The organism is Candidatus Colwellia aromaticivorans (genome assembly GCF_003333305.1).
In the GTDB taxonomy this organism is placed as follows: domain Bacteria; phylum Pseudomonadota; class Gammaproteobacteria; order Enterobacterales; family Alteromonadaceae; genus Colwellia; species Colwellia aromaticivorans.
In genome coordinates this window covers 57672-103759 of the sequence record NZ_QOLD01000003.1, presented here as the reverse complement: position 1 = coordinate 103759, position 46088 = coordinate 57672, and the positions used below count along the sequence as shown (strand labels likewise).

At 37.3% G+C, this 46088-nt stretch carries 42 protein-coding genes and 5 tRNA genes (1 of these 47 only partly in view); 23 read left to right on the top strand and 24 right to left on the bottom strand.

Annotated elements, in window-relative coordinates:
* The first annotated feature begins 236 nt into the window (after positions 1–236).
* The 4 genes from DWA31_RS00500 (at position 237) to DWA31_RS00480 (ending at position 3939) form a co-directional block, all read left to right on the top strand.
* On the top strand, positions 237–974 hold the full coding sequence (locus DWA31_RS00500; protein ID WP_114324719.1) for a DUF599 domain-containing protein: 738 nt from the start codon (positions 237–239) through the stop codon (positions 972–974).
* Complete coding sequence (locus tag DWA31_RS00495; protein ID WP_114324718.1) at positions 974–1471, top strand: DUF2919 family protein; 498 nt, start codon at positions 974–976, stop codon at positions 1469–1471. The genes DWA31_RS00500 and DWA31_RS00495 overlap by 1 nt, the downstream gene beginning before the upstream one ends.
* A gap of 363 nt (positions 1472–1834) precedes the next feature.
* A complete protein-coding gene (dnaQ, locus tag DWA31_RS00485) occupies positions 1835–2605 on the top strand; it encodes a DNA polymerase III subunit epsilon (RefSeq protein ID WP_114324717.1) in 771 nt (256 codons plus the stop codon).
* Entirely contained in the window at positions 2602–3939 is a 1338-nt protein-coding gene (locus DWA31_RS00480) for a TIGR03503 family protein (RefSeq protein WP_114324716.1), read from the top strand. The genes dnaQ and DWA31_RS00480 overlap by 4 nt, the downstream gene beginning before the upstream one ends.
* A gap of 222 nt (positions 3940–4161) precedes the next feature.
* Here the strand turns inward: DWA31_RS00480 and DWA31_RS00475 are convergent.
* The 11 genes from DWA31_RS00475 to lolB all read right to left on the bottom strand — a co-directional run bounded on the left by DWA31_RS00475 (position 4162) and on the right by lolB (position 11097).
* Positions 4162–4246, bottom strand: a tRNA-Leu gene (locus DWA31_RS00475).
* A 27-nt stretch (positions 4247–4273) separates the two neighbouring features.
* Positions 4274–4348 (bottom strand) — tRNA-Gln (locus DWA31_RS00470).
* A gap of 54 nt (positions 4349–4402) precedes the next feature.
* A tRNA-Gln gene (locus tag DWA31_RS00465) sits at positions 4403–4477 on the bottom strand.
* A gap of 46 nt (positions 4478–4523) precedes the next feature.
* Positions 4524–4608 (bottom strand) — tRNA-Leu (locus DWA31_RS00460).
* A gap of 65 nt (positions 4609–4673) precedes the next feature.
* Positions 4674–4750, bottom strand: a tRNA-Met gene (locus DWA31_RS00455).
* A 647-nt stretch (positions 4751–5397) separates the two neighbouring features.
* Positions 5398–6489: a redox-regulated ATPase YchF gene (ychF, locus tag DWA31_RS00450; protein WP_114324715.1), complete on the bottom strand. Its 1092-nt coding sequence runs from the start codon at positions 6487–6489 to the stop codon at positions 5398–5400.
* A gap of 93 nt (positions 6490–6582) precedes the next feature.
* Positions 6583–7167: an aminoacyl-tRNA hydrolase gene (gene pth / locus DWA31_RS00445; RefSeq protein WP_114324714.1), complete on the bottom strand. Its 585-nt coding sequence runs from the start codon at positions 7165–7167 to the stop codon at positions 6583–6585.
* Positions 7168–7480: 313 nt separating this feature from the next.
* Positions 7481–8113: a 50S ribosomal protein L25/general stress protein Ctc gene (locus DWA31_RS00440; RefSeq protein WP_210725513.1), complete on the bottom strand. Its 633-nt coding sequence runs from the start codon at positions 8111–8113 to the stop codon at positions 7481–7483.
* 251 nt (positions 8114–8364) lie between these two features.
* Positions 8365–9312 (bottom strand): ribose-phosphate pyrophosphokinase, encoded by a 948-nt coding sequence (locus DWA31_RS00435; RefSeq protein WP_114324730.1) that lies wholly within the window; start codon positions 9310–9312, stop codon positions 8365–8367.
* 164 nt (positions 9313–9476) lie between these two features.
* Positions 9477–10427, bottom strand: coding sequence for a 4-(cytidine 5'-diphospho)-2-C-methyl-D-erythritol kinase (gene ispE / locus DWA31_RS00430; protein WP_210725516.1), 951 nt, complete (start codon positions 10425–10427; stop codon positions 9477–9479).
* 22 nt (positions 10428–10449) lie between these two features.
* Positions 10450–11097, bottom strand: a complete 648-nt coding sequence (gene lolB, locus DWA31_RS00425) for a lipoprotein insertase outer membrane protein LolB (RefSeq protein WP_114324711.1) — start codon at positions 11095–11097, stop codon at positions 10450–10452.
* A 540-nt stretch (positions 11098–11637) separates the two neighbouring features.
* Between lolB and hemA the strand changes: the two genes are divergently transcribed.
* The 10 genes from hemA to rlmM all read left to right on the top strand — a co-directional run bounded on the left by hemA (position 11638) and on the right by rlmM (position 21449).
* Entirely contained in the window at positions 11638–12906 is a 1269-nt protein-coding gene (hemA, locus tag DWA31_RS00420) for a glutamyl-tRNA reductase (RefSeq protein ID WP_114324710.1), read from the top strand.
* Positions 12907–13383: 477 nt separating this feature from the next.
* Entirely contained in the window at positions 13384–14472 is a 1089-nt protein-coding gene (gene prfA / locus DWA31_RS00410) for a peptide chain release factor 1 (protein WP_114324708.1), read from the top strand.
* Between the two features lie 30 nt (positions 14473–14502).
* The gene (prmC, locus tag DWA31_RS00405) at positions 14503–15387 is read left to right on the top strand and encodes a peptide chain release factor N(5)-glutamine methyltransferase (protein WP_425451839.1); all 885 of its coding nucleotides are present in this window, start codon (positions 14503–14505) and stop codon (positions 15385–15387) included.
* Positions 15388–15440: 53 nt separating this feature from the next.
* Entirely contained in the window at positions 15441–15809 is a 369-nt protein-coding gene (locus DWA31_RS00400; RefSeq protein WP_114324707.1) for a SirB2 family protein, read from the top strand.
* Positions 15810–15837: 28 nt separating this feature from the next.
* On the top strand, positions 15838–16674 hold the full coding sequence (locus DWA31_RS00395) for a tetratricopeptide repeat protein (protein ID WP_114324728.1): 837 nt from the start codon (positions 15838–15840) through the stop codon (positions 16672–16674).
* A gap of 55 nt (positions 16675–16729) precedes the next feature.
* Entirely contained in the window at positions 16730–17989 is a 1260-nt protein-coding gene (locus DWA31_RS00390; protein ID WP_114324706.1) for a DUF819 family protein, read from the top strand.
* Positions 17990–18180: 191 nt separating this feature from the next.
* A complete protein-coding gene (kdsA, locus tag DWA31_RS00385) occupies positions 18181–19023 on the top strand; it encodes a 3-deoxy-8-phosphooctulonate synthase (RefSeq protein WP_114324705.1) in 843 nt (280 codons plus the stop codon).
* 192 nt (positions 19024–19215) lie between these two features.
* Entirely contained in the window at positions 19216–19887 is a 672-nt protein-coding gene (locus tag DWA31_RS00380; protein ID WP_114324704.1) for an alpha/beta family hydrolase, read from the top strand.
* Positions 19880–20293: a DUF423 domain-containing protein gene (locus DWA31_RS00375; RefSeq protein ID WP_114324703.1), complete on the top strand. Its 414-nt coding sequence runs from the start codon at positions 19880–19882 to the stop codon at positions 20291–20293. The genes DWA31_RS00380 and DWA31_RS00375 overlap by 8 nt, the downstream gene beginning before the upstream one ends.
* 76 nt (positions 20294–20369) lie before the next feature.
* On the top strand, positions 20370–21449 hold the full coding sequence (gene rlmM, locus DWA31_RS00370; RefSeq protein WP_114324702.1) for a 23S rRNA (cytidine(2498)-2'-O)-methyltransferase RlmM: 1080 nt from the start codon (positions 20370–20372) through the stop codon (positions 21447–21449).
* Positions 21450–21529: 80 nt separating this feature from the next.
* Here rlmM and DWA31_RS00365 read toward each other — a convergent pair whose 3' ends face one another.
* On the bottom strand, positions 21530–22537 hold the full coding sequence (locus DWA31_RS00365) for an isocitrate dehydrogenase (protein WP_114324701.1): 1008 nt from the start codon (positions 22535–22537) through the stop codon (positions 21530–21532).
* 231 nt (positions 22538–22768) lie between these two features.
* On the opposite strand from DWA31_RS00365, the gene DWA31_RS17360 reads away from it, so the two are divergent.
* Positions 22769–22960: a hypothetical protein gene (locus tag DWA31_RS17360; protein WP_245942410.1), complete on the top strand. Its 192-nt coding sequence runs from the start codon at positions 22769–22771 to the stop codon at positions 22958–22960.
* A 101-nt stretch (positions 22961–23061) separates the two neighbouring features.
* On the opposite strand, the gene xni is transcribed toward DWA31_RS17360, so the two are convergent.
* The 3 genes from xni to DWA31_RS00350 form a co-directional block, all read right to left on the bottom strand.
* On the bottom strand, positions 23062–23925 hold the full coding sequence (gene xni, locus DWA31_RS00360) for a flap endonuclease Xni (RefSeq protein WP_114324700.1): 864 nt from the start codon (positions 23923–23925) through the stop codon (positions 23062–23064).
* 3 nt (positions 23926–23928) lie between these two features.
* Positions 23929–25275, bottom strand: coding sequence for a nucleotide 5'-monophosphate nucleosidase PpnN (gene ppnN / locus DWA31_RS00355; RefSeq protein WP_114324699.1), 1347 nt, complete (start codon positions 25273–25275; stop codon positions 23929–23931).
* A 324-nt stretch (positions 25276–25599) separates the two neighbouring features.
* Positions 25600–27207 carry a GGDEF domain-containing protein gene (locus DWA31_RS00350; RefSeq protein ID WP_114324698.1) on the bottom strand — a complete coding sequence of 536 codons (1608 nt, stop codon included), beginning with the start codon at positions 27205–27207 and terminating at the stop codon, positions 25600–25602.
* Positions 27208–27483: 276 nt separating this feature from the next.
* Between DWA31_RS00350 and DWA31_RS00345 the strand changes: the two genes are divergently transcribed.
* On the top strand, positions 27484–29253 hold the full coding sequence (locus tag DWA31_RS00345) for a M61 family metallopeptidase (protein ID WP_114324727.1): 1770 nt from the start codon (positions 27484–27486) through the stop codon (positions 29251–29253).
* A 192-nt stretch (positions 29254–29445) separates the two neighbouring features.
* Positions 29446–30723, top strand: a complete 1278-nt coding sequence (locus DWA31_RS00340; protein WP_114324697.1) for a bifunctional O-acetylhomoserine aminocarboxypropyltransferase/cysteine synthase — start codon at positions 29446–29448, stop codon at positions 30721–30723.
* 67 nt (positions 30724–30790) lie between these two features.
* Here the strand turns inward: DWA31_RS00340 and queF are convergent, their stop codons facing one another.
* Positions 30791–31651, bottom strand: a complete 861-nt coding sequence (queF, locus tag DWA31_RS00335; RefSeq protein WP_114324696.1) for an NADPH-dependent 7-cyano-7-deazaguanine reductase QueF — start codon at positions 31649–31651, stop codon at positions 30791–30793.
* Positions 31652–31718: 67 nt separating this feature from the next.
* Between queF and syd the strand changes: the two genes are divergently transcribed.
* On the top strand, positions 31719–32309 hold the full coding sequence (gene syd, locus DWA31_RS00330) for a SecY-interacting protein (RefSeq protein WP_114324695.1): 591 nt from the start codon (positions 31719–31721) through the stop codon (positions 32307–32309).
* A gap of 6 nt (positions 32310–32315) precedes the next feature.
* Here syd and DWA31_RS00325 read toward each other — a convergent pair whose 3' ends face one another.
* Positions 32316–32645 (bottom strand): alpha/beta hydrolase family protein, encoded by a 330-nt coding sequence (locus DWA31_RS00325; RefSeq protein WP_114324694.1) that lies wholly within the window; start codon positions 32643–32645, stop codon positions 32316–32318.
* A 164-nt stretch (positions 32646–32809) separates the two neighbouring features.
* On the opposite strand from DWA31_RS00325, the gene DWA31_RS17010 reads away from it, so the two are divergent.
* Positions 32810–33166 carry a hypothetical protein gene (locus DWA31_RS17010; RefSeq protein WP_136037965.1) on the top strand — a complete coding sequence of 119 codons (357 nt, stop codon included), beginning with the start codon at positions 32810–32812 and terminating at the stop codon, positions 33164–33166.
* Between the two features lie 227 nt (positions 33167–33393).
* Here DWA31_RS17010 and trpA read toward each other — a convergent pair whose 3' ends face one another.
* From trpA to DWA31_RS00290, 6 genes are read right to left on the bottom strand one after another with little or no spacing between them, the layout of a single operon-like run.
* Positions 33394–34251: a tryptophan synthase subunit alpha gene (gene trpA, locus DWA31_RS00315; RefSeq protein ID WP_114324692.1), complete on the bottom strand. Its 858-nt coding sequence runs from the start codon at positions 34249–34251 to the stop codon at positions 33394–33396.
* Positions 34251–35510 carry a tryptophan synthase subunit beta gene (trpB, locus tag DWA31_RS00310; protein WP_114324691.1) on the bottom strand — a complete coding sequence of 420 codons (1260 nt, stop codon included), beginning with the start codon at positions 35508–35510 and terminating at the stop codon, positions 34251–34253. The genes trpA and trpB overlap by 1 nt, the downstream gene beginning before the upstream one ends.
* A 3-nt stretch (positions 35511–35513) precedes the next feature.
* Positions 35514–36929 carry a bifunctional indole-3-glycerol-phosphate synthase TrpC/phosphoribosylanthranilate isomerase TrpF gene (gene trpCF / locus DWA31_RS00305; protein ID WP_114324690.1) on the bottom strand — a complete coding sequence of 472 codons (1416 nt, stop codon included), beginning with the start codon at positions 36927–36929 and terminating at the stop codon, positions 35514–35516.
* 1 nt (position 36930) lies between these two features.
* On the bottom strand, positions 36931–37992 hold the full coding sequence (gene trpD / locus DWA31_RS00300) for an anthranilate phosphoribosyltransferase (protein ID WP_114324689.1): 1062 nt from the start codon (positions 37990–37992) through the stop codon (positions 36931–36933).
* 1 nt (position 37993) lies between these two features.
* Complete coding sequence (locus tag DWA31_RS00295; RefSeq protein WP_114324688.1) at positions 37994–38653, bottom strand: aminodeoxychorismate/anthranilate synthase component II; 660 nt, start codon at positions 38651–38653, stop codon at positions 37994–37996.
* Positions 38653–40323 (bottom strand): anthranilate synthase component 1, encoded by a 1671-nt coding sequence (locus DWA31_RS00290; RefSeq protein ID WP_114324687.1) that lies wholly within the window; start codon positions 40321–40323, stop codon positions 38653–38655. The genes DWA31_RS00295 and DWA31_RS00290 overlap by 1 nt, the downstream gene beginning before the upstream one ends.
* A gap of 573 nt (positions 40324–40896) precedes the next feature.
* Here DWA31_RS00290 and rnm point away from each other — a divergent pair.
* The 4 genes from rnm (at position 40897) to rnd (ending at position 44796) form a co-directional block, all read left to right on the top strand.
* Positions 40897–41802 (top strand): RNase RNM, encoded by a 906-nt coding sequence (gene rnm, locus DWA31_RS00285; protein ID WP_114324686.1) that lies wholly within the window; start codon positions 40897–40899, stop codon positions 41800–41802.
* 49 nt (positions 41803–41851) lie between these two features.
* The gene (locus DWA31_RS00280) at positions 41852–42472 is read left to right on the top strand and encodes an L-threonylcarbamoyladenylate synthase (RefSeq protein ID WP_114324685.1); all 621 of its coding nucleotides are present in this window, start codon (positions 41852–41854) and stop codon (positions 42470–42472) included.
* A gap of 62 nt (positions 42473–42534) precedes the next feature.
* On the top strand, positions 42535–43617 hold the full coding sequence (gene rluB, locus DWA31_RS00275; protein WP_114324684.1) for a 23S rRNA pseudouridine(2605) synthase RluB: 1083 nt from the start codon (positions 42535–42537) through the stop codon (positions 43615–43617).
* Positions 43618–43626: 9 nt separating this feature from the next.
* Complete coding sequence (gene rnd / locus DWA31_RS00270) at positions 43627–44796, top strand: ribonuclease D (protein ID WP_114324683.1); 1170 nt, start codon at positions 43627–43629, stop codon at positions 44794–44796.
* A 136-nt stretch (positions 44797–44932) separates the two neighbouring features.
* Here rnd and mfd read toward each other — a convergent pair whose 3' ends face one another.
* Positions 44933–46088: the end of a transcription-repair coupling factor gene (mfd, locus tag DWA31_RS00265; RefSeq protein WP_114324682.1), read on the bottom strand. 2423 nt of this gene lie beyond the right edge of the window; only the last 1156 of its 3579 coding nucleotides appear in the window; its start codon lies off the right edge, out of view; its stop codon occupies positions 44933–44935.

The following is a 46088-nucleotide window of genomic DNA, read 5'->3' as shown; positions in this document are numbered from 1 at the left end:
TATAGTATTCTTCATAACAAGGACTCTTTATAATATTTTTTGTGTGGTAACAAATATATTACCCCACATCTTAGGTGTGGGGGAGTCCAATTATCTTATTAGAGAATGCAGGAGCATATTCTCCTGAACACCATTATCTTCAATCAATGCCTTGCCTCTAAGCCTTTTAATTCTCGCTGAAACGAGCATTTCGAGGTAACATGAGTATATATGCATATTTTCTACTGGGTTTTTAAATGCCATTATCTTTTATTGATCTCATCGCTTTATCGGCTTTTTTTCTATCATGGTCAGGGTATACTTGGTTTGCTCGTAAAAAAGCTAAAACTACCGATTGTTTGGCTCGAAGTTTAAACCAACATCGAATTCATTGGATGTATGAGACTATTACCCGAGATGTTAGAGTTGGTGAGGCGGCGTTATTAGCTAACTTAGAGCGAAATATCGCTTTTTTTGCTTCAAGTACTTTATTAATATTAGCGGGTATATTGACGCTGTTTGCGCAAATAGACACATTAGAAAGTGTTATATTCTCAATGCCTTATGCTGATCATGTTAGTCATTCTTCTATTCAGATTAAGTTAAGTTTATTAGCTTTTATTTTTGTCCTATCATTTTTTCAATTTACTTGGTCTATGCGTCAGTATGGCTTTGTTAATGTGATGGTGGGCGCTGCACCTATAGATACATCTGGCTTGAATGACAACCTCAAAGCTTATGCTAAACAAATTGCAATAGTACAAGATCAAGCAGCACATTCTTATAATTATGGGCTTCGTTCCTATTATTTTGCTTTAGCGGCTATTTGTTGGTTTTTTCATCCTTTTTTGTTTGTTTTAATGAGCGTTTGGGTGGTTTATACCTTATATATACGTGAATTTAATTCTAAATCTGTTAAAGCTATTATTGCGGGACAGGAGTATTTACGGTTAGAACGCGATGCTAAAGACAAAGCTACAGTTAAGTTAGTTTAGTGAGTCAGAGTTCCAAAAAGTATCAGCAATATTCGGTACAAGATTTTGATAACTATGATTGCCTCAAGTTGTCAAAAAGGTTTTACCTTGTATTGTTGTTTGTGTTGCGTGGTTATCTTGTTTGGTTGATGTCGGTAACGAATATGCGCGATAGAGTAAGTGTTATCTCGTGGATATACCCTGAAACCTCATTGTTTTATTTAAGTTTAATATCAGGTGCGGTTGGTTTATTTGTTGTGCTAATTATCAGTTTACGACGGCCTGAAGCGGCAAACTGGGTTAAAATTAGTTGGCAACATAGTCGAAAAATTTTAATCGCAGCATTATTGTTTGATTTATTAACTCATGGCATGGGCTTTTTTTATTGGCAATTAATTTCAGTAGAATGGCTTATTATGCAAGCTATATTAACGATTACCTTAATTATTTTATGCTATAACAGTGAACGGTTTACAATAAATTTAACAGAGTTTCCACAGAAAATACCAGAAAAATAATGATATACCCGTTACCATTCAAAGTGCAGGATTTCAGTGGGAATTAAAATGACTTTAGGCAAGAGAAATAATTTACGCATAGTCATTCTATGCGTTGATTATTTAACACCGTATATACTCATGTTACCTCGAAATACTCTGAAATAGACATTTTGAAGTATCATGAGTATAAAGTCATTTTAAACCCATCGAAGAAGCGCTTGAGCAACATCACTTCATCGTTACTGTGACTTATAATAGAATAACTATTATTTCATCATAGCGCCTTGAATTGAAATCGCTCAAGCACTCTGAAACATACATCTTGATTGGTAACGGGTATCGATTGAATTTTTTATATATAAACGTTAAAGGTTACAAACAGTGAATGTAAATAATAGTCAAGACAACGGCCCACAAGAACAACGATTGATTATTCTTGATACGGAAACAACTGGCATTAATCCCAGAGATGGACATAGAATTGTTGAAATTGGTTGTGTTGAAATGATTAATCGTCAATTAACGGGTCGAAACTATCATGTATACATCAAACCACTTGATCAACGTGGTCAAGTATTGCAAATGGATCAAGAGGTAATCAATATTCATGGTTTAACTAATGCGTTTCTAGATGATAAACCTACGTTTCCACAAGTCATTGATGACTTTATTGATTTTATCCGTGGTGCTGAATTAGTTATTCATAATGCCAAGTTTGATGTTGGCTTTATGAATCATGAATTTTCATTATTCAACTTTGCAAATAGCGCTAATAACAAAGTACTAATGACGGAAGATATTTGTACTATTACCGATACTTTAAAGACATCAAAGGATGAGTTTGGCTCACCAAAAACATTAGATTATTTAGCGCGTTTTTATAAAGTAGATAAACTAATAGATCGTACTTATCATGGTGCATTGATTGATGCACAGCTACTTGCTTTCGTTTATATTGAAATGACACGTAAGCAGTCAACATTTAATTTATCGGTTGGAGATAATAATAGCGAAGATGCTAATGCTATTAGACGCTTAAGTAATAATCGAGTAAAGCTAAAGGTTATTGATGCTTCTGCCGATGAAGTAGAAGCACACAAAGAAAGGTTATTGGTTGTTAAGCAAAAAGGGGGAGAGCCACTTTGGAAATGAAGAAGTTATTTATATTTTGTTTTGTTACGTTATTGAGCTTAGTTAACACTGAAACCATTGCTACTCAAGAGTTTACCCAAGAGCCAACAACGTTCACTGAACAGGTGAAGTCAATACAGAAAAGTAATGTAAAATATTACCAAAGTGACAATAAAACAAATCAAATCCCCTATTTTGATAATCGTTTCCGTATAGATGCAAAACTTGATGAAATCACTTTGTTGTTTTATCGAAATAGGGGTAGTCGACCTATAATTTTAGTGCGCCCAGATGGTAGTAAATTAAGGGTGGATAACGTTGATAAGAGTAAAGTGCAGTGGCATGATGACAGCACCTTTGATCTGATCAGAATTGAAAAACCTATGCCAGGGCCATGGCAAGCTATTGGTGATATTATGCCAGAAAGCCAAATTATGGTGATGTCTGATGTTAAAATAGAGGTAGAGCCTTTACCCGAAGTTGTCTTGTCAGGTGAAACCATAAAAGTGGTTGGTAAACTTTATAATGGCGATGAGCCTATCAATACGCCTCATTTTCGTAATGTAGTAAAGTTGGATGTTCATTTTTATAGTACTAATAATACTGATTACGAAAACTTTGGTGCCTCAGCACTTAAATTAACATCATTTCGAGATGACGGTCATAATTTGGACGAATATGCTGCAGATGGTCTATTCACAGGTGAATTTCGCTTAGATTTTGCCGCAGGTGAATGGCAACCAGTATTTTTGATTAAATTACCTATGGCTAGCCGTGAGTTACGTCAAAAGCCTCTTGTATTACACAAATCGCCAATAACCATTGCTGTCGAAACGTCTGAAAACGAAAATAATCCACACAGTATGACATTATCGATCAATCCTACCTATGTTGACCCCAACAGTTTAGTTTTCCAAGGTAAAATTACTTTTCCAGACAAACAAATTGAGCCCTTTTCCATTATGGATGATCAGCAAGGTGATACACGTATCAAAGATATTGAAAATACAGAATCTGGCATTTATCGTATTAATGTTAGTGCGTTTGGCAAAACTACATCAGGTCGAGAGTTTCGTCTAACGGTTCCTGAGTTTAGTTTTAATGTTAAACCTAGCGATGATGAGTATTTGATGATTACAACCGATGAGAATGGTGTTGAACAAACGGTTAGTATTGATAGAGAACAAAAGTTATTAGCAGATAGAGAAGCTGAGTTAGCACAAGCAAAAATAGTGCGACAACAAGCTGAAGAAGAAAAAGAGATGCAAACTATGATTATGATAGCAGCCGGAAATGGCGGAATCATCGTTATTGCTTTAGTGCTGTTTTTTGTAATGCGTAAGAAGAAAAAATAAAGCGATAAATTAACCGTCAAACTATGCTTGTAATATGTTTTTGTATGGTTGGATTTTATTGAAATGGTGCGGGTCAAGAGACTTGAACTCTCACATCTTGCGATACTGGAACCTACTATTCCTAACATAAGCAGCGCGTCTAGCAATTCCGCCAATGTTTAGTTTGTACTATTTGAGTTTTATTGAAATGGTATGAATCAATATATTTGAACTTTATCGAAATGGTGCGGGTCAAGAGACTTGAACTCTCACATCTTGCGATACTGGAACCTAAATCCAGCGCGTCTACCAATTCCGCCAAACCCGCATTTTGATTTTTACTTAGAATAGAAGATGGCAGGGATAAGAGGATTTGAACCTCTGAATGACGGGATCAAAACCCGCTGCCTTACCGCTTGGCTATATCCCTACAGGGGAGTAATTACATTGAGCTTTTTTTTATTCGAGATGAATACTAAAAAGATGGCAGGGATAAGAGGATTTGAACCTCTGAATGACGGGATCAAAACCCGCTGCCTTACCGCTTGGCTATATCCCTGCAATGTTCTTACTTTTTACAATTGACAACAAGTTGCCTTTTAAAATGGTACGGGTCAAGAGACTTGAACTCTCACATCTTGCGATACCGGAACCTAAATCCGGCGCGTCTACCAATTCCGCCAAACCCGCATTACATTCAAGTTTTTAAAGAGTCTTGAACTCTTTTTACTTAAATGAAAACATCGAAGTAAAAATGGTGGCTACACCGGGACTCGAACCTGGGACCCCATCATTATGAGTGATGTGCTCTAACCAACTGAGCTATGTAGCCTTACCAACCTGCTCTGTAGCAAGTGGCGCGTATTATGCAAATCTACTTGCCGTTCGTCAACCGTTTTCTTCTAAATAAATGCACTTTTTTCTTGTTTGCTTATTGTCTGCTCAATTTGATGCTTTCCCATGCTAATTCAACTCTATTTTTATTAAAATTTGTGTTTAATGTATTCACTTTTAAATGCTCATCAATTGTTTGTGGCTTGCTAAAGAATAAGTATATACCCGCTCCACTTGAAGATGCTCGTTTCAGGAAGACTGAGTAATTCATAATCAAGGCACATTTTTTTATTAAGGGTTATTCAGGAGAATATGCTCCTGCATTCTCTAATAAGCTACATCCATGTAGCGTCCTTAAAAAGAAATGTAACGCAGAGTATGATTTTCTCAGCCTTCCCCAAAGGGCTGGTTTATAAACGCTTTATGCTACGTTATTGATTTTGAGAAGGGAGTAACCATTCTATTCAATCAATGCCTTGCCTAAAAACGTTTATAATTCCAGCTGAATCATGCATCTTCAAGTGGAACGGGTATAGAGGGGAGCTAAATAGATTTTATTATGTATGAAACAAAAAAACGCACCTTATTGGGTGCGTTTTTAATATCGGTAATTAATCACATTATTGTGTAAAGCTAAAAGCTAAGCTATACATTAAAGCGGAAGTGAATAACATCGCCATCTTTCACGCGGTAGTCTTTACCCTCTAAGCGCCACTTGCCAGCTTCTTTAGCACCGGACTCACCATTAAATTCAATAAAATCGTCATAACTAATTATTTCGGCACGAATGAAACCTTTCTCAAAGTCAGTATGAATAACACCTGCTGCTTGAGGTGCTGTAGCATTTTGTTTTACTGTCCATGCGCGTACTTCTTTAACGCCTGCCGTAAAATAAGTTTGTAAGTGCAGTAAGGAATAACCAGCATTTATAACACGATTTAGGCCCGGCTCTTCTAACCCCATTTCAGCCATAAACTCAATACGGTCTTCATCATCCATTTCAGATAGTTCACTTTCAATTTCAGCGCACACTGCAACAACGATAGCACCTTCTGCATCAGCTATTTCTTGTACTTGGTCAAGGTAAGGATTGTCTTGAAAACCATCATCATTGACATTCGCTATATACATCGTTGGTTTAAGTGTTAAAAAGTTTAAGTAATCGATAGCAGCTTTTTCTTCTTTAGATAATTCTAAAGAACGTACCATGTGACCTTCTTCAACATGCTTTAATATTTTCTCTAATACAGGCATCTCAAATTTAGCATCTTTATCTCCGCCTTTAGCTTTCTTAGCTAAACGAAAAATTGCACGTTCTGCTGTGTCCATATCAGATAAGGCTAATTCAGTATTGATTACTTCAATATCATCAATAGGGCTGACTTTATTAGCAACATGAATAATATTGTCATTATCAAAGCAGCGAACTACGTGACCAATAGCATCAGTTTCACGAATATTGGCTAAAAATTTATTACCTAAACCTTCACCTTTTGATGCGCCAGCAACAAGGCCTGCAATATCGACAAACTCCATTGTTGTTGCTAATACACGCTCTGGGTTTACTATTTTAGTTAATTTATCTAAGCGAGGATCAGGTACGGGTACTACGCCAGTATTTGGCTCAATAGTACAAAACGGGAAGTTTGCCGCATCAATACCTGCTTTGGTGAGTGCGTTAAATAGTGTTGATTTACCTACATTGGGTAAACCAACGATGCCACATTTAAATCCCATAATATTTACCTGTCTTTGTTAATTTTAAAATTGTGAATGAGTGTTGTTGGATAATATCCAACAGACTACTTATATATTGCGGCTTTCGCTATATTAGATGCCTTTAAAGGCATGTAAGCGTTGTTGCGCACTTTTAAAGCCATCGATTTGCCAAAGTTCAAAACAGCGAGTGGCTTCATCAATGGCCTGTTCAATTAATGATTGTTCGTTTTGTGATGCTTTACCCAATACATGGCCAGTAACTTTGTCTCGGTGACCTGGGTGCCCGATACCAATGCGTAAACGATAAAAATCTCTATTGTTTGCCATACGAGCAATAATATCTTTTAAACCATTGTGTCCACCATGACCACCACCTTGTTTTATTTTTACTGAGCCGGGTAGCATGTCTAATTCGTCGTGAGCAATTAAAATATTATCAACATTAATGCGGAAAAAATTAGCTAAAGGAGCAACTGCTTGACCACTTCGGTTCATAAAGGTAGTTGGGATCAATAGGTGAACAAGTTCATTGCCTATAAGACCTTTACCATAGAGACCGGAGTATTTTTTTTCGGGGCGAAGAGATATATTATTGCGCTGTGCTAGTTCTTCTACAAACCAAACACCGGCATTGTGACGTGTTTTTATATATTCGGGGCCAGGATTTCCTAGCCCCGCAATCAACTTAATAGTCATATTAATACCAATTCTATTAAATTTATTCCCAACTCAGAGCTATATTAGCGAGCTTAGAACAAACAAAATTTGTTAAACATAGTTATTCTATATTTCATTAATTTTGTGCTGTTATCAGTTTGCTAATAAGCTCCCGAAGGGCGAGCTTGAAAGGCTTACATGCTACGTTGTTGATTTTGCAAAGGGAATAACCATTCACTTCAATCAACGCCTTGCCTCTAAGCCTTTTAATTCTCGCTGAGTGGTAAATAACTTAATAGACTTGGTATATCAATTCATCTTTAAGTTAAATAGCTAACTGAATAAAGTTTGATTATTCAGCAGCTGGAGCTTCTTCTTCAGGAGCAGCGGCTTCATCTTCATCATCTTTTTGTACTTTAGCAACATTAGCAGTAACAACTGCTTGGTCATGGCTTTCACCTTTTGCTAACTCGTCAGAAGTTACGCCTTTAGGCAATGTAACGTCTGATAAATGTATTGTTTGACCAATTTCTAAATCAACTAAATCAACTTCGATGAACTCAGGTAAATCTTTTGGTAAACAGCTAACGGCAATTTCTGTTACATGGTGAGCAATAGTTGCGCCAGCTTTTGCAAGGTTCTCTTCGTTGATGAAGTGAACAGGAACATTAGCATGTAAAGCATGTTTTGCATCAATACGTAAGAAATCCATATGCATTACCACTTGCTTGAACGGATGGCGTTGCATGTCTTTGATTAAACATTCAACTGGCTTGCCAGCAATGTTTAACGTTAGTACGTGTGAGTAAAAAGCTTCTTCTTGTTGAGCACGGAAAACATTTTTGTGCTCTAAAGTTAAAGATACCGGCTCTTGGCCTTCGCCGTAAAGGATAGCAGGAACTTTATTCGCGTGACGTAGGCGGCGGCTCGCACCTTTCCCTAAATCTGTACGTAGTTCTGCATCCAAAGTAAATAAATCAGTCATGATGTATACTCTTATATTATATAAGTAAAATTAAATCTTGTTTTTTGCGACCAAAAACAAGGATATATCTTTATTTATCTATTTAGGTTACTAATAAAAGAAGCCATGTTAGATAAAAAAGGCGCGGAATAATAACACTACAGATAGTCTAAAGCTATCGATTATTACCTATCCGTGATAAAAACAGTCAATAAAAAAGCCGATATTAAATACTTAATATCGGCTTTAAAGAATTTGATGTTAGTTAATGATTAACTATCAAACATAGCTGAAATTGATTCTTCGTTACATACTCGTCGAATGGCTTCACTAAGCATGCCACTTAAGGTTAGCACACGTACCATTTTAAGCTTTTTGATTTCTGACGATAATGGAATTGAATCCGTTACTACCAATTCATCAATTACTGAAGTTCTCAGGTTTTCAGCAGCGTTACCCGATAATACTGGGTGAGTAGCATAAGCAATAACACGTTTTGCACCATGTTTTTTTAATGCTTCTGCCGCTTTTGCTAATGTGCCGCCAGTATCGATCATATCATCAACAATAATACAGTCACGACCTTCTACATCACCAATAATATGCATTACTTGGGCAACATTGGCTTTAGGACGACGTTTATCAATAATAGCTAGATCGGCATCATTTAATAATTTTGCTACTGCACGAGCACGTACAACACCACCAATGTCAGGAGATACTACAACCGGATTATCCAATTCACGGTTTTTCATATCTTCTAATAAAATAGGTGTGCCAAAAGCATTGTCAACAGGAACGTCGAAGAAGCCTTGAATTTGTTCTGCGTGTAAATCAACCGTTAATACTCGGTCAACACCCACACTTGATAAGAAATCAGCAACTACCTTTGCTGTAATAGGTACACGCGCACTACGTACACGTCTGTCTTGGCGAGCATAACCAAAATAAGGAATAACCGCAGTAATTCTCCCTGCTGATGCACGACGAAATGCGTCGATCATCACAATGAGTTCCATTAAGTTGTTATTGGTTGGTGCACAGGTTGATTGAATGATAAAAACATCGCTACCGCGAACATTTTCATGTATTTCAAAACTTATTTCACCATCACTAAAACTGCCAATCTTGGCTTCGCCCAACGTAATGTATAAGCGACTTGCAATTTGTTTGGCCAGTTCAGGGGTGGCATTACCCGCAAAAATCTTCATGTCAGGCACAGTCAGTTCCTCAGAAACTTTTGACATTAAAATATACCCCTTGTTTATCGTTGTGTTAATAAACACTGAGCTGTATATAGCTAAAATCAATACTATTTGTAACGACTGATTTCAGCAAAAGTAGTTTAACTTTCTTATTTATACCCGCTCTACTTCCAGCTGAATCATGTATCTTCAAGTGGAACGGGTATAGCTAAGTCTTCAATAACAGGTAAGAGCGATGACTTATTTAATCCTTTAGCGATAAATGAATTTATCCCTTTAGGAAGCTTAACTTGTAGATCATATGCCGCTTGTTTACTGGCAAAACATGAAAATATACATGCTCCAGTACCTGTCATTCTAGAAGGCGCATATTCTATCAACCAAGCGAGTAAGTTGGCAACCTTATCGTAATGTTTTATTACCATGGTTTGGCAATCATTATGATATTTGCCATTATTTAGTCGATAATCATTAAATAAATCGTCATCACGGTAATAGTTATTAAAGTCGTTATGGATTAATTTTGCCGTGGCTCTAGGTAAGTCTGGAGAAGTGAATACACTGGCTGTTGAAATACTACAGTGAGGTTTACTCACTAAATACCAACATTCTTCTGGCTGAACAGGCGATAACTTCTCACCCACTCCTTGAGCAAAAGCAGCAAAGCCATGAACAAATATGGGGACATCAGCACCTAAGCTTAAGCCTAGATCTGCCAGTTGTTTAGCTGAAAACCCACACTGCCAAAGAGTATTAAGGGCAACTAATATTGTTGCGGCATTTGAAGAGCCCCCTCCTAAGCCGCCACCCATAGGAAGTATTTTGTTAATACTTATTCTTGCACCTAAAAGTATTTTTTTACTATGAGTTTTTTGAAATACTTTTTCTTGTAATAATTTAGCCGCCTTAACAATTAAATTATCTTCGTTATTAACACCGTCCATGGGTGTTAGTAATGTTATGTCTGAATTTGTCGTTACTGTTATTTCAATGGTGTCACTGTAATCAAGAAATTGAAATAAGGTTTCTAATTCATGATAGCCATCATTACGTTGCCCAACGACATGAAGAAATAAGTTTAACTTAGCGGGAGCAGGGAATTTATACTGTTTATTTAGGTATGTGTTCATCATTGTATTATTTTAAGATCAATTAGTATGTTAAAGACCACTTTTTAATGGCAATTTTAATTAATAAACCATCTTTTTTTATGGTGAATTGCGTTGCCATTTGTACACCATCAAATACTTGATACTTATTGTAGTCTACTTGCCATTGAATATTATCGAACAAGCTTGTTAGGCTAACAGGTAACTGGGTTTTAGGCGAGAATTTTACTTGATCGCTCGCTTGGTAAGGTAGCCCTTTTAGCCAAAAAGTTAAGGCTTTTGTGGGTAGGGTTAGCCCGGTCAGAGAATGCACTAATTGGGGTAAGTTATTAGCCCGATATTCTTTACCATCCACTTTAATTAGGTGATTATTATGTTCTGACGCTAAATGAAGTACGTTTATCCCCAAGTAGCTTGTTAAATTCAGCTCTTGGGTTTGATTATTTTCATTCACTCGCCATGCAATTGTCGCACTCTCTCGTTTGCTTGTTTGATCTTTTTGTTGCTCTATAAAGGCTATTTTTCCACGAAGATACCATTGATTGATTTTCGTTAGCTGTGTAGTTCTTTGTACAACACTTTGTTGAATAATTACCGTTGGTGAGTCATTGCTTGGTTTTGTTGTACAGCCTGACAAAATAGCACTAGATAGTGTCAATAAGAAAAATAAATAAGATGAATGCTTAGCCATTTAATGGGTACTGAACATTTGAAAGTGAAGATATTTGAACATAGCCAAGGGTTCAATTCAATACACTTGTTTTCTTTCAGGGCTTTAAATTGGCAGTAGTATTTTGTAAAATGACGAATTAAGGTTAAAAAACCCTATTCTTTTTGGTGATTTTTATCATAGATCATGTTTTAACGTGTAATCCTGAGTAATAATAGGATTGTTAACGTATAATCTAAACGTTAGCTTTAATTTGAAGTTGGTATATACCCAAGTGACTTCAAAATGCAGAATTCAGCTGGAATTAGAAACGTCTTTAGGCAAGGCATTGATTGAAGAGAATGGTTACTCCCTTATCAAAATCAATAACGCAGCATAGAACGTTTCTAAACCAGCCCTGCGGGGATGACTGAGTAAAACATGCTCATCGTTACATCTGTTTTTAATGGAACAACCATTAATAAAAAGATGCGCCTTGATCATGATTTGCTCAGGAATCCTGAAACTCGAATTTTGAAGTCACTTGGGTATACATTTGTTTTTATCAATAGGTTTATTATATTGTCAATCGTTGCTGTAGGAATTAACCACAAAACTGCGCCTGTTGCGGTCAGAGAAAAGATATCCTTTAATCCGGATAGACTGTCGAGTGCCTTGCAAGAAATGCTGTCAGCGGTGCAGTGCCGTGAAGTCGCAATTTTATCTACCTGTAATCGAACTGAACTCTATCTTATCCAAGATGGTGATATAAAGTTAACGCAAGAACGCTTAGTGCAATGGTTAGAAAGTTACCATAATATCCCTGCTTCTATTATTTTACCTAGTTTATATTGGCATCAAGATCAACAAGCCGTTAATCACATGATGCGTGTTGCTTGTGGGTTAGACTCCTTAGTTTTAGGCGAACCGCAAATTTTAGGGCAAATGAAACAAGCGTATAGCCAAGCTAAAGCTGCCGGTTCTATGGCATTAGTCATGGACCGATTATTTCAGCGTACTTTTGGTGCCGCTAAACAAGTTCGTACGGAAACAGAAATTGGCGCAAGCGCCGTATCGGTTGCTTTTGCTAGTGTTAATTTAGCCAAACATATTTTTGCTAGCCTTGATAACGTAAAAGTTTTACTTGTTGGTGCAGGTGAAACCATTGAACTGGTTGCTAAACATTTATATGAAAATAAAGTGGGTAAAATTACTGTTGCCAATCGTACTCTTGATCGCGCTGAAAAAATGGCTAAACAGATTGGCGCTGATGTTATTACTTTAGCGCAAATTCCTGATCATATGGCCAAAGCTGATATTGTCATAAGCTCAACAGGTTCTACTTTGCCTATTATTGGTAAAGGTATGGTAGAACAAGCGCTTAGTAAACGTCGACACCAACCTATTTTTATGGTTGATTTAGCTGTCCCTCGTGATATTGAAGAGCAAGTGGGCGATTTAGAAGATGTATTTTTGTATACTGTTGATGATTTGCAGAGTATTATCGCGCAAAATTTAGATAATCGTCGTAAAGCGGCGGTTGAAGCTGAAAGTATTGTAAATAACCAGTCAGACAGCTTTATGTCATGGCTGCGCGGTTTAAATACCCAAGATACAGTGGTTAATTATCGCAAACAGTGTTTACAAGAACGAGATCAACTACTTGAAAAAGCTTTATTGCAATTAAAAAATGGTAAAAATTCAGAAGCCATTATCGGTGAGTTAGCAACTAAGTTAACAAATAAATTTATGCATGCTCCAACGAGCGCATTACAATCAGCCGCCCAAGGCGGTGAGTTAGACAAATTAATTTATCTGCGTGATATTTTTAATATTGATGATTCCAAATAGCATATATACCCAAGTCACTTCAAAATGCGAGTTTCAGGATACCTGAGCTGATCATGATCAAGGCGCATCTTTTTATTAAGGGTTGTTCAGGAGAATATGCTCCTGCATTCTCTAATAAGCTACTTCCATATAGCGTCCTTAAAAACAGATGTAACGATGAGCATGTTTTGCTCAGGAATCCCCGTAGGGCTGGTTTAGAAGCGTTTTATACTGCGTTATTGATTTTGAGAAGGGAACAACCATTCCCTTCAAACAATGCCTTGCCTAAAAACGTTTCTAATTCCAGCTGAATCCTGCATTTTGAAGTAACATGGGTATAAAATCCCCGTGATAATTTTACATTGAAACAAGCATATTCATGCGAAACAGGTATATATTCATTTAAGATTTTTCTTCCCCATTACGTCATCTCTTAATTTACTGTGATAGAATAGCGCCAATTTAGTTTTTTCCTCATTTTATACAAAGAATCTCTTAATGAAATCGTCCGTTTACCAAAAGCTTGAAGTGCTGGTTGAGCGCTTTGAAGAAGTTCAAGCCTTATTATCTGATCCTGAAACTATTAGCAACCAAGATAAATTTCGCACTTTATCTCAAGAATTTAAACGCTTAGATGAAGTAACCTCTGTGTTTAACCGTTATAAAAGTGCGGAAGATGATTTTGCTACTGCAGAGTCAATGCTAAAAGACGAAGATCCTGACATGCGTGAAATGGCGCAAGAAGAATATAAAGAGGCTAAAAAATCGCTTGCAGGCTTAGCTGATGAGCTTCAAATTTTATTACTACCTCGCGACCCAAATGATGATAATAACTGTTTTGTAGAAATACGTGCAGGCGCTGGCGGCGATGAAGCGGCTATTTTTGCGGGTGATTTATTTAGAATGTATAGTCGTTATGCCGAAAAGAAAGGTTGGAAAGTTGAAGTAATGAATTCCAATGAAAGCGAGCAGGGTGGTTATAAAGAAATAATCATGAAGGTTAACGGCGAGGGTGTGTTCGGCTATATGAAATTTGAATCAGGTGGCCATCGAGTACAACGCGTACCTCAAACCGAGTCACAAGGTCGAGTGCACACATCGGCTTGTACCGTAGTGGTAATGCCTGAAATTCCTGAAGCCGATGCGATTGAAATTAATAAAGCTGATTTAAAAGTTGATACCTTCCGCGCTTCAGGCGCAGGTGGTCAGCATGTTAACAAAACTGATTCTGCTATTCGTATTACTCATATTCCTAGTGGGGTGGTGGTTGAGTGCCAAGATCAACGCTCACAACATAAAAACCGTGCACAAGCTATGTCAGTTTTACAAGCACGCCTACAACAAGCCGAAGATGAAAAACGCCGTGGCGAAGAAGAATCATCACGCCGGAACTTAGTTGCTAGTGGCGATCGCTCAGAGCGCATTCGTACTTATAATTTTCCACAAGGGCGTATGAGTGATCACCGTATCAATCTTACCTTGTATCGCTTAAATGAGATTATTGAAGGTAATTTGCAATTGATCATGGAACCAATCATGCAAGAAAATCAAGCCGATTTACTGGCAGAACTTGCTGAACAGCATTAATTGAGTTGTATAATTTAAGTTGTATAGTATTTGAATAAAAATCCTAACCGCTTGCGTTTGATTGGTGATAACTCTATCGCCAACTTGACCGTTCAAGGGCAGCAATTATTAGCATCAAGCTCTGACAGTGCCAAGCTTGATGTAGAAATCCTATTAAGCTTAGTGCTAAAAAAATCGCGTAGCTATTTACTTACTTGGCCAGAAAAAAAGCTTAGTGATGAGCAGTTGCTTGAATTTATACATTTGTTATCTCGTCGCGCTCAAGGTGAGCCGATTGCTTATATAACTGGTATAAAAGAGTTTTGGTCATTACCTTTTGCAGTATCTGAAGCCACGTTAATTCCTCGACCTGATACCGAAACCTTAGTAGAGCTAGTTCTTGAACTTTATAGTGATAATAAACTCACAACTTGTTTAGATTTAGGTACCGGCACGGGAGCAATAGCACTAGCACTAGCAAGTGAAAAGGCAACATGGGAAATTGATGCGACAGATTTTAATATTGAAGCGGTAAAGCTTGCTCAACGCAATGCAAAGAATCTTAATTTAGCACAAGTACATATTTATCAAAGTGACTGGTTTGAGGGAATATCGAAAAATAAAAAATTTGATATCATCGTTTCAAACCCGCCTTATATTGATGGCGACGATATAAACTTAAGCCAAGGTGATGTACGTTTTGAGCCAAAATCAGCTTTAGTTGCCAGTGAACAAGGCTTAGCTGATATAAAACATATTGCTGATAAAGCACGATGTTTTTTAAATACTGATGGCAAATTATTTTTTGAACATGGCTTTGAACAAGGGTATGCAGTGAGAACAATATTGACTAATTTAGGGTATAAAAATGCGCAAACTAAGCAAGACTTAAATGGACATGAGCGTATCTCTTGGGCTATTTACCATCGTCTTTAACTTACTATAAACTTACATAATGTTAAATAATTACAGAAAATAGGAAACCTTTTATGTTTAAACATCTTCACATGACTTTAGCTGTGCTTAGCATTAGCTTATTTACGCTACGCTTTATATGGACATTAGCCAATTCATCGAGACTGCAAGCTAAATGGGTAAAAATAACGCCTCACATCATTGACACTTTACTGTTGACCTTTGGTGTAGTGATGGCAATTCAATATTCAATTAACCCTATTGAGCAATTGTGGTTGGGTGAAAAATTACTTGCTGTAGTCGCTTATATCTTTACCGGTTATTTCACCTTAAAACTTGCTCGTAATAAGCCAATGCAAATTATTGGGTATTTAGGAGCTATGGGTTGGGTCATGCTAATCGTACGTTTAGCCATGACCCGCGAACCGCTTTTCTTCGTCTAATTATTTAAGAAGAATTTTATAAATGGTTATGAATACACTGTTATTATCTGAATTAAAATCAGACGACAAAGATTTATTAGAAACCTTGGTACTGCTTGAAGAGCACATTTTTCAAGACATAGTATGTCAACCAATAAAGCATGATACTACTCAAGTTGATCACTCGCTCGATCCTTTAGAAAAAATCATTGAACAATGTCAGGCCGTAATAGCAGAAATTGAATCTCCATTAGAACAAGCAGAGATTTTGCTTAATGAACTGTATTATCAGCATTTATTTATTGATAAACATAAAAATGTTTGGCCATTAGACTCATTTAAAGTGGCAACAAGCCTAAATCAACGATTGATGTCTCCTATGGTTAAGGCTGTACTTGTTTGTGAAATTATAAATGCTTGTGGTTTTGTCACGGATTTAGTTTTTGTCCCAACAAAAGTGATGGTAAGACTTTGTTGCGATGAACAACATGCGATTATTTTTGATGCGGTTACGGGTGAATCACTTGATTGGCATGAGCTTGATTTACGTTTAGATGATCTTGAAGGTGACCCCAGTCAGCATGAAATTGCTAGTATGAACCGTCAAGCCATTTTAGTTGAACACCTTAGTGTATTAAAAAGCGCATTAATTCGTGATCTAGCATTTGATAAAGCCTTGTTGTGTGTTGATTTATTGTTGTCATTAAACCCTGACGATCCGCTACAACGGCGCGACCGTGGTTTTTTACTTCACCAATTAGATTGCTTTAAAGTAGCTGTTGATGATTATCGTTATTTTGTTGAACAATGCCCGAAAGACCCAGCAGCACAGTTATTGAAAATTCAACTTGATAACATCACATTAACGGAACCTACTTTTCATTAAAACTATTTGGATATGAATTCTTTCGTATAAAGATAAAAATTCATAGGGAGTCTAGATGTCAGCAGCACCATTGACAATTCCACTAATTACTAATGACGCCACAGTCCTAGGGTTATTGTCATTAATTTTAGGCTTCGTCTTTTACAGCTCAAATAGCGAACATCCGTTCTGGCAAAAATTTTATAAGTACGTACCCGCATTATTGATGTGTTATCTATTGCCTTCGTTATTAAATACGTTTGGTATTGTTAGTGCTGAAGTGAGCAAAATTGATGATGTTGCAAAATATTATTTGTTACCTGCCTGTCTTGTTTTGCTGACATTAAGTATTGATATTAAGGCTATTGGTGCGTTAGGTAATAAAGCAATAATTATGTTCTTTACTGGTACTATTGGTGTGGTTATTGGTGGCCCTATTGCTTTATTAACTACCGCAGCAATTTGGCCTGAATTATTAGGTGTAACGGGTCCCGATGCTGTTTGGCGAGGTATGGCCGCATTAGCGGGCAGCTGGATTGGCGGCGGTGCTAATATGCTTGCTATGAAAGAAATTTATGGTGCTGATGGCAAAATATTCACGATTATGGTGACGGTCGATATAGTCATTGCGAACTTATGGATGGCTTGCTTGCTCTATTTTGCTGCAAATCATCAACGTATTGATGCCAAAAGTGGGGCTGACACTTCGGGTATAAATAAATTAATTGATAGAGTTGAAGCCTTTGAGCGCGACCATGCAAGATGTCCAGAGTTAAAAGACTTTATTTTTATTCTTACTATTGCCTTTGGCGCGGCAGGTTTTGCTCATCTAGCAGCTGATTTTTTAGTACCATACTTTCAAATGAATTTCCCAGAACTTAAAAAATTTAGTTTACACAGTAAATTGTTTTGGATTATTGTGTTAGTAACTACTGTTGGCTTAATACTCTCTTTTACTAAAGTTAGACGGCTAGAAGCGGTTGGCGCCTCTAAAGTCGGTAGCAGCTTTCTTTATATTTTGGTTGCCACTATTGGTTTACATATGGATGTCACACAAATAGTTGAAGCGCCTAAATATATAGTTATTGGTTTGATATGGATGGCAGTGCATGTAGCATTGCTCTTTATTGTTGGTCGAATGATCAGAGCGCCTATTTTTTATTTAGCCGTAGGCAGTAAAGCTAATATTGGTGGCGCAGCATCCGCGCCAGTTATTGCCTCAGCATTTCATCCATCGTTAGCGCCTGTAGGTGTACTGTTAGCTGTATTAGGGTATGCATTAGGTACCTATATGGCATGGATTTGTGGGCAGTTGTTGAGAATCATTGGTAGTTAATTTTTTGTAAAGTTCATCTTGTTGCTGTATTACCCAATGTAGGCATCAAAAGTACTCATTGATAGTCATCAACTCCGTGCTTTTTCTTTGACATTGAATCATACAGCTTAAAGCTGATCCTTTACTTTGGTATATTTGTTAAGGAATGCTTTTTAAGGTTCTTTAGTAGAGCTTTTTATTAGGGAAAGGTTATGACAATAAAATCTGTTTCAGTTAGTGGTATAGAAGTGGCTAATGATAAGCCATTTGTGTTATTTGGCGGTATGAACGTACTTGAGTCTCGTGATTTAGCGATGAAAATTGCTGAACACTATGTTGAAGTGACGCAAAAGCTAAATATACCTTACGTGTTTAAAGCCTCTTTTGATAAAGCTAATCGTTCCTCTGTTCATTCTTATCGTGGTCCAGGCTTAGATGAAGGCCTAAAAATATTTGAAGAAATTAAAAGTACTTTTAATGTCCCCATTATTACTGATGTTCATGAACAGTATCAGGCACAACCGGTAAGTGAAGTGGTTGATGTTATTCAATTACCTGCCTTTTTGGCTAGACAAACTGATTTAGTGGTTGCTATGGCTAAAACTGGCGCAGTGATTAATGTAAAAAAACCGCAATTTTTAGCCGCGCATGAAATGAAGCATATCATTAATAAATTCGGTGAAGCGGGTAATGAAAATATCATTCTTTGCGAACGTGGCAGTTGTTATGGTTACAATAATCTTGTGGTTGATATGTTAGCGATGGATGAAATGAGGCAATACGCACCGGTTATTTTTGATGCGACTCACGCGTTGCAAAAACCTGGGGGGCGCACTGATAGTGCTGATGGAAGACGCGCACAAGCAGCTCAGTTAACACGTAGCGGCATGGCTATTGGTATTGCTGGATTGTTTATTGAGGCACATCCTGATCCTTCCATTGCAAAATGTGACGGACCTTGCGCTTTACCACTTGACAAATTAGAACCCTATTTAGCGCAAATGAAAGCCCTTGATGACTTAGTGAAAGGCTTCCCCCCCTTGATAACTGATTGAACAAATTGATTTTTTAGTTATATAGTTTTGAATTCAATTCATAAAGGGACGCAATACTTAAGTATTTCGCCCCTTTGTCGTTTTGATTAGTAGATAAACTCAGTGCGCTTAATTTACCCTTTTATGCTTTAGTTACTTTACATAGTAGGGGCAGATTAATAGTAAATTACCGATAGTCAGTTAAGTTGATTTATGGAAAATATAATCATTAGTAAAATTGAAAACACAGTAGACAACCCTATAGCGCAAATTATTTTTGCCCATGGTGCAGGTGCTGATATGCATCATGAGTTTATGGAGAAAGTCAGCGTATTATTAAATAAAGCCAATATTAATGTAGTGCGTTTTAATTTTCCCTATATGGACAAACGCATAGCACTGGGTAAGCGTTATCCACCTGATAGAATGCCCAAATTAATTGATTGTTATAAACGTGTTATTGATGATTTCTCTGTAGCCGACAGTCAACAAGCTATGTTGCCATTGTTTATTGGTGGTAAATCTATGGGGTCGCGTGTGGCGGCAACCATTGCCGCAGATGACGATATAGCAATGCTTATTCAAGGTGTTTTCTGTATAGGGTACCCATTTCACCCCACAAAAAAACCAGAGAAGCTTCGTTTAGAGCCATTACAAAACACGCAAAGAACCGTACTTATTCTACAAGGCGATCGTGATACTTTAGGCTCACAGGTTGAAATAGAACAGTATGAGGTATCACCGTTATGTCATACCATTTTTCTACCTGATGGCGATCACAGTTTAAAACCAAGGGTGAAATCAGGCTATACTCATCAGCAACATATTGAAACAGCGGTGAATGCTATCGTTACATTTATTAAAGAAGAAAGTGCTAATGATTGAAGAAATACAGGCTAAGGGTAGAATAATTAAATTTTTAATGATTTTTGTTGGTGTTAGCGGTTGCTTTTCTGTACTATTCGGCGCTTGGCTTGCCCATGGTGGACAAGCACTACCTATTGATGTGCAATCAAGGTTAAACACTGCACTGCAGTACCAGTTATTTCATACGCTGGCTTTGTTGGCAACACTGGTTTGGGCTATAACTAGCTCATCAGTTAAGGTACCCTCTAAAATATTGCTTAGTGCCGCTATTGGCTTTTTTGTCGGTATTTTGTGCTTTAGCGGCACTATTTATATCAAAACATTTTTCAGTTTTGCCCTTGTTGGTAAACTGACGCCATTTGGCGGAATATCATTGGCAATTGCTTGGTTGCTATTGTCGATTGAAGGTAAAAACAACTTATGACCTCTATCGTATTATATTGTCGACCGGGCTTTGGTAATAAATGGTTGAGTGCGAAAATTCAAGGTAAAATTAACTCATGACTTCTATTGTTTTATATTGTCGTCCAGGTTTCGAAAAAGAGTGTGGAGCTGAAATTCAAGAAAAAGCTTCATGGAATGAAATGTATGGTTATTTAGAGCTGAAACAAAACCAAGGTGTGGTTCTTTTTCACTTACATGATCCTGCTCATGGGGAAGCGTTAATAAAAAACCTTCCTCTTAAGCGTCTTATTTTTACGCGACAATGGTTTGTAACGCTCACTGATAAAATAGATTTACCAGAGTATAATCGCGTTGAAGCCATCGTTGAGGCATTAGGGAGTGAATGGCAATATGATGATTTACGTATGGAAACGCCAGACACCAATGACGGTAAAGCGTTAAGTAAATTTTGTCGTAAACTTGCAGTGCCTCTGCGTCAAGGATTACGTAAAGCTAAGGTGTTAACAGGAAAAGGTGATTCATTTAATCCAGAGCAAGATGGCTCAGTATTACACGCATTATTTTTAAGTGGTCAAGAAGTTATTCTTGGCTTTTCTTTGGCGCGAAATAGCTCACCACATGTCATGGGTATCCCACGTCTTAAGTTTCCCAGTCAGTCACCAAGTCGTTCTACGTTAAAGCTTGATGAAGCCTTTTTGTACTTTATTCCTCGAGATGAGTGGGATACACGATTAACGTCGGGTATGAATGCTGTTGACTTGGGCTCTGCACCCGGCGGTTGGACATATCAACTGGTTCGTCGAGGAATGATGGTCACTGCTATTGACAATGGCCCTATGGCTGAGTCTTTGATGGAAACAGGGCAAGTTAAGCATAAAATGATGGATGGCTTTAAATATGTGCCAATGAAACAAAATGTTTATTGGCTTGTTTGTGACATGATTGAAAAGCCACAACGTGTTGCTAAGCTGATGAGTGAATGGTTACTCAATGGTTACTGCAAGGAAGCTATGTTTAACTTAAAGCTACCAATGAAAGGGCGATATCAGCAAGTTACTGATGATTTGCAAACTATTAAAGATGCCTTTAGTGAGCATAAAGTGAAGTATGAATTGTACGCTAAACATTTGTATTATGACCGTGAAGAAATTACGGTGCATGCAAGACTGATTTAGTTTACAAATAATAAAAAAATGAGTTGCGAGTAATTTAAATACTCGCAACTGATTACCGTTATGCTTATAGTCTATCTAGCTTATAACCTTTCAAGTAAAGCTTCAGTAAAGTCGGTCGTACCATGAGTACCGCCCAAATCACGAGTAGTACGGTCGCCACTGGCAATCACATCTATTAGTGCTTTTCTAATTTTATCTGCTTTATCGCTCATTTCTAAATATTCAAGCATTTGTAGTGCAGCTAAAATTACTGAAGTAGGGTTTGCTAGGTTTTTACCTGCAATATCTGGTGCACTTCCGTGAACCGCTTCAAAAATCGCACAACCTTCACCAATGTTAGCTCCTGGCGCCATACCTAAGCCACCAACTAAACCAGCACATAAATCAGATAAAATATCACCAAAAAGATTGGTGGTAACGATAACGTCGAATTGTTCAGGATTCATCACTAATTGCATACAACAGTTATCAACAATCATCTCTGTTGATTCAATCTCAGGATAGCGCGCAGCAACTTCACGAGCAACTTTTAAAAATAAACCAGAAGTTGATTTTAAAATGTTAGCTTTATGTACCGCAGTTACTTTTTTACGACCTTCTTTGCGTGCAGTTTCATAAGCAAAGGTTAATATTTTTTCAGCACCATCGCGGGTAACAATACTCATCGCTTCAGCTTGCGTACCATCTTCAGAAACCACTTGGCCAGCACCTGAATACATACCTTGGGTGTTTTCTCGCACGGTTAAAATGTCGATATTTTCATAACGAGCTTTAGTGCCTTTAAAAGAGAGTACCGGACGTAAGTTTGCATATAATTTAAATTGCTTACGTAAAGTAACATTGATTGAAGTAAAGCCTTCACCCACAGGTGTTGTTAATGGACCCTTTAACGTTATTTTGTTTTTCTCGATAAGGTCTAGCGTTTCTTGTGGTACTAAATCACCATGGTTTTCTAACGCTGTTAAACCGGCATCAGCATATTCATAGTTAAAATTACAGCCTGCTTTATCTAATACTTTAATTGCTGCTTCAATGATGCTTGGGCCAATACCGTCGCCTGGAATAACTGTGATGGTTTGAGAGGTCATATTAATTGCCTTGTAATGGAAGGTTGTTTAGTTATAAATAGCTAGGGTCTGTTGATGTACTTTGATGATAACGATCGACTTTTTAACTAATAGATACTACTTACTGCTGTAATGGTGCGCTTTATATCATGTAAATTGATAGTAAGCGAGTTTGAAAGTTATCATTTTTAAATTATTTAACTTATTATCTGAATTTAGGTTAATAAGTACTTAACTCAGGAAGCATAACAGATTATATTAGGCAGAAACTATATCTGTATCAAAGTTACCTTAGCCGAATCCTTCGGACAGCGTTTGTTGGTCATTTTTACGGCGTTATCGCCTTTTTATGTAGAACAACCACATTACAAAGGCTCTGCCTTGTATAAATACCCAACAAGTCGCTGCAAAAGCAATCTCGAAAGATCAACAGACCCTAAGTAGCGTGGTGGTTGCTTATTCGTGTTTTTAATGACTTCCCAGTTTACGATTTATTTCTAAAACTTGCTCTTGAGTATAGATTGTTATTGCAATGATTTTTTTCATTAAAGCGCCTGATTATAGGGAGACTTATTGTTATCGCTCTTATCTGTTGATGTATCTAAACGAATATCTTTGAGGTTAAATCCAAGTGGAATATTTTGTTTTAGCGTGAGCAGTTGTCGGCTTAACGCTATTTGCTGTGAACTATTGTTAAGTTTTTCTTTGATTGCTGGCTTAATCTCAGTGCTGTTTAAAATAGCACTTAATGAACCATATTGATTTAGTAAACTTGCTGCCGTTATTTGGCCTATACCAGCGACACCTGGGATTTTATTAGTGTTATCTCCAGTTAATGTCCATAAATCAATAAGCTGTGTTGGTTTTATATCAAACTTATCTTTTACGTGTTGTTCGTCGAGATAACGGCGATTAAAATAATCGTAAATATGAATGGTAGGGCTTAATAAAGGTAGAAATCCTTTATCTGTCGAAACAATAGTGACATGTTGGCCATGAAGCGCCATTTTTGTTGCTAACGTTGCGATAAGATCATCGGCCTCATCTTCTTCAGACACTAATGAATCAACGCCTAGTTGTAAAAAAGCATCTTGAATGGTCGGTAATTCATCCGCAAGATGCGATGACATTTTTTTACGACCTTTTTTATAGTCAGCATAGAGCTTATAGCGCCAACATGGCTGTTGACTATCAAACACCGCAAGTGCATGGCTGGCTTGTTGATGGTTTAGTATTTTTTCTAATGCGTTAGTACAAGCATTTTGGGTATTAAATAAAACTTGTTTTTGCGTTTTTATTGCCAACTCATCATTTAATTGCATTTTGTTTTGAACAAAGGGACGTTCTTGTACCGCATAAATACGCCGGATCAAGTTTAACGCGTCAATTAACACTAAATGAGCCGACATTTATTATTCCTCAATAACACTATAACAAGGGACGTACTCGCTACCGGGTAATTTCATACGTTGTTGACTAACGAAAGATGCTAGTAACTTGTCCATTAAAGTCATAATTTCTTTATCACCTGATAGTTGAAAAGGGCCAAATTCTCTAATACTTTTAATACCACCTGATTTTACATTACCCGCGACTATTCCCGAAAAAACTCGACGTAAATTAGCAGCAAGCTTAGCCGTTGATAGATCATAACTAATATTTAACCCTGACATGTTTTCGTGGTTTGGTTCAAATGGTTGTTGAAAATCGCTTTCAATGGCTAAAGACCAGTTAAAATGAAAAGCATCGCCTGTTTCTTTACGGTAATCAAGCACTCGTACTAAGTCTTTAGACATTAATTGCGCTACTTGTTCTGCATCATCAATAATTATCTTGTAAAGTTTCTGTGCTTTTTCACCTAAAGTTGCGCCAATAAAAGCATCAATTTCAGCAAAATAGTCACTGGCGCTGCTAGGACCGGTTAAAATGATAGGAAGTATTTGGTTAACATTTTTTTCATTTAATAAAATACCTAAGATGTAAAGTAACTCTTCTGCTGTTCCCGCACCGCCAGGGAATATAATAATACCGTGTGATATACGAACAAAAGCCTCCAGGCGCTTTTCAATATCTGGCATTATCACCAATTCATTGACAATAGCGTTAGGTGGCTCGGCAGCAATAATACTCGGTTCAGTTAAGCCTAAATACCTACCTTCTTTATTTCGTTGTTTTGCATGGCCAATAGTCGCACCTTTCATTGGTCCTTTCATTGCGCCGGGACCACAGCCGGTGCAAATATTAAAATCTCGTAAACCTAATTGGTAACCAACTGCTTTAGTATATTTATATTCATAGTGTTTAATGGAATGACCTCCCCAACAAGTAACTAAGCGTGGTTCAGTTTCGGGTAAAATTGCATTTGCATTTCGTAATATTCCAAAAGTAGCATCAGTTAAGGTGTCAGGCGTACAGTGCATATTTTCGTAGCGATTATGGATAAATAAGATATCACGTAATACCGCGGATAAGTGTTCGCGAATTCCTCTAATTATTTTGCCATCAACAAAAGCAATTTTTGGTGGGTTTTTAAGATCTATTTTGACGCCTCGCTCACGTCTTAGCACTTCGATAGTAAACTCTTTATGCTGCTGATAAATAACTTCAGCATCATCGGTATGACTACCTGCATTTAGTACTGCTAGAGAGCAGTTTCTATAGAGGTTATAAAGCTCACTGGTTGATGAACGCTGAAGTTGATCTACTTCAGCTTGAGAGAGAATGTTCATATTACCAACAGGATTAAGCTGAGTATGCATAATAACTCCTTTTATGTTGCTGAACTGTAATATTTTACAAGTGCTATACCCGTAATCATTCAAAATGCTCGATTCAGAGTGCTTGAGCAATGCCAGTTTGAGGCGCGTCAATTAAATCATGGTTATTCCCTATTTCTTTGACGCAACAATGAAATGGGTTTGCTCAAGCGCTTCTACGATGGGGCTAAAAACGATTTATACGTCGTTATTTATTTTGTGAATGGAACAACCATTCTCTGTAATCAATGCCTTGTCTCAATCGTTTTTTTCTCCCACTGAAACATGCATTTTAAATGGTCACGGGTATTAATAGGTTAGTAATTATCACTTAAGATAAATTACTTGGTTTTTTCCTTGTTTTTTAGCTTTGTACATGGCTTGATCAGCACGTTCAAACGCAGTATGAATATTGTCATTATTGGTAATATGAGTAAAACCCATTGATAACGTTATGCTGACTTTATTGCTTTTAAACTTAAATGGTAATCGAGCAATGTGTTTATTTATAAGGTTTAGCTCATGGGTTAATGCTATCTCTTTCTTACTAGAGTAAATAAGTACAAATTCCTCTCCGCCATAGCGAGCTACAAAAACATCATCACTGACTTTCTTCGCTATAGTAGTAGCAATTACTTGTAAGGTTTTATCTCCTGCGGTATGACCGTAGGTATCATTAATATGTTTAAAGTCATCAATATCAATTACCACGATTGCTAAGTCAAAAGGCTTATGATGAAAACGCACCATCGCTTTAGTGAAGTATTCGTCGAATGCAGCACGATTACTTAACTTAGTTAAAGAATCTTGCATACTTTTACGTTGCTCTTCTGCCAGTTTTTTTGCAAATCCTTGTCTTTGTTCTTCTAGATGTTTAACTTTTTTCGACATGTTGTCTAGTTGACTTGCTAAGGCTTGCTGACTTTGCTGCTCAAACTTTTCTTTTATCTGTAAAGTTCCCGCAAGGCTTTTTAACTTAACATTAATATCAACCTTTACGTGCTCTAATGACATGGCTGCTTCTACTTTAGTGCTTAATTCTAATAATTGATTTTGCAATTTGTCATTGATTTTATTATTAGTGCTTTGTGAGTCATTGCACGTTGACAATGTTTCTTTAACCGAAGCTTGTACGTTTGATAAGGTTACGTTTAAGGTGTTTAAAAAGTTTTTAGCACTTTTACGTTCATTTTGATAGTCAGCGACAATAACATCAAATATTTCAATGAAATGTTGTAGTATGTCATCACTTTTAGTGTCATTAATAAGTTTTGTATTTAACGCTAACAATTTTTTCGTGTGTTGTGCTGATAAATGTAACTTACTTAAGCACACAGCTATTTGTTCAACAAGCTCAGTGTTAATCTCAAAGCTGTTATTATTTGTTGATTGAGTTTTGTCTATAAGTGATTGGGTTGCAGCAAGTAGTCTTCCTTTAGGGATATCTACTTTTGAACGTAAAGCTATATCGTAGAGTTCTATCAGTTTATTTAGTAAAGGGACGTACTGAGTTATGCTCTCTTTAGTTGATTGTGTTTCTTCTAATAAAGTACGTAATTGACGACGTAAATCATCAGGTAAGCCATTTGTTTTTTGTAAAATTTGCCCGGCATTATTAAATTGGTTATGCAAATGCGTTATATTTTGTTCATTGGTTACTGTGTGACGTTGTAATAGTTTTGATATTTCGGCTATTTTAAATTCAATGTCTGAAATAGGTGATGATTTTGTTAATAACACCCTAAGTTGAGCTAAACGGTTATCTAGTTCTAGATTAATGCCTTTCGATACTAGAGATAATTTGTTAATAAACTGTATTAATAAATTGGATTGATGACCAAAATCTTCTTCAAGTGACGCTCTAGATTCTATTGCCGCATTAAGTTTGTCTTTTAATGCCTGCATTTGGCTAACAGCAACAGTTTTGGTATTCATATAAAAAATAATCCTGTATCGGTAAGTTATCCAAAAAAAGTTAACTATCTAAATTGTTCGTATTTGATAATTTACAACATTATCAAATAGATTGTTAGTCAGCATTATATAAAATGCGAATATAATAACCTAATTTTAGTTTATTTTTTATTTACTCGTTAAACTATAGCAATACCATTTACTTTTCTAAAGGAAGTTTAGTTCGATATGTCTAAAGTTTCGTTTTTTTTCTTACCTATTAATAGTATTACTGCAGCGAAAAAAGCTGTAATAGTGATGCTATATTTTGTTCATTGCACTATTGCTCAAGCAAATGTCTCGGTAAACATTCGCATTGACCAGCCGCAACATCATTATGCTCAAATCACGATTAAGTTTGATAAATTTAATCGGCAGAAAACAAACTTTTATTTGCCTACGTGGCGTACTGGTCGATATGAAATTATTAATTTGGCTAATGGTATTCGAGAATTTTCAGCTATGGATGAAAGCGGAAATACACTCAAGTGGAAAAAAATTGATAAGGATACATGGCAAGTACAAGATACCTTAGATAAAAAGGTTGAAATTAGTTATCAAGTTTATGCTAATCAGTTAGGGCAACGAACTAGACACATTGATGACAGCCATGCATTTATTGATGCATCTACTGTTGTGATGTATAACGATTCGACACGATATCAAAAGCATCACATTTCTTTAAACGTTCCTGCATCATGGCGAAGTGTTTCAGGGCTTGAATTAGGCACTGAACCTCATCAATTTATTGCAAAAAATTATGATGTTCTCGCAGATTCTCCTATTGAAACTGGCATAAATGAGCATTATAAGTTTAGTGTTGATAGTCTTAATTATGAATTAGTTATTTGGGGGAAGGGTAATTACGATAGTGCTAAAATGGTGGCTGACTTAACAATGTTAGTACAGCAAAGTAAGCATATCTGGCAAGGGTATCCATTTGAACGTTATGTTTTTATGGTACACGCAACAAGTGGCGCACGAGGCGCAACTGAGCATTTAAATTCGACCATTATTCAGCGTTCACGTTTTCAGTTTTCTAGTCGGAAAGATTACCTAGGTTTTATCTCAACGGCAGCACATGAGTTTATTCATACGTGGAATGTTAAACAATATCGTCCTAAGGGGCTAGTACCTTATGATTATCAGCAAGAAAATTACTCTACTTTACTTTGGGTAAGTGAAGGTTCAACTAGCTATTTACAAAATCAATTGTTGCTTCGCGGTGACTTAATGTCCAGTGAAGAGTTTTTGGAAAGCTTAGCTAAATGGATTACTGGTTATATCCATAAGCCGGGAAGACAAAGTCAAACGGTGGCAGAAGCAAGTTTTGATAAATGGTTAGAAGAAGGTGGAGACTACGACAAAAACCATAGTGTGAATATTTATTCAGAAGGCTTTTTAGTTTCTTGGTTGTTAGATTTTTCAATCATTGAAAAAACTAATTTAGAAAAAAGTTATCGTGATGTTCATAATATTTTATATCAAAATCATAAAATACCAAAAAGCTTTGATGAAGCTGATTTAGTCGCTATTCTAAAACAGATGACCGGTGACGATTATCAATATTGGTGGCAGGAAAATGTGCATGGTTATGCGAAAGTAGACTTTGATCAATTGTTAGCTAAAGCAGGTTTAACTATGTTTTATGGCGATAAAGAAAATAGTAAACAGCAAGCTTGGACTGGCCTTAAAACTAAGTTGTCGCCTAATGGGTTGCAAGTAACAACCGTTGAAAAAAACAGTCCTGCTTGGCAGGCCGGTTTTATGGTCGATGACATAATTGTTGCTGTTAATGGCTTACGGATGGTAGATAAAAATCTGAGTAAACGGTTGACAAATTTTCAACCCAAAGATCAACTACGTTTAACTTATTTCCGTAGAGATGAGCTGGATACGCGTAGGATTGTTTTAGGGACAATTCCCGAGGCTAAACTGAAAGTTATTCCGTTGGAACAGGTTAGTAAAAATCAAAAGGCTTTTTTCAAACAATGGACGGGCATAGATTTTCCTAGCCCTAATCAATAATTATCAATTATCAATTATAAGTTTTAATAAAAATCGTATTGAGCGATTAGGCAAACGCTCAACACAGTTTGTTGGCTTATAATTAAATAATTACCCTTAAGCACTATATTATCTTGTTGAATTATTTGATTATTGGTTACTATGGGTGAATCATCACTCTTTTATACAATAACAATTCAATTGGAGATTTTTATGCGTAGAGAAACCGCAGCCATTCATGCTGGCTATAGCCCTGAGCAAACGACTAAAGCCGTTGCCGTTCCTATTTATCAAACCACAAGCTATGCTTTTGACGATACTCAGCACGGTGCTGATTTATTTGATCTTAAAGTAGAAGGTAATATATATACTCGTATAGGTAATCCAACCCAAGCTGTATTAGAGCAACGAGTAGCTGAACTTGAAGGCGGTATTGCTGGTTTAGCGCTAGCATCAGGTATGGCTGCAATTACCGCAACGATTCAAACGATAGCTAAAGTAGGTGATAATATTGTTAGTATAAATAAATTATACGGTGGTACGTATAATTTATTCGCTCACACTTTTCCTCAACAAGGCATTGAAGTTAGATTTGCCGCCCACGATGATTTTACCGCATTAGAAAACCTGATTGATGAAAACACCAAAGCGGTTTTTTGTGAAACCATCGGTAATCCATCAGGCAATATTGCTGATATCGCTAAAATGGCTGAAATAGCACATAAACATGGCGTACCATTAGTGGTTGATAATACAGTGGCAAGTCCAGTACTTTGTCGTCCATTTGAGCACGGCGCAGATATTGTTGTACATTCGTTAACTAAGTATATTGGTGGTCACGGTACTTCTGTTGGCGGTATTATTGTGGATTCAGGAAACTTCCCTTGGAGCGAACATAAAGAGCGCTTTGCACAATTAAATAACCCTGATCCTTCGTATCATGGCGTAAGTTATACCGAAACATTTGGCGCAGCAGCATTTATTGCTAGAGCACGGGTTGTGCCGCTTCGAAATATGGGTGCTGCAATTTCTCCAATGAACGTATTTTTGATTTTACAAGGTCTAGAAACGCTACCACTTCGAATGGAACGTCATTGTTTTAACAGCCAAAAAGTTGCTCAGTATTTAACTGAGCATGATAATATATCTTGGGTTAACTATTCAGGTTTAGAAACATCAAGTGACTATCAATTAGCGCAAAAATATTTGCCAGAAGGTAGTAGTGGTATCTTAAGTTTCGGCATTAAAGGTGGTGAAAAAGCCGGTGCAAAATTTATTGATGCGCTTAAACTTGTGGTACGTTTGGTGAATATTGGTGATGCTAAGTCATTAGCTTGTCATCCTGCCTCTACTACTCATAGACAACTTGATGAGCAAGAATTAGCAAAAGCGGGTGTGAGTAAAGAAATGGTGCGTTTATCTATTGGTATTGAACATATTGATGATATTCTTGCTGATCTTACCCAAGCACTTGCTGCTAGCCAAGTATAGCCGTTAGCCAAAAGACAAGCGCTTAGCATATTGTTATTGTTTGAAACTTGAAACTCGAAACTTAACTTTACTGTCTTAATGTTCTCATGATGGGAGCACGCGTTAAATGCGTGCTTCTAAATGGGTTAATATCTAAACCGCCTCGGCGGGTATAGCGGGCAAATACCGTAAGCTCTTCTAATTGGCAGTACTTCTGTAGATCACAAAAAATACGTTCAACGCATTGTTCATGGAATTCATTGTGTTGTCGAAACGATATTAAATATTTTAATAAAATAGCGTGATCGATAGTTTTACCTTTATAGTCAATATAAATGCTGGCCCAATCGGGTTGATTGGTAATTAAGCAGTTTGATTTTAATAAATGACTAACTAGTTTTTCTGCTACGTTGTCAGTGGGTGAGTTAGCTTGTGCTTTATTAAGAAGCTCAGCCTGATATTCGTAACTTTCAATGGTAACGTCTTCTTCATCAATGCAAACAGTATCAGGTGTAGCTGGTTTCATAGTCAGAGCAGGACATTGATCAACGGTAAATAATGTCACTTCAGCTTGCGTTTGAGCGGTAGCGGATAAGTCTTTAATAAGGGTTTGTTTAACGTCATTGATACTGGAAAATTTACTTTGATTAAAGCTATTCAAATATAATTTAAAGGATTTTGATTCAACTAAATTTGGACTAGTGCAAGGGAAGCGAAATTCGGCGACAGCAACAACTGGTTTACCTTTAGCGTTTAACCAGGATAATTCATAGCCATACCAAACATCTTCACCGATAAAAGGTAATTCATTACTTTGTAAAGATAAGTCATCTCTATTTAAGCTTCGAGGTACCGCTTGTAATAAGTTTGGGTTATATTCACTGCAATACTCAGTGCTTTTACCAAGTGTTAAACTGTTTAATTCTTTTGAGTTTAGGTAAGTTGCCATAAAATTTTTCTATCGTTTGCCAGGGTATACAATAATATTATGGCTATTTTAAAGGATCTTCGTATCGATGACATCATCAAATCAATCAAATAAAAATTTAGTACAAATTCTGCATCAATTTTCTGAACAATATATTACAGATTATCAACAAACGCATGCATGCTTACCTACAGTTGAACAAGATGAAGAATGGCCTTCACCTTGTGAACAAGGTGCTACAGAGAAAAACCCTTCACCCGAAGGTGAAGTTTATTGGCAGCCTATGGCCATAGAGAAAAGCGAAGAATTAAGTTTTGAGAACGTTGAGTCAGCATTAGATTTGACTTTGCATAACGATATCAAAACATACTTTACCTTATTTTATAGTGAAAGCCTTGACGCACGTTGTGATGAAGGAGAATTATCCCTATTATTTGCTTGGAATAAAAAGGATTTTGAGCGTTTACAAGAGAACCTCATTGGTCATATTTTAATGAAGCGAAGGTTAAAGCAAAAAGAGACTATTTTCTTTGCGGTAACTGATGAAGAAGATATGATTATTTCAGTAGATAATGCAAGTGGCGCGGTTTGGGTTGAACGTGTAGGTTGTAAACCTCACAAACAACTTAGTGATTCGCTAACTCAGTTTATCAGTCAGTTGACGCCAGTGATTAAATAACGGAGTTTAACTTTTTTGCTGTTCAATTAGCTGCTTCACTAGTTGCTTTAATTCAATTATTTCTTGCTTCATTTGTGCTAGTTCATGATTAAGGTTTTGTCTAAAAGTGTTGGTTTCTACTGTGGTGTCAGTTATGTCAGCGGCTTTATTTATATCGTACTTTTCTTCTGGTATTGAAGTAAAGCTTGGGTCATGCTGCCAAACCTTTAATGCTGATATGATGACAGGTAACGGTACCTTCTTATTTAGTTTAGCCTTGATCATAGCTACGCTAGGTTTATTACCTGCATTGGCCAATTGATTTGCTAAAATTAATATTTCATCATTTATTGTCATTTTGATTAACCATATTGTTATATTTGCTATATTTTAGCGAATATAACTACTAATGTCAGTTATAAAAAAGAATAAGTAATGTTTATTTATTTAAAATCAATAGCAATATTTTTTAACAACAGGTGCTTGCTTGGCTTAATGAATAATGCATATATAATAACCAAATGATTACATTTTTAGTTAAACTTTCCTTAGTGTTAAAACCCTTTCATAAGTTTACTTATTTGTTAGCAATAGTGCTTATTGCTAACATAGTATACCAATTGGTTTTTTCTGTTATGCCCAGTGCAACTGACTCTAATGAAATAATGCTAAACTTTCTCGCCTTAGCTTGGCTCGCATTAGTTAACTTTATGATACAAGTTTTTTCTCGAATTCCTGTTGCTTCGCAAAGTAAAAGCACCATTTTAGTTAGAATAAAAAATAGATTCCATCAAGGTTTTTATTACTTGTTGTCACTTGTGTTTATTGTTATATCGATAGCGGTAATTTTACTGTCTTTCAAAATGTTAAGGCTTTAAGCCGCATCGCTCACTGTAAAACTCTTTGAGGTGGTAACGTTAATGTTGAACTGTGGGTATTATCTTTTGAGAAGTTCATTTGAGAGAGATTAAAGTGCTTCTTCTTTTGACTACTCTCGTTATTTATTATGAGAATATTTAGTTCTTTTATACGATGATTTTATTACAGGATAAGTAAATTAACTGGCAGGTATTGATACGCTGCCAGTTGCATTTTACTTAGCTTTCTACTTAGTTGCCGCTTTCATATTACTAACAAAGTTTGTCAATTCAGTTAGCATTTTTTTATTATCAGCTAAGTTGTTTTCAATGATCTTGACTACCGCAGAACCACTTATTGCGCCACTTGCTCCCGCAGCTAAAGCATCTTTAACTTGTTGCGGTGCTGAAATACCAAACCCTAAAACAGGTGGCGCAGCGTGATATTGTGTTAATTTACTAATTAAGCTCTCTGCAGGAGATGTTGTTTGAGTGCTCTCTTCAATAACATCAACACCGGTAACACCCGCACGGCTTAAAACATAAGTATAACCGCGGCTATAAGATGATACTCCGCGTAAGGTATCCTCACTTGCATTGGGTGGTGCAATAAAAATAGGGGCTACGCCGTGCTTTAATGCCGCTTCTCTAAAGGGTAAGCTTTCACGAATGGGTAAGTCAGCAATTAATACCGAATCAACACCTACTTGTGCCATGTCTCGATAAAAGTTATCAATGCCACGGGCAAAAACTAAGTTACCATATAACAGCAAACCAATAGGGATATTAGGTGCATATTCACGAACTTTGGCCAGTATGTCGATACAAATGTCCGTATTTATACCCGAATTTAGCGCACGAAGCGCTGCCATTTGAATAGTAATACCATCGGCGCTTGGGTCTGAAAACGGAATACCTAACTCTAAGGCATCAGCGCCAGCATCAATTAATACTTTGATAACCTTAAATGATTGTTCTGCATTAGGATCGCCAATGGTGACAAAAGGGATAAAAGCTTTTTCATTTTTTTTGGCTAAATCAGCAAAAGCTTTTTGGTAACGGTAGCCAGCTTGTGGGGTTGATTGTGTGTTAGTTGTTTGAACCATTACGCTTCTCCTCTGTGCTTAACGCCAGTGTTTTTATCTTGTTCGTTTGGATTTAAAATGGCATTAACATGGTCAAGATCTTTATCGCCTCGACCCGATAAATTCACTAAGTAAATAGTTTCTGTTGTCACCGTTTCTGCCATTTTAAGGGCTTGCGCTAACGCATGAGCAGATTCGAGCGCGGGGATAATCCCTTCACTTTTAGCTAGTTCTTGAAAAGCAGATAACGCTTCGTCATCATTGATAGCGACATATTGGGCTCTACCTGTATCTTTTAAAAAGGCATGTTGAGGGCCAACTGCAGGGTAGTCTAGCCCAGCAGAAATAGAATAAGACTCCTGAATTTGACCATACTTATCTTGCATCACATAAGTGTAATTTCCGTGTAACATGCCTTTACTGCCAGCGACTAAAGTTGCGCCATGATGATTGGTCTCAATACCTTTACCACCGGGTTCTACGCCAATTAATTTTACTTCTTCATGTTGAATAAAATCATTGAATATACCAATAGCATTTGAGCCACCACCCACCGCAGCAATAACATAATCAGGTAAACGGCCTTCTTCATCAAAAAATTGTGCTTTGGCCTCTTCGCCGATCATTTTTTGAAATTCTCTAACAATGGTTGGAAAAGGATGCGGGCCAGCGGCAGTACCTAATAAATAATGTGCATTTTCATAATTGGCAGACCAATCACGTAATGCTTCATTTACCGCATCTTTTAAGGTGCCAGAGCCTGCGGTTACCGGAATAACTTCGGCGCCCATTAATTCCATGCGAAACACATTAGGTTGTTGACGTTTACAGTCGACCGCACCCATATAAACTTTACATTTCAACCCTAATAATGAACAAGCAATTGCCGTTGCTACGCCATGTTGACCAGCGCCTGTTTCAGCGATGATTTCAGTCTTGCCCATGCGTTTAGCAAGTAATGCTTGGCCTAATACTTGGTTAGTTTTATGGGCGCCACCGTGTAGTAAATCTTCACGTTTCAAATAAATTTTTGCTAACGGGTTTTTAACGATGTTTCGACAACAGGTTAATGGTGTTGGACGACCCGCATATTTGGTCAGCAAATTATTAAATTCGGTTAGAAATGCTTCATCAGTTTGTGATTCAATGAAAGCTTGTTCTAATTGCTCTAATGCAGGCACTAATAATTCACCGACAAACATGCCGCCAAATTCGCCAAAATAGGGAGGTAATGTTTCTTTTATTATGTTATTTGGAGTATTTTTTGTTGTATTGCTCATATTCTAGTAATTCCTTATTTGCGCAAAAACTTGGGTTAGTTTTTCGCTGGATTTTATACCTGGGCTACTTTCAACACCTGAGTTGAGATCGAGTCCAAATAAATCTAATTGGGTTAATTGCTTAAGGGCTAATTGGATATTGTCGTTATTAAGGCCGCCGGCTAAAAAACACTGTGATAAATCTTGTTCACTTGTGGTTAATATTTGCCAATCAAACGGTTGACCTGAGCCTGGAGATTTTCCATCGAGTACATGGTGAGCAACTTGCTCACTTAAATTAGGTACACTTTCTACTACTGATTTTGCTTGCCAAATCTCGCAATGTTCACCGTTATGTTCATTTAATTGTGCTTTAAGCTCCGATACGTAGGTTTCATCTTCATTGCCATGAAGTTGCACGGCAGCTAAGTTGAGAGCTTTTACTAAGTCTACAATTTCAGAAATTTGGTGATTCACAAAAACGCCAACATAGTCCAAATATGGCTTAGTGTTTATTATGTCTAGTGCTTGGGCTTTAGTGATGGCGCGGGGAGATTTTTCAGCAAAAATCAAACCACCAAAACGTGCACCAGATTTTGCTGCTGCTTCAGCGTATTTTGGCGCGGTTAAACCGCATACTTTATTATTGCCAAAAATAAGTTTACGACAAGCTAAATCAATATCGTTATAGCGATTGTTATCCATTGCCATTAAAGAGCTACCAACGAGAAAACCGTCAACAGCAGGGGCTAATTCTCGAACTTGTTCATTGCTGTAAATACCCGATTCAGAAATGATGATAGTGTCATCAGGCAGCTTTGGTGCAAGCTCAAAGGTACGCACAATATCGGTACTTAAATCACGTAAATTGCGGTTGTTAATGCCAATCATTTTAGCGTTTAATTTAATGGCTCTGTCACACTCTTCAACAGTAGACACTTCTGTTAATACGGCTAAGTTATATTGCTCAGCAACGTTTGCTAACGCTAAATATTCGTCATCAGACAATACGCTTAGCATCAATAAAATAGCATCAGCGCCATAATAACGAGCCAAATAAACTTGATAAGTATCAACAAAAAAATCTTTATTTAATACGGGACAACTGACGGTTTCAGTCACTAATTTTAGGTAATCAAAATCACCTTGAAAATATTTTTCATCAGTAAGCACAGAAATAGCTGCTGCGTATTTGTCATAGGTTTGGCAAATAGCTTTGACATCAAAATCAGGGCGAATTAACCCTTTGGATGGCGAGGCTTTTTTACATTCTAAAATGAATCCCGCTTCGGGTTTATCTTCGGTGCGCCTAAGTGCAGCGTACATATCCTTTTTTGCTGGTGTTAGCTCATCTATAAAGCTTGTTAAGGGTTTAGCTTTTTTAAGCGCTTCAATTTCAATGCGTCTGTTTGCGGTAATTTTTTCTAAAATGTTTGCCATGTTACTTACTTCCCGGAACAGCGCTTTCTTCATTAGGGCTTTTTTCATTAGACAATGACACAAGTAGCTCTAACGTGGCTAAACCTTTGCCACTTTTTAAAACGTCACTGGCAAGCTTGGTTGCAGCTTTTAAATCCTTTGCTTTATCATGTAAATAAAGTAGTGCAGCACAGTTAATAATGACTGCAGCATTGTGCGCTTCTTGACCATTGCCAGATAAAATCGCTTTAATTATATCAGCGTTTTTTTGTGGGGTGCCACCTTTTATATCTTCAAGGCTGTAGTTTTTCAGGCCAAAGTCTTGTGGCGAAAGTGTACGCTCAATTAATTGCTCACCGTTAATCTCGATAACTTGAGTATCACCATGTAGGGCTATTTCATCTAAACCACTACCATAAACGACAAAAGCGCGTTCAACACCTGTTAGTTGCAATGCTTCTGCCATAGGCATTAATAGGTCTGGAGTATAAACCCCAAGTAGCATGATGTTAGGATAAGCAGGGTTAGCTAAGGGACCTAATATATTGAATAGTGTACGTACGCCCATCGTTTTACGTACTGCCGCCGCATGTTTAAAGCCACTATGATAAGCGGGCGCATATAAAAAGCATATATTTGCTTTCTCTAAACAATTGCTAGCGGTCGTTGGCGACATCGTTAAATTAACACCAAAAGCTTCTAGTAAATCGGCGGAGCCAGACATGCTAGAAACGCTGCGGTTACCGTGCTTTGCCATTTTTAAACCACATGCAGCCGCTAATATAGCGGCGGTGGTTGAAATGTTAATAGTATTAGCGCCATCACCACCAGTGCCAACACAATCAGCTACTGAATTCTTTTGTGGAGGAAATTTTGTTGCTGCAGCTTTAATTGCTATGGCTGCGCCAGATATTTCATCGGGTGTTTCACCTTTAATCTTTAGCGCGGTAAGAACACTTGCCAGTAAAATAGGATCAGTTTCGCCTTTGAGCATTTGTTCAAAAAAGGCTGTAATGGTTTGTTGGTCGAGATCTTGGCCGTCAACTAAGGTTGCTAATATATTGGTTGATAAAATATTCTTCATGTTATGCTCCTTGCGCTTTAGTGTTTAAGCGCTCGCTTAAGGCGAGTAGATAATCGAAACTTTGCGCTAATAAAGTAGTGCCATAAGTTGTTAAAATAGATTCAGGGTGAAATTGATACGCTAATACGGCATCGGCTTCGCGACAAATAGCCATAGGCATATCATTAAAATCAGCAATAACTGATAATGTATTGGGTACGTTTTTTCCTATCAGAGAGTGATAACGTGCCACGGGTAATGGGTTTTGAATATTAGCAAAAGCACCACTTTCACAGTGGTTAATTGCCGATGCTTTTCCGTGAACAATTTCATCAGCACGATCAACACTGCCGCCATAATGTTCTATCAATGCTTGGTGGCCTAAGCATATGCCCAACATAGGGATTTTACCTGCGCATAATTTGATTAGCGCCATTAAGCAACCAGCATGGCTTGGATCTCCGGGGCCAGGTGATAATACTAATATGATGTTTTCGCCACTTTGTTTAGTATGTTCATGCATTTTATTGAAAATGAATTCGGCACTTAAGGTATTTCGATAAACGGTTGGTTCAAATCCTAAACATTGAAATTCATCGACTAGATTATAAGTAAATGAATCGAGATTATCGAGCATAAATAGCTTGGTTTTTTGTTCGCAATTACTAATATTATTAGTCATTAGTTTGCTCCCTGTGTTTGGCTTGCGACTTTATTTGCTACCTTGTTAGAGAGCAGCACTGCACTAATGACTGCTTGCGCTTTTTGTCTAGTTTCATCAGTTTCACTTTGGGGAACAGAGTCATAGACAACGCCAGCACCCGCTTGAACATGAGCGATATTATTTTTAACAAACGCTGAGCGAATAACAATACAAGTATCCATTTCACCATCGCCAGTTAAGTAACCCACAGCACCGCCATAACTGCCACGTCGTTTACCTTCAACTTCTCTAATAAGTGATGTCGCTTTTATTTTTGGGGCACCTGATAGTGTCCCCATGTTCATACAAGCTTGATAAGCGTGCAGCGCATCTAGCTCTTCAAGTAAAGTACCGCATACTCGCGAAACTAAGTGCATAACATGAGAATACCTATCTACTTTTAGCAAATCAGCGACATAGCGAGTACCGGCTTTACATACGCGGGCAACATCGTTTCGTGCTAAATCAACTAGCATTATATGTTCGGCTGACTCTTTTTTATCCTGCCTCAATTCCAATTCTATGCGTGAGTCTAAATCGAGAGAAATGCTCCCGTCGCTATTAAACCCTCGAGGACGTGTGCCCGCGATAGGATAAATTTCTACTTGGCGCTTTCCTTCAGGAGAATTTTGTTGATATTTTATTGCTGATTCAGGTGAAGCGCCAAACATGCAAAAATCACTGTCCTTAAGATAAAACATATAAGGGCTAGGGTTGCTTATTTTTAACGCTTGATAAGCGGCAACACTATCGATACATGGTATTGAAAAAGTGCGAGAGGGGACTACTTGGAAAATATCACCAGCACGAATATTTTCTTTTAATTGTTCAACCGTTTGACAAAACTTTTCATCGCTAATATCAACAGATACTTTTTGTGATTCGGTATGATTAATTTGCTGAGCAGGGGATGACTTCACGGCTACCAGTGATGGAATATGCGCTGGTGTTATATTGGTTGATAGGTGCTGCTTAATTTCACTCACACGCGCTGTTAATTGTTGCTGAACTTCTGTCTGAATAATAGGGGTGTTAGCAGAGAATATGTTCGCAATGATTTCGGTGCTTTTTATTTCATGATCAATAACCACTAAAGTTTCGGCTAGGTAGTAAACAAAATCTGGACAGGTGTTTTCACCATCAGGCACGTCAGGGAGTTTTTCACTCATGGCTATCATATCAAAAGCAAAAGCGCCGCCAAGAAAAATAGCAAAATGATGATTGTTTGTATTTTCTAACCGGTTAAATAAACGTAAACTTTCAAAGGGGTTTATCGCCATTAACCTAGCTTTTTCGTCAAGCTCTGTCGGGGTATCGGCAAAAATGGCGGTTAAGGTTTGCTGATCGTCAGTGAGTGATAATTTCGCATGCGCTTTAAGTTGTGTTGCGGCAAATTGCAGAGCAGCTTGGCCATTAAGTGTTAAGGCTCTAAAAGTAACGGTATTACCATTACAAATAATTTTAACTGCCGCATCAGTGAGTAATAAACTTTTTAATAAATGCTTTTGCGTGATTTCTGCTGACTCAAGTAGCAGGTTATTATCTTTATTATGGCAAAGCAGTTGGTAAACACTTAAGGGATCGCTTTGGTAATTAGCGTTATCTGTTAACGTTGAAACTGTTGTCAAACTTTGGTTATGTTGTGTCATGGCATTCTTCTTGAAATCAGGGAATTAAAGGGTTGTCATCCGGCGTAAATTGGCTGTAGCCACCAAAGAAACCATGTTCTTGTTTTATTCATTGTAAATCCTAATTACTGTTAGGTTATATAAAGTATAAATAAAAACTTAAAACGTTTTATTTATTCAAGTAGCTGTTCAACGTTAAACTGTATGGTTCAATTTAAAGGAAAAAGCACGGAGTTGACGTTAGTCAATGAGTACTTTTGACACATAAATAGAGGCATACAGTGACAAGGTGAATAGTTACAAGCGTTTAACGTAAAAAACCCGCTTAACTTAGCGGGTTTTTGAAATTTGTTTCTTGTTCTGTTTAGCTTTTATATTTTCTTTCAGCTTTAACGAGACACACGCAATTATCACAACCCAGTTATGTAGAGTTATGCCACCACCAAATGTGGTTACTTAAATTAAATTGCTTTGCTAGTATCATTATTTTGTTCTTCTTTGTAAACTTGCAGTTATATTTTTTGTAGTGCTTTTTTCTAGTGTTAAGTTAGTCTAAAGCCTACTCGCAAGAAAGTCCCTATAGAAGACAATATTATGGCGTTGCTGTCAACCACTGATTTTCCTTTTGTAATTGAAAAACGAGACGATTTCTCTCATGGCCGAATAGATTTGCATAGCCACACTCATTGCTCAGACGGTAGTTTGTCGCCGCAAACCTTGATAGATAGGGCGGTCAATTATCAAATTGATGTTTTAGCGATTACCGATCACGATACCTTAGCAGGCATTGATATAGCACAGCGCTATATCAATGAACAAAAAGTTCCAATAACGTTAATATCAGGTGTTGAAATATCGACGGCTTGGCAAGGTTTTGAAATTCATATTGTTGGCCATAATTTTGATCAAAATAATGACCAGTTACTGCAATTAATAACCGAGCAACAGCAAGCGCGTGAACAACGGGCGATCACTATTGGTGAAAAGCTAGCACAATGTGGTTTTCCTGATGCTTATGATGATGCTAAAAAAAGTGCAGGAAAAGGTTCAATCACCCGTGCACATTTTGCTAAAGTGTTATTTCAGCAAGGTCATGTAAGCACAATGCAAAAAGCATTTGATCAATATTTAGGCAAGAAAGGTCGTAATACACAAAAAGCTTATGTAAAACCAACGTGGTGCTCGATAGAACAAGCGGTTGACGTTATTCATGTTGCTGGTGGTAGTGCGGTGATGGCGCATCCAATTCGTTATGATTTATCAGCAAAGTGGCTCAGACGCTTAATTGTGCATTTTAAAGAATGTGCTGGTGATGGTTTGGAAATTGTTTTGCCGCAAATGAATCCCCAACAACGACAAATAATGTTAAACTACTGTTTAGAATATGATTTACATGCATCAACAGGCTCTGACTTTCATCATCCTAATAAATGGTCAGATCTAGGTAAAAATTTAATCTTACCCGATGGCGCAAAACCTGTGTGGACATTATGGTCGTAAATTGTAGTTCAGACTTTATGCCGACGACTATTACAAATAGGAAAATATCATGAGCCAGTTTTTTTACGTACACCCAGATAACCCGCAAGGTCGTTTGATGCAACAAGCCGTGGCTATTCTTAATGACGGTGGTGTTATTGTATATCCTACTGATTCAGGTTATGCCCTCGGTTGTCACTTGGGGGATAAAAAAGCCTTGGAGCGTATCTGTCAAATTAGAAAGATAGATAAAAATCACAATTTTACCTTAGTTTGCCAAGACTTATCACAGCTCTCAGAATATGCACGGGTTGATAATAGTGCCTATCGACTATTGAAAAATAATACACCCGGTGCTTATACGTTTATTTTTAAAGGCAGTAAAGATGTACCTAAACGATTATTGAATCCAAAAAAGAAAACTATTGGTATTCGTGTGCCGGATAATAATATTTGCCATGCCTTGTTGGCTGAACTGGCAGAGCCTATAATGTCTACTAGTTTGATCATGCCGGGTGAAACCATGACTGAATGCGATCCGGAACAAATTCGTGACTTACTAGAGCATCAAGTAGATTTAATTATTCATGGTGGTTATTTGGGAGAACATCCCACCACAGTGGTTGATTTTTCTAATGATGATATTGAAATATTGCGAGTGGGTGAGGGCGATCCTTCACCGTTCCAATAACGTATAAATGAGTCAGAAGTTAGTTACTAGGGAACTGCTACTGACGTAACTGAGTAAAAAAAATGTCACAAGACAAAAAAGCACCTAAAGATAAAAAAACATCTAAAGATAAACAGGCTTCTACTGATAATAAATATGGTAGTCGTGGTACAGGAAAAAAATCGGTTGCTAAAAAAGGCGCTGTTAAAGATAAAAAGGCAGAGCCAACAAAAGGTGTAGGTAAAGGAAAGAAACCCGTTGAAAAGCCAGTCAAGGTTGATTTTCAAAAAGCAACGGTGAAAGATTCTGAAAAACTACAAAAAGTACTTGCTCGTGCCGGTAAAGGTTCTCGTCGTGAAATAGAAGCGATGATAAGTGCAGGGCGCGTGAGCGTTGATGGCAATAATGCTTATTTAGGTGATAGAGTTGATGGCACTGAACAAATACGTATTGATGGCCATCAAGTTAAGCTGACTGCTCAAGCCGATGACATTTGCCGAGTATTAATGTACAACAAACCTGAAGGGGAAATGTGTACCCGTAAAGATCCTGAAGGTAGAGTAACAGTTTTTGATCGTTTACCACCGCTTGAATCAGGTCGTTGGGTTGCCGTTGGTCGTTTAGATATCAATACCTCGGGTATGTTGTTGTTTACCACTGATGGTGAGCTAGCTAACCGGTTAATGCATCCATCACAAAAAGTAGAGCGTGAATATGCAGTACGCGTGTTTGGTGAAATTAATGAAGCCATGCTACAAACACTTCGCGCAGGTGTTAAATTAGAAGATGGTATGGCACGTTTTCAAAAAATCACTTATCGTGGTGGTGAAGGTCGTAATCATTGGTTCCATGTGGTGTTATCAGAAGGGCGTAATCGTGAAGTACGTCGTTTATGGGAAAGCCAAGACGTGCAAGTGAGTCGATTAATTCGCGTGCGTTATGGTGATATGGAAATGCAGCGTCAATTACCGCTTGGTGGTTGGACTGAACTTGGGCTAAAAGAAGTTAATTATTTCCGTAAATTAGTGGACTTACCCTCTGAAACACAATCAAAAGTTAAAGTTGATGAAAAAGCGATGGATAATGCGAAGAGTCGTCGTATTCGCCGTTCAGTTAAAAAACATCAGCAACGTAATCAGCAGGCTAATCGCCGTCGCAGGAAGTAAGAAATTATCATGCAGTATCAATTTATTGAAGATGAAATCAGTTTACAACAATTATGTCAGCAATATAACAATGCGGAAATACTCGCTATAGATACTGAGTTTGTTCGTACTCGTACTTTGTATCCTAAGTTGGGTTTGTTACAGATTTTTGACGGTAAACAGTTAGCGTTGATTGACCCTATTGCGATTAATGATTTATCACCATTTTGGCAATTACTGACCAATGAAAATATTGTTAAAGTACTACATGCGTGCTCTGAAGATTTAGAAGTGTTTCTAACCAGTGCCAACTGTAAACCCGTTAACTTAATAGATAGCCAAATCATTATGTCGTTTCTTGGCCATGGTCTATCTATGGGCTATGCTGCTATGGTTGAGCATTTTACTGGCATTGAACTTGATAAGTCAGAGTCGCGTACGGATTGGATGAAAAGACCGTTAACTCAGAAACAGCTTGATTATGCCAGTGCTGATGTCGATTATTTATTTCAACTTTACCCCAAATTTATTGCTGAAATAGAACAAGCGGGTCGGTTGGATTATGCTAAGCAAGAAACGCAATTGTTAATAGAGCGAAAGTTTACGCCTATTGACGAAGATAACCTGTATAGCCAAATGAAAATGGTTTATCGACTGAACTCAAAACAACTTAATATATTGCAACACCTGGCTCGTTGGCGTTTTCAACAAGCTAAAAAACGCGATTTACCTATCGGTTTTGTGGCAAAAGATCATACCCTAATGGCAATAGCTCAGCATAATCCACAAAATATTGAGGCGATGAATCAACTTAAGGGCGCTGAATTACTCGATATACGCCATAAAGGTAAATCCATGCTATCTATAGTCAAGATAGCATCCCAAACTAGCGAGAGTGATTACCCAACAAAGATTACCCGTTTAGATGAATACCCGGGTTACAAGCAAATATTCAAATCAGTGAAAGCTTTTATTATTGCTATCGCAGAAAAAAATGGCATGACCATAGAAAACTTTGCTTCTAAGAAACAAATAAATCAATTTTTAACTTGGCACTTTAACGTTAATGATGTGAGAACTTTAGCCTCAGAATCATCGACTAAAACACCTATCTCGAATGTTGATATTTTGACAGGTTGGCGTAACGAACTATTTGGGCAAACATTACAAGCATTTGCTGACAATGACTTTAAAGCGTAAATCACGCTTTATTTGTTAAGTTTACTATTTTGTAATAAAAAAACTTGCAAAAAAAAGCCCCTGTAACAGAATCTGTTACAGGGGCTTTTTTATTTTAGGATTTGTTATAGGATTAACTTTAGACCTTGTATTAAGGCTAAGAGGTCAACTCATTTAACAGTGTAGTGACTAAAGTAAACCGATCTTGCTCCCCTTCGTTTGCCCGAACAAATTTGAATTTGTTTGGCGGTACCATTTTATAGACGGTAGGTTGTTTTTGTACTAGTTTCATTAATTGCATAGGATCTACCTTGGTATGATCACTAAATTCAATTGAGCCACCAGTATTACTGGCTTCTATTCGGTTAATACCTATTGCTTGTGCTTTTAAGCGTAGTTTAGCAATGTGAACTAAATTCTTCGTTGCTTGCGGTAGTAAACCAAAACGATCAATCAATTCTACTTGTACATCATCTAGCTGGTTTTTATTTTTACAACTGGCGATACGTTTATATAAACTTAAACGAATACTCACGTCGAAAATATAATCTTCAGGTATAAGTGCTGGTAATCGCAACTCTATTTCAGTTTGTTTCGCGGTTACTTGGCTCAGGGATAATTGTTTACCTTCTTTTAAGGCTTCAACAGCGTGATCGAGCATCTCCATGTATAAGCTAAAACCTACCTGGCTCATTGATCCAGATTGATCTTCACCCAGTAATTCACCCGCGCCACGAATTTCTAAATCATGGGTTGCTAGGGTAAAACCTGCACCGAGATCTTCTAATGAAGCAATCGCTTCAAGGCGCTTTTTAGCATCTTTAGTGATACGTTTTTCATGAGGAGTTAACAAATATGCATAAGCTTGATGATGCGAGCGTCCAACACGTCCTCGCAGTTGATGCAATTGGGCTAAGCCTAAGTGATCTGCGCGGTCCATTATGATGGTATTGGCGCTAGGTACATCAATGCCTGTTTCAATGATGGTAGTACAAACAATTACATTAAAGCGTTGATGGTAAAAGTCACTCATAATACGTTCTAGTTCACGTTCACGCATTTGCCCGTGAGCGGTTACTACCCTGGCCTCGGGTACTAATGTTTGAATGTCAGCAGCTGTTTTTTCGATAGTATCAACATGATTGTGTAAGAAGTATACCTGTCCACCACGTAAGGTTTCACGCAGAATAGCTTCGCGAATTAAAGCTTCATCTCGTTGACGAACAAAGGTTTTAACTGCTAAACGTTTGGCTGGTGGTGTCGCAATAATTGATAAATCACGCATGCCACCCATCGCCATATTTAAAGTTCTG

What these genes read in the sequence shown, in the direction of transcription:
- rnm (WP_114324686.1), top strand. Translation starts at nt 40,897, where the DNA reads ATGGCGTTGCTGTCAACCACTGATTTTCCTTTTGTAATTGAAAAACGA.
- lolB (WP_114324711.1), bottom strand. Translation starts at nt 11,097, where the DNA reads ATGGCTAAGCATTCATCTTATTTATTTTTCTTATTGACACTATCTAGT.
- trpB (WP_114324691.1), bottom strand. Translation starts at nt 35,510, where the DNA reads ATGAGCAATACAACAAAAAATACTCCAAATAACATAATAAAAGAAACA.
- ppnN (WP_114324699.1), bottom strand. Translation starts at nt 25,275, where the DNA reads ATGCATACTCAGCTTAATCCTGTTGGTAATATGAACATTCTCTCTCAA.
- DWA31_RS00390 (WP_114324706.1), top strand. Translation starts at nt 16,730, where the DNA reads ATGTCAGCAGCACCATTGACAATTCCACTAATTACTAATGACGCCACA.
- ispE (WP_210725516.1), bottom strand. Translation starts at nt 10,427, where the DNA reads ATGAACACATACCTAAATAAACAGTATAAATTCCCTGCTCCCGCTAAG.
- rnd (WP_114324683.1), top strand. Translation starts at nt 43,627, where the DNA reads ATGCAGTATCAATTTATTGAAGATGAAATCAGTTTACAACAATTATGT.
- DWA31_RS00480 (WP_114324716.1), top strand. Translation starts at nt 2,602, where the DNA reads ATGAAGAAGTTATTTATATTTTGTTTTGTTACGTTATTGAGCTTAGTT.
- DWA31_RS00500 (WP_114324719.1), top strand. Translation starts at nt 237, where the DNA reads ATGCCATTATCTTTTATTGATCTCATCGCTTTATCGGCTTTTTTTCTA.
- DWA31_RS00440 (WP_210725513.1), bottom strand. Translation starts at nt 8,113, where the DNA reads ATGACTGATTTATTTACTTTGGATGCAGAACTACGTACAGATTTAGGG.
- kdsA (WP_114324705.1), top strand. Translation starts at nt 18,181, where the DNA reads ATGACAATAAAATCTGTTTCAGTTAGTGGTATAGAAGTGGCTAATGAT.
- DWA31_RS00395 (WP_114324728.1), top strand. Translation starts at nt 15,838, where the DNA reads ATGAATACACTGTTATTATCTGAATTAAAATCAGACGACAAAGATTTA.
- rluB (WP_114324684.1), top strand. Translation starts at nt 42,535, where the DNA reads ATGTCACAAGACAAAAAAGCACCTAAAGATAAAAAAACATCTAAAGAT.
- DWA31_RS00345 (WP_114324727.1), top strand. Translation starts at nt 27,484, where the DNA reads ATGCTATATTTTGTTCATTGCACTATTGCTCAAGCAAATGTCTCGGTA.
- DWA31_RS00280 (WP_114324685.1), top strand. Translation starts at nt 41,852, where the DNA reads ATGAGCCAGTTTTTTTACGTACACCCAGATAACCCGCAAGGTCGTTTG.
- ychF (WP_114324715.1), bottom strand. Translation starts at nt 6,489, where the DNA reads ATGGGATTTAAATGTGGCATCGTTGGTTTACCCAATGTAGGTAAATCA.
- rlmM (WP_114324702.1), top strand. Translation starts at nt 20,370, where the DNA reads ATGACTTCTATTGTTTTATATTGTCGTCCAGGTTTCGAAAAAGAGTGT.
- DWA31_RS00375 (WP_114324703.1), top strand. Translation starts at nt 19,880, where the DNA reads ATGATTGAAGAAATACAGGCTAAGGGTAGAATAATTAAATTTTTAATG.
- trpD (WP_114324689.1), bottom strand. Translation starts at nt 37,992, where the DNA reads ATGAAGAATATTTTATCAACCAATATATTAGCAACCTTAGTTGACGGC.
- prfA (WP_114324708.1), top strand. Translation starts at nt 13,384, where the DNA reads ATGAAATCGTCCGTTTACCAAAAGCTTGAAGTGCTGGTTGAGCGCTTT.
- trpCF (WP_114324690.1), bottom strand. Translation starts at nt 36,929, where the DNA reads ATGGCAAACATTTTAGAAAAAATTACCGCAAACAGACGCATTGAAATT.
- DWA31_RS00350 (WP_114324698.1), bottom strand. Translation starts at nt 27,207, where the DNA reads ATGAATACCAAAACTGTTGCTGTTAGCCAAATGCAGGCATTAAAAGAC.
- DWA31_RS00365 (WP_114324701.1), bottom strand. Translation starts at nt 22,537, where the DNA reads ATGACCTCTCAAACCATCACAGTTATTCCAGGCGACGGTATTGGCCCA.
- pth (WP_114324714.1), bottom strand. Translation starts at nt 7,167, where the DNA reads ATGACTATTAAGTTGATTGCGGGGCTAGGAAATCCTGGCCCCGAATAT.
- DWA31_RS00290 (WP_114324687.1), bottom strand. Translation starts at nt 40,323, where the DNA reads ATGACACAACATAACCAAAGTTTGACAACAGTTTCAACGTTAACAGAT.
- xni (WP_114324700.1), bottom strand. Translation starts at nt 23,925, where the DNA reads ATGTCGGCTCATTTAGTGTTAATTGACGCGTTAAACTTGATCCGGCGT.
- DWA31_RS17010 (WP_136037965.1), top strand. Translation starts at nt 32,810, where the DNA reads ATGATTACATTTTTAGTTAAACTTTCCTTAGTGTTAAAACCCTTTCAT.
- syd (WP_114324695.1), top strand. Translation starts at nt 31,719, where the DNA reads ATGACATCATCAAATCAATCAAATAAAAATTTAGTACAAATTCTGCAT.
- DWA31_RS00400 (WP_114324707.1), top strand. Translation starts at nt 15,441, where the DNA reads ATGTTTAAACATCTTCACATGACTTTAGCTGTGCTTAGCATTAGCTTA.
- queF (WP_114324696.1), bottom strand. Translation starts at nt 31,651, where the DNA reads ATGGCAACTTACCTAAACTCAAAAGAATTAAACAGTTTAACACTTGGT.
- trpA (WP_114324692.1), bottom strand. Translation starts at nt 34,251, where the DNA reads ATGGTTCAAACAACTAACACACAATCAACCCCACAAGCTGGCTACCGT.
- DWA31_RS00380 (WP_114324704.1), top strand. Translation starts at nt 19,216, where the DNA reads ATGGAAAATATAATCATTAGTAAAATTGAAAACACAGTAGACAACCCT.
- DWA31_RS00325 (WP_114324694.1), bottom strand. Translation starts at nt 32,645, where the DNA reads ATGACAATAAATGATGAAATATTAATTTTAGCAAATCAATTGGCCAAT.
- DWA31_RS00295 (WP_114324688.1), bottom strand. Translation starts at nt 38,653, where the DNA reads ATGACTAATAATATTAGTAATTGCGAACAAAAAACCAAGCTATTTATG.
- DWA31_RS00340 (WP_114324697.1), top strand. Translation starts at nt 29,446, where the DNA reads ATGCGTAGAGAAACCGCAGCCATTCATGCTGGCTATAGCCCTGAGCAA.